At 67.3% G+C, this 57,347-nt stretch carries 45 protein-coding genes and 4 tRNA genes (2 of these 49 running past the window's edge); 8 read left to right on the plus strand and 41 right to left on the minus strand.

What is annotated here, in order from left to right:
• From der to ABDJ85_RS15220, 12 genes are all read right to left on the minus strand, one after another.
• Positions 1-1,286: the 5' portion of a ribosome biogenesis GTPase Der gene (gene der, locus ABDJ85_RS15165; RefSeq protein ID WP_347705629.1), read on the minus strand. The gene continues 46 nt to the left of window position 1, outside the view; only the first 1,286 of its 1,332 coding nucleotides appear in the window; it begins with the start codon at positions 1,284-1,286; its stop codon lies beyond the left edge, outside the window.
• Positions 1,287-1,299: 13 nt separating this feature from the next.
• The gene (locus tag ABDJ85_RS15170) at positions 1,300-2,427 is read right to left on the minus strand and encodes an outer membrane protein assembly factor BamB (protein ID WP_347705630.1); all 1,128 of its coding nucleotides are present in this window, start codon (positions 2,425-2,427) and stop codon (positions 1,300-1,302) included.
• Positions 2,428-2,441: 14 nt separating this feature from the next.
• Entirely contained in the window at positions 2,442-3,110 is a 669-nt protein-coding gene (locus ABDJ85_RS15175) for a YfgM family protein (protein WP_347705631.1), read from the minus strand.
• Positions 3,111-3,153: 43 nt separating this feature from the next.
• Positions 3,154-4,434, minus strand: coding sequence for a histidine--tRNA ligase (gene hisS, locus ABDJ85_RS15180; RefSeq protein WP_347705719.1), 1,281 nt, complete (start codon positions 4,432-4,434; stop codon positions 3,154-3,156).
• A gap of 28 nt (positions 4,435-4,462) precedes the next feature.
• Entirely contained in the window at positions 4,463-5,734 is a 1,272-nt protein-coding gene (gene ispG / locus ABDJ85_RS15185) for a flavodoxin-dependent (E)-4-hydroxy-3-methylbut-2-enyl-diphosphate synthase (RefSeq protein WP_347705632.1), read from the minus strand.
• Positions 5,734-6,639, minus strand: coding sequence for a helix-turn-helix domain-containing protein (locus tag ABDJ85_RS15190; RefSeq protein WP_347705633.1), 906 nt, complete (start codon positions 6,637-6,639; stop codon positions 5,734-5,736). Before ABDJ85_RS15190 ends, ispG begins: the two co-directional genes overlap by 1 nt.
• A 14-nt stretch (positions 6,640-6,653) precedes the next feature.
• On the minus strand, positions 6,654-7,442 hold the full coding sequence (gene pilW / locus ABDJ85_RS15195) for a type IV pilus biogenesis/stability protein PilW (RefSeq protein WP_347705634.1): 789 nt from the start codon (positions 7,440-7,442) through the stop codon (positions 6,654-6,656).
• A 21-nt stretch (positions 7,443-7,463) separates the two neighbouring features.
• Positions 7,464-8,648: a dual-specificity RNA methyltransferase RlmN gene (gene rlmN, locus ABDJ85_RS15200; protein WP_347705635.1), complete on the minus strand. Its 1,185-nt coding sequence runs from the start codon at positions 8,646-8,648 to the stop codon at positions 7,464-7,466.
• 26 nt (positions 8,649-8,674) lie between these two features.
• Positions 8,675-9,100 (minus strand): nucleoside-diphosphate kinase, encoded by a 426-nt coding sequence (gene ndk, locus ABDJ85_RS15205; RefSeq protein ID WP_347705636.1) that lies wholly within the window; start codon positions 9,098-9,100, stop codon positions 8,675-8,677.
• Positions 9,101-9,213: 113 nt separating this feature from the next.
• Entirely contained in the window at positions 9,214-11,241 is a 2,028-nt protein-coding gene (locus ABDJ85_RS15210) for a pseudouridine synthase (RefSeq protein WP_347705637.1), read from the minus strand.
• Positions 11,238-11,936, minus strand: coding sequence for an SMC-Scp complex subunit ScpB (gene scpB, locus ABDJ85_RS15215; RefSeq protein ID WP_347705638.1), 699 nt, complete (start codon positions 11,934-11,936; stop codon positions 11,238-11,240). The genes ABDJ85_RS15210 and scpB overlap by 4 nt, the downstream gene beginning before the upstream one ends.
• 163 nt (positions 11,937-12,099) lie before the next feature.
• Positions 12,100-13,095: an RluA family pseudouridine synthase gene (locus tag ABDJ85_RS15220; protein ID WP_430765558.1), complete on the minus strand. Its 996-nt coding sequence runs from the start codon at positions 13,093-13,095 to the stop codon at positions 12,100-12,102.
• A 130-nt stretch (positions 13,096-13,225) separates the two neighbouring features.
• Here ABDJ85_RS15220 and ABDJ85_RS15225 point away from each other — a divergent pair, with 130 nt between their 5' ends.
• Positions 13,226-14,056, plus strand: a complete 831-nt coding sequence (locus ABDJ85_RS15225; protein ID WP_347705720.1) for an outer membrane protein assembly factor BamD — start codon at positions 13,226-13,228, stop codon at positions 14,054-14,056.
• A 159-nt stretch (positions 14,057-14,215) separates the two neighbouring features.
• A complete protein-coding gene (locus ABDJ85_RS15230; RefSeq protein WP_347705640.1) occupies positions 14,216-15,061 on the plus strand; it encodes a PEP-CTERM sorting domain-containing protein in 846 nt (281 codons plus the stop codon).
• On the opposite strand, the gene yoaA is transcribed toward ABDJ85_RS15230, so the two are convergent.
• Together yoaA and ABDJ85_RS15240 are read right to left on the minus strand one after the other, a co-directional pair.
• Positions 15,047-17,050 (minus strand): DNA repair helicase YoaA, encoded by a 2,004-nt coding sequence (gene yoaA / locus ABDJ85_RS15235; protein ID WP_489433296.1) that lies wholly within the window; start codon positions 17,048-17,050, stop codon positions 15,047-15,049. The genes ABDJ85_RS15230 and yoaA overlap by 15 nt on opposite strands.
• Positions 17,051-17,315: 265 nt before the next feature.
• A complete protein-coding gene (locus tag ABDJ85_RS15240) occupies positions 17,316-17,519 on the minus strand; it encodes a DUF465 domain-containing protein (protein ID WP_347705641.1) in 204 nt (67 codons plus the stop codon).
• Between the two features lie 62 nt (positions 17,520-17,581).
• Between ABDJ85_RS15240 and ABDJ85_RS15245 the strand changes: the two genes are divergently transcribed.
• Positions 17,582-18,349, plus strand: a complete 768-nt coding sequence (locus tag ABDJ85_RS15245) for a PP2C family protein-serine/threonine phosphatase (protein WP_347705642.1) — start codon at positions 17,582-17,584, stop codon at positions 18,347-18,349.
• A gap of 16 nt (positions 18,350-18,365) precedes the next feature.
• Here the strand turns inward: ABDJ85_RS15245 and ABDJ85_RS15250 are convergent, their stop codons facing one another.
• Genes ABDJ85_RS15250 through ABDJ85_RS15270 form a run of 5 tightly spaced genes read right to left on the minus strand, consistent with a single transcriptional unit; the run spans position 18,366 to position 25,641 of the window.
• On the minus strand, positions 18,366-18,956 hold the full coding sequence (locus ABDJ85_RS15250; RefSeq protein ID WP_347705643.1) for a hypothetical protein: 591 nt from the start codon (positions 18,954-18,956) through the stop codon (positions 18,366-18,368).
• The gene (gene zapE, locus ABDJ85_RS15255; RefSeq protein WP_347705644.1) at positions 18,953-20,050 is read right to left on the minus strand and encodes a cell division protein ZapE; all 1,098 of its coding nucleotides are present in this window, start codon (positions 20,048-20,050) and stop codon (positions 18,953-18,955) included. Before zapE ends, ABDJ85_RS15250 begins: the two co-directional genes overlap by 4 nt.
• Before the next feature lie 9 nt (positions 20,051-20,059).
• Complete coding sequence (gene lpdA / locus ABDJ85_RS15260; protein WP_347705645.1) at positions 20,060-21,481, minus strand: dihydrolipoyl dehydrogenase; 1,422 nt, start codon at positions 21,479-21,481, stop codon at positions 20,060-20,062.
• Between the two features lie 18 nt (positions 21,482-21,499).
• Complete coding sequence (gene odhB / locus ABDJ85_RS15265) at positions 21,500-22,744, minus strand: 2-oxoglutarate dehydrogenase complex dihydrolipoyllysine-residue succinyltransferase (RefSeq protein ID WP_347705646.1); 1,245 nt, start codon at positions 22,742-22,744, stop codon at positions 21,500-21,502.
• Between the two features lie 41 nt (positions 22,745-22,785).
• Positions 22,786-25,641, minus strand: coding sequence for a 2-oxoglutarate dehydrogenase E1 component (locus tag ABDJ85_RS15270; RefSeq protein ID WP_347705647.1), 2,856 nt, complete (start codon positions 25,639-25,641; stop codon positions 22,786-22,788).
• Between the two features lie 253 nt (positions 25,642-25,894).
• Here ABDJ85_RS15270 and ABDJ85_RS15275 point away from each other — a divergent pair, with 253 nt between their 5' ends.
• From ABDJ85_RS15275 to ABDJ85_RS15290, 3 genes are all read left to right on the plus strand, one after another.
• The gene (locus ABDJ85_RS15275) at positions 25,895-26,737 is read left to right on the plus strand and encodes a 2OG-Fe(II) oxygenase family protein (protein WP_347705648.1); all 843 of its coding nucleotides are present in this window, start codon (positions 25,895-25,897) and stop codon (positions 26,735-26,737) included.
• 292 nt (positions 26,738-27,029) lie between these two features.
• On the plus strand, positions 27,030-28,601 hold the full coding sequence (locus ABDJ85_RS15285; RefSeq protein WP_347705649.1) for an ABC transporter substrate-binding protein: 1,572 nt from the start codon (positions 27,030-27,032) through the stop codon (positions 28,599-28,601).
• A 4-nt stretch (positions 28,602-28,605) separates the two neighbouring features.
• Entirely contained in the window at positions 28,606-29,358 is a 753-nt protein-coding gene (locus ABDJ85_RS15290; RefSeq protein ID WP_347705650.1) for a TSUP family transporter, read from the plus strand.
• A 3-nt stretch (positions 29,359-29,361) separates the two neighbouring features.
• On the opposite strand, the gene ABDJ85_RS15295 is transcribed toward ABDJ85_RS15290, so the two are convergent.
• The 4 genes from ABDJ85_RS15295 to ABDJ85_RS15310 all read right to left on the minus strand — a co-directional run bounded on the left by ABDJ85_RS15295 (position 29,362) and on the right by ABDJ85_RS15310 (position 33,894).
• Complete coding sequence (locus ABDJ85_RS15295; protein ID WP_347705651.1) at positions 29,362-30,318, minus strand: NAD(P)H-dependent flavin oxidoreductase; 957 nt, start codon at positions 30,316-30,318, stop codon at positions 29,362-29,364.
• 9 nt (positions 30,319-30,327) lie between these two features.
• Entirely contained in the window at positions 30,328-32,109 is a 1,782-nt protein-coding gene (locus ABDJ85_RS15300; RefSeq protein WP_347705652.1) for an acyl-CoA dehydrogenase, read from the minus strand.
• Positions 32,110-32,185: 76 nt separating this feature from the next.
• Complete coding sequence (locus ABDJ85_RS15305; RefSeq protein WP_347705653.1) at positions 32,186-33,118, minus strand: electron transfer flavoprotein subunit alpha/FixB family protein; 933 nt, start codon at positions 33,116-33,118, stop codon at positions 32,186-32,188.
• Positions 33,119-33,144: 26 nt separating this feature from the next.
• Positions 33,145-33,894 carry an electron transfer flavoprotein subunit beta/FixA family protein gene (locus tag ABDJ85_RS15310; RefSeq protein WP_347705654.1) on the minus strand — a complete coding sequence of 250 codons (750 nt, stop codon included), beginning with the start codon at positions 33,892-33,894 and terminating at the stop codon, positions 33,145-33,147.
• A gap of 166 nt (positions 33,895-34,060) precedes the next feature.
• Between ABDJ85_RS15310 and murI the strand changes: the two genes are divergently transcribed.
• Positions 34,061-34,894: a glutamate racemase gene (gene murI / locus ABDJ85_RS15315; RefSeq protein WP_347705655.1), complete on the plus strand. Its 834-nt coding sequence runs from the start codon at positions 34,061-34,063 to the stop codon at positions 34,892-34,894.
• A gap of 70 nt (positions 34,895-34,964) precedes the next feature.
• Here the strand turns inward: murI and ABDJ85_RS15320 are convergent, their stop codons facing one another.
• The 9 genes from ABDJ85_RS15320 to ABDJ85_RS15360 form a co-directional block, all read right to left on the minus strand.
• Positions 34,965-37,679: a TonB-dependent receptor plug domain-containing protein gene (locus tag ABDJ85_RS15320; protein WP_347705656.1), complete on the minus strand. Its 2,715-nt coding sequence runs from the start codon at positions 37,677-37,679 to the stop codon at positions 34,965-34,967.
• A gap of 81 nt (positions 37,680-37,760) precedes the next feature.
• A complete protein-coding gene (locus ABDJ85_RS15325; RefSeq protein WP_347705657.1) occupies positions 37,761-39,518 on the minus strand; it encodes a CocE/NonD family hydrolase in 1,758 nt (585 codons plus the stop codon).
• A complete protein-coding gene (locus ABDJ85_RS15330; protein ID WP_347705658.1) occupies positions 39,515-40,444 on the minus strand; it encodes an amino acid ABC transporter permease in 930 nt (309 codons plus the stop codon). The genes ABDJ85_RS15325 and ABDJ85_RS15330 overlap by 4 nt, the downstream gene beginning before the upstream one ends.
• 11 nt (positions 40,445-40,455) lie before the next feature.
• Positions 40,456-41,331 carry a transporter substrate-binding domain-containing protein gene (locus ABDJ85_RS15335; protein WP_347705659.1) on the minus strand — a complete coding sequence of 292 codons (876 nt, stop codon included), beginning with the start codon at positions 41,329-41,331 and terminating at the stop codon, positions 40,456-40,458.
• Between the two features lie 11 nt (positions 41,332-41,342).
• Positions 41,343-42,596 (minus strand): CaiB/BaiF CoA transferase family protein, encoded by a 1,254-nt coding sequence (locus ABDJ85_RS15340; protein WP_347705660.1) that lies wholly within the window; start codon positions 42,594-42,596, stop codon positions 41,343-41,345.
• 17 nt (positions 42,597-42,613) lie between these two features.
• A complete protein-coding gene (locus ABDJ85_RS15345) occupies positions 42,614-43,747 on the minus strand; it encodes a CapA family protein (RefSeq protein WP_347705661.1) in 1,134 nt (377 codons plus the stop codon).
• Positions 43,744-45,015: a 2-hydroxyacyl-CoA dehydratase subunit D gene (locus tag ABDJ85_RS15350; protein ID WP_347705662.1), complete on the minus strand. Its 1,272-nt coding sequence runs from the start codon at positions 45,013-45,015 to the stop codon at positions 43,744-43,746. Before ABDJ85_RS15350 ends, ABDJ85_RS15345 begins: the two co-directional genes overlap by 4 nt.
• A complete protein-coding gene (locus ABDJ85_RS15355; protein WP_347705663.1) occupies positions 45,012-46,160 on the minus strand; it encodes a 2-hydroxyacyl-CoA dehydratase in 1,149 nt (382 codons plus the stop codon). Before ABDJ85_RS15355 ends, ABDJ85_RS15350 begins: the two co-directional genes overlap by 4 nt.
• The gene (locus ABDJ85_RS15360; RefSeq protein ID WP_430765556.1) at positions 46,160-46,936 is read right to left on the minus strand and encodes an amino acid ABC transporter ATP-binding protein; all 777 of its coding nucleotides are present in this window, start codon (positions 46,934-46,936) and stop codon (positions 46,160-46,162) included. Before ABDJ85_RS15360 ends, ABDJ85_RS15355 begins: the two co-directional genes overlap by 1 nt.
• 123 nt (positions 46,937-47,059) lie before the next feature.
• On the opposite strand from ABDJ85_RS15360, the gene ABDJ85_RS15365 reads away from it, so the two are divergent.
• Complete coding sequence (locus tag ABDJ85_RS15365; RefSeq protein ID WP_347705664.1) at positions 47,060-47,563, plus strand: MarR family winged helix-turn-helix transcriptional regulator; 504 nt, start codon at positions 47,060-47,062, stop codon at positions 47,561-47,563.
• A gap of 429 nt (positions 47,564-47,992) precedes the next feature.
• On the opposite strand, the gene ABDJ85_RS15370 is transcribed toward ABDJ85_RS15365, so the two are convergent.
• The 9 genes from ABDJ85_RS15370 to ABDJ85_RS15410 form a co-directional block, all read right to left on the minus strand.
• Positions 47,993-48,068 (minus strand) — tRNA-Gly (locus tag ABDJ85_RS15370).
• Between the two features lie 14 nt (positions 48,069-48,082).
• Positions 48,083-48,156: transfer RNA gene (locus ABDJ85_RS15375), tRNA-Cys, on the minus strand.
• A gap of 85 nt (positions 48,157-48,241) precedes the next feature.
• Positions 48,242-48,317, minus strand: a tRNA-Gly gene (locus ABDJ85_RS15380).
• A 90-nt stretch (positions 48,318-48,407) separates the two neighbouring features.
• Entirely contained in the window at positions 48,408-50,819 is a 2,412-nt protein-coding gene (gene lon, locus ABDJ85_RS15385; RefSeq protein WP_347705665.1) for an endopeptidase La, read from the minus strand.
• Between the two features lie 74 nt (positions 50,820-50,893).
• Positions 50,894-52,171 (minus strand): ATP-dependent Clp protease ATP-binding subunit ClpX, encoded by a 1,278-nt coding sequence (gene clpX / locus ABDJ85_RS15390; RefSeq protein ID WP_347705666.1) that lies wholly within the window; start codon positions 52,169-52,171, stop codon positions 50,894-50,896.
• 144 nt (positions 52,172-52,315) lie between these two features.
• Complete coding sequence (clpP, locus tag ABDJ85_RS15395) at positions 52,316-52,924, minus strand: ATP-dependent Clp endopeptidase proteolytic subunit ClpP (protein WP_347705667.1); 609 nt, start codon at positions 52,922-52,924, stop codon at positions 52,316-52,318.
• A gap of 106 nt (positions 52,925-53,030) precedes the next feature.
• The gene (gene tig, locus ABDJ85_RS15400; protein WP_347705668.1) at positions 53,031-54,344 is read right to left on the minus strand and encodes a trigger factor; all 1,314 of its coding nucleotides are present in this window, start codon (positions 54,342-54,344) and stop codon (positions 53,031-53,033) included.
• 32 nt (positions 54,345-54,376) lie between these two features.
• Positions 54,377-54,463, minus strand: a tRNA-Leu gene (locus ABDJ85_RS15405).
• Positions 54,464-54,561: 98 nt separating this feature from the next.
• Positions 54,562-57,347, minus strand: partial view of an efflux RND transporter permease subunit gene (locus ABDJ85_RS15410; RefSeq protein ID WP_347705669.1) — the 3' portion only. The gene runs 520 nt beyond the window's last position; 2,786 of the gene's 3,306 nt are visible here — the last part of the coding sequence; its start codon lies beyond the right edge, outside the window — the gene reads right to left on this strand; the stop codon is at positions 54,562-54,564.

Consider the following 57,347-nt stretch of genomic DNA (forward strand, 5'->3'; position numbering starts at 1 on the left):
TTGAGCGGCGTGCCCACCAGCTTGTAGTGGGCGCGGATGCGGCCCTCCAGGTAGCGGCGGTAGGCCTCGGTGACGCCCTCAAGCGCATTGCCGTGGATCACGACGATGGGCGGGTTCTGCCCGCCTTGGTGGGCGTAGCGCAGCTTGGGGCGCGAGAGCCCGGCGCGCTTGGGCTGCTGGTGCTCCACGGCCTCGTGCACCAGGCGCGTCAGCACCGGCGTGGTCATCTTGCGGTAGGCCGAGGCATAGGCGTCGGCCATGGAGTCCCACAGCTTGCCCAGGCCCTGGCGCTTGAGTGCCGAGATGTGATGCAGGGGTGCGAATTTGAGGAAGGCGAGGCGGTGCTCAATGGAGCGCTCCAGCTGCTCGCGCTGGTAGCTGTCCACCGCGTCCCACTTGTTGACGGCGATCACCACCGCGCGGCCGCTATCCAGCACATAGCCGGCGATGTGGGCGTCCTGATCGGTCACGCCCTGGGTGGCGTCGAGCAGCAGCAGCACCACGTGCGCATCGGCAATGGCCTGCAAGGTCTTGACGACCGAGAACTTCTCGATCGCCTCGAACACCTTGCCCTTGCGGCGCAGGCCGGCGGTGTCGATCAGCTGGAACTTCTGGCCATTGCGCTCGAAGGGCACCGAGATCGCATCGCGGGTGGTGCCAGGCATGTCGAAGGCGATCAGGCGCTCTTCGCCCAGCCAGGTGTTGATCAGCGTGCTCTTGCCCACATTGGGGCGGCCGGCCACGGCGAGGCGGATCACGCCATCCTCGGCGCCGTCTTCGTCGCGCTCGGTGGCGTCAAAGGGCTCCAGCACGGCATCCAGCAAGCTGCGGATGCCCTGGCCGTGGGCGGCCGAGATGGGGTGAGGCTCGCCCATGCCCAGCTCATGGAACTCGGCCAGCAGCGGCGACTCGCTCATGCCCTCGGCCTTGTTCACCGCCAGGTGAACGCGCTTGTTGGCCTGGCGCAGGAAGCGGGCGATGTCCTGGTCCTGGGCCGAGAGGCCGAGGCGCACATCCACGACGAAGACCACCGCATCCGCCTCGGCCACGGCCTGGCGGGTCTGCTTGGCCATCTCTTTCACGATGCCCGTGGTCGAGTCAGGCTCGAAGCCGCCGGTATCGATGACGATGTATTCGTGGTCGCCGAGGCGCCCGTCGCCGTAGTGGCGGTCGCGCGTCAGCCCGGAGAAGTCGGCCACGATGGCATCCCGGCTCTTGGTGAGCCGGTTGAACAGCGTGGATTTGCCAACGTTGGGGCGGCCCACCAGGGCGATGACCGGCTTCATGCCGCCCCCACCCTCATTGAGCCGCCTGGAAGGCGAACACGCCGCCGTTGCGGGTGGCGATCAGGGCGGTGGTGCCGACGCGCGCGGCCGCCACGGCGGGCGAGCCATCGGTGGCCACGCGCTGCACGGTCTTGCCGGTCTCGCGGTCCAGCACATGGACCTGGCCTTCGTAGTCGGCCACCAGCACCTGCTTGCCGATCACGACGGGTTCCACCAGGCGGCGGCGGATGAACTGATCGGCCGACCAGGCAAGGTCGCCATTGCTCAACTTCCAGGCCGAGATGCGGTCCGAAGCGTCGGCGCCCACGATGATTTGAGCATCGCCGCCCACACCCTGGGTGCCGCCCGCATTGCGATTCCACAGCGAGCTGCCCCGCTCGGCATTCACGCAGCCCACGGCGAACTGGAAGGCGCGTGCGCAGATCAGGTCGCCGACGCGCAGCGCGGGCCCGACGAGGTCGGCCAGGCGCTCCACCTCATTGGTGCCGCGCGGCTGGGCGACGGTGGCCTCCCAGCGCAACTGGCCGCTGACGGGGTCCAGCCCCACGAGGCGGGCGCCCTGCCCGGCCACCAGCGTGTCCTTGAAAGCAACCAGCACCCCAGGCTTGGCCAGTGTCAGTGCGTCACCGGCGCGGCGGTATTCCCAGATCTTGCGGCCGTCCAACGCGTCGAAGGCCAGCACCTGGCGGTCAATGGTCAGCACAAAGACGCGCTCACCCGCCACCAGGGGCGGCGCCACCACGGGCGTGGGCAGGGCCTTGGCCCAAAGGCGCTTGCCGCCGTCAAAGGTGATGACTTGGTTGTCGCGGTTGACGACGGCGGCAAAGCGGCCGTCGCTGCCCACGCCGGCCGTCAGCTTGGAGCCGGCGTGGGCACGCCACGCCTCGCGGCCATCGGTCGCGTTCAGCGCGTGCAGGCTGCCGTCGTCGCCCGCCACCACAAAGCGATCGCCGGTCGTGGCAATGCCCAGGGGGAAGTTGACGCTGTCGCCCTTGCTGCTCCAGGCCAGGCGCACGGCGCCGGTGGACGGAATGCCGGCCTCCAGCACTGCGGGCTTGTCTTTGTCCTTGCCGAACAACGAGCAACCGCCCAGCAGGCCCAGGGAGATGGCCAGCGTACCGATGGAAAGAAGTCGCTTCATGCTCGGCTTCCGGTTCATTTCGCCGCCGAGGCAGCTTCCTCAGGCACGGCAACGCCCAGCGTCGCGAGCTTGGCCTCGACGAGGCGGCGGTAGTCCTGGGTCTTCTCAAGACCGGCCAGCGCCTTCTGGAACTGCTCGCGGGCCGCATCGGGCTTGTTCTGCAGCAGGGCCAGGTCGCCCCGGCGGTCGGCCACAAGGGCCGCAAACTCGGTCGCCGTGACACCGTCCAAGGCCTTGGCGGCTTCGTCCAGCTTCTTGGCATCCATCAGCACGCCGGCCAGGCGCAGCCGGGCCAGGTCGCGGTACTCGGGCAGGTTGCCGTGCTCGGCGACCCATTCCAGGTTCTGCTGGGCGGCGTCGGCCTTGCCCTTTTCAAACTGCAGCTTGGCGGCCTGCAAGCCAGCCTGGGCGGTGAAGCCTGTCTTGGCGAAGCGGCTGCGCAGGTCGTTGCTGATGCCGCTCGCCTTGTCCACGTCACCGGCCTGCGCGGCACGCTCGAATTCGTCGTACATCGCGGCCGCCTGGTTGGCCTGGTCGCGCTCGTACCAATTCCAGCCCTGCCAGGCCGCGTAGGAAGCCAGCGCCAGGGTGATCACCCAGGTGATGAGGTTGCCCCAGCGCTTCCAGAACGCCTTGACTTGTTCCAGTTGTTCTTGTTCTTCGAGATCGAGATGAGCGGCCATGGGGAAATGCGTGAGGCATCGGCGCCAGGCGCCGGGACAGGGATTATGCGGGGAGGAGCTCGGCGGCCCAGTCGGCCACGGCGGCAAGCGCTCGGATGGACTGGGCGGCGCCTTCTTCGCGCAGTGGCTTCACGGCCACCTCGCCACGAGCGAGTTCGTCGCCGCCAAAGACGAGGGCGAAGCGGGCGCCCGAGGCGTCGGCCTTCTTGAACTGGCTCTTGAAGCTGCCCCCGCCCGCGTGCATCTGCACCGCCACGCCGGCGGCGCGCAGGGCCTCCAGCGTCGGCAGGATGCGCGGCAGGTCGGCCGGGTCGGGCACGACGGCGTAGGCGTCGACCTGCGGCTCGGCAGCGCCCAAGCCCAGGGTCTCCAGCAGCAGCAAGATGCGCTCGATGCCCAGGCCAAAGCCCACGGCCGGCGCGGCCTTGCCGCCAAGCTGCTCGATCAGGCCGTCATAGCGGCCACCGGCACACACCGTGCCCTGGGCACCGAGCTTGTCGGTGACCCACTCGAAAACGGTGAGGTTGTAGTAGTCCAGCCCACGCACCAGGCGGGGGTTAAGGCGGTAGGCCAGGCCCACAGCGTCGAGTAGCGCGCGCACGCCGTTGAAGTGGGCCAGCGACTCGGGGCCCAGGAAGTCGAGCAGCTTGGGCGCGCCCTCGGCCATGGCTTGCATGGCGGGGTTCTTGGTGTCGAGCACGCGCAGCGGGTTGCTGTGCATGCGGCGCTTGGCCTCGTCGTCGAGCACGTCCTGGTGCTGCTCCAGGTAGGCGATCAGGGCGGCGCGGTGCGCGCGGCGCTCCTCGGGCTGACCCAGGCAGTTGAGCTCCAGCGTCACGTCGCGGCCCTCGACCAGGCCCAGCTCGCGCCACAAGGTGCGCGCCAGCAGGATGACCTCGGCGTCCACATCCGGGCCGGCAAAGCCCAAGGCCTCGACGCCCATCTGGTGGAACTGGCGGTAGCGGCCCTTTTGCGGCCGCTCGTGGCGGAACATGGCCCCGAAGTAATACAGCCGCTTGCCGCCCTCGCGCAGAAAGCTGTGCTCGATCATGGCCCGCACCACGCCGGCCGTGCCCTCGGGGCGCAGGGCGAGGTGGTCGCCGTTCATCTTGTCCTCGAAGGCGTACATCTCCTTCTCGACGATGTCGGTCACCTCACCGATGCCGCGCACGAACAGGGCCGTGGGCTCGACGATGGGCGTGCGCACATTGGCATAGCCATAGCGCTGCAGCACGCTGCGCATCTGGGCTTCAAGACGCTCCCAGCGCGCCGAGTCCGGCGGCAGGATGTCGTTCATGCCCTTCACCGCCTGCAGCGGCTGCAACTTCTTGATCTCGGTCATGGGGTCAGGGTCAGGCGGTCGCCGTCGCGCCGAAGCGCTTCTCGATGTAGTTCTCGACCAGCGCATGGAACTCGCTGGCAATGTTCTCGCCGCGCAGGGTCAGGGCCTTCTCGCCGTCGATGAAGACGGGCGCGGCCGGGGCCTCGCCGGTGCCGGGCAGGCTGATGCCGATGTCGGCATGCTTGCTCTCACCCGGGCCGTTGACGATGCAGCCCATCACGGCCACCTTGAGGTTCTCGACGCCCGGGTACTTGGCCCGCCAGACCGGCATCTGGGCGCGCAGGAAATCGTCGATCTGCTTGGCCAGCTCCTGGAAGGTGGTGCTGGTGGTGCGGCCGCAGCCCGGGCAGGCGGTGACGCTGGGGTTGAAGCTGCGCAGGCCGAGGCTTTGCAGGATCTCGGACGCCACCACCACTTCCTGGGTGCGCGACTCGCCGGGCTGCGGCGTCAGGCTGACGCGGATGGTGTCGCCAATGCCCTCCTGCAGCAGGATGCCGAGCGCCACGCTCGACGCCACCGTGCCCTTGGTTGCCATGCCGGCTTCGGTCAGGCCCAGGTGCAGCGCGTAGTCGCAGCGGCGCGCCAGCTCGCGGTAAACGGCGACCAGGTCGCGCACGCCGCTGACCTTGCAGGAAATGATGATGTTGTCGGGGTTGAGCCCCAGCTCGCGCGCATAGCTGGCCGAGGTGAGCGCGGACTCGACCAAGGCCTGGTACATCACCGACTGCGCGTCCCAGGGCGTGGCGCGGGCGGCGTTCTCGTCCATGAACTGGGCAAGCAGTTCCTGGTCCAGGCTGCCCCAGTTGACGCCGATGCGCACGACCTTGTCGTACTTGCAGGCGGCCTCGACCATCTGCGCGAATTGGCGGTCCTTCTTGTCGCCCTTACCCACGTTGCCGGGGTTGATGCGGTACTTGGACAGGGCCTGCGCCATGGCCGGGTAGTCGGTCAGCAGGCGGTGGCCGTTGTAGTGGAAGTCACCCACCAGGGGCACGTCGATGCCCATGCGATCCAACTGCTCGCGGATGTAGGGCACCTGCTCAGCGGCTTCGGGCGTGTTGACGGTGATGCGCACGATCTCGGAGCCCGCCACGGCCAGCTCCTTGACCTGGATGGCGGTACCGATGGCGTCCACCGTGTCGGTGTTGGTCATCGACTGCACGCGCACCGGCGCATCGCCGCCGATGGTCACGACACGGCTGCCCCAGACCACGCGGGCCTGGCGGCTGCGGCGCGGCGCAGGGGCAGCGCCCGGGATCTCGCGGTTCAAATCGGCAGACATCAATTCAACTCCAGGCGCACCACATCACCCTTGGTCGTGGCCTGCGGATCCACGTCGGCATGGCGCCAGTTCACGCGCGTCACGGGCGCCTTGCCCAGGCGCAGCTTGATGGGGGGCAGCACGTCGAGCGAAACACTTTCGCCCGCGCGCAGGGTCTTGGAAAACTGCAGCTGGCCCTTGGCGTCCACCACCTCGGCCCAGGCCTCCTGGGTGGCGCTGAGGCGCAGCGGCGCAGAGCCTGGGGCGGGCGCCGAGCCCTGGGCGGGCACGGTAGGCGCCGCCGCCACTTTGGCTTCGAGCACCACGGGCTCGGCAACCGGCACCGCACGCAAGGGCGCCGAAGCCACTGGCAACGCCGGCGCAGACGCCACGACCTCGGCGGCATTGACCACCGCGGGCGGCGGCACCAAGGCGCTGCTGGCCGCCACCGGCGCCTCGACCAGTGTCGGGACCGCGCCGGTGGGCGTGGTGTCGGGCTTGGCGCCCGAGCGCCCCGGCCACCACTCGGCCGGGAAGAAATACACGGCCGCAGCCAGCAGCAGGATGAGCGCCGGCCCCCACACCATGGGCTTGGCCAACTGGCTGGCGCCTTCGATGCTGACACCGCGTTCGCGGAAGGGGGTATTCAGGCCGGTCGGCACGTCCAGGGGCTTGTCGCGCCAGGTCGGCATCACCTCCAGCACGGGGCCCGGCTCGATCTTGAGCGCACGGCACATGGACGTGGCCAGCGCCCGCGCGAAGGTGGCGTCGGGCAGGTCGTCCCAGCGGTCCGACTCGATGGCTTCAAGCTTGCTCTGTGGCACCTTGAGCTGCACCGCCAGGGCCGCGATGTGCAAGCCGCGCTGCTGCCGCGCCTGGCGCAGCAGGGCGCCAGCCGTCAGAGTTCCCGCCGAAGTGGTCTGCATGATCCCTCTGCGTGTCAGTCGTCAAACCGGCCCAGGTCGAGCGCCTGGGTTTCGGGGGTGCCGCGATAGCGCTTGTGCAACTGCTCGGCCAGGTCCTCCACCGTGGCCGTGTTGCCCAGACGCCGTTCGATGCGCAGCTGCAACCACAAGCTCTGCGCGTTGGCCAGCTCGGCCGAAGCATTGACACGCTTGACGTAGAAGCGCGCCCGCTCAGCCTCGCCATTGCGGTAAAGCACCTCGGCCAGGTTGACGGCGATGGCCGGGTTGCCGGCATCCAGCTCGAAGGCGCGGCTGAGGCTGCCTTCAGCGGCCTTCATGCGCCCGGAGCGCGCCTCGCACACGCCGCGCGCCAGCAGGCTGCGCTGCGGGGCGCGGTAGCTGGGCTGGGCCAGAGCCTGCTCAAACTGCGCATCGGCCGCAGCCCAGCGCTGCTGCTGGCACAAGAACCAGCCGTAGTTGTGCAGCGCATCCGGGTCGCCAGGGTAGAGCGCCAGGGTGCGGCGGAAGCTCTCCTCGGCCAACTGCGTTTCGCCCATGGCCGCATAGACCAGGCCGCGCAGGATCACGGCCTCGCGCATCTCAGGCTTGATCAGCAGCGCTTGCTTGAGCTCGTCCAGCGCCGTGTTGAACTGCCCACTGGCGAAGTAGCCCTGGGCCAGGTCCATGCGCACATTGGCGCGGCGGTCGCCATCGGTCTGGTCCACCTCGGTGCGCACTTCGCGGTTCTGCGCCGGCGCGCCGCAGGCAACCAAACCGGCAGCGGCACACAGGCTGAGGATCAGAACGGCAAGGCGTGGTGACATGGCTGCAGCTCGGGTTGGCGATCACGAAGGATTGACGGGCGCGCGCACCATCCGCACGTGGACGCGGGTGCGGTCTTGCACCTCGCCCGCGAGCTGACCACAGGCGGCGTCGATATCGTCGCCACGGGTCTTGCGCACGGTCGTGACGATACCGGCTTCAAGCAGCACTTCGGCAAAGGCTTGCACCCGCGCCTTGGGGCTGCGGGTCAACCCTGAGGCCGGGAAGGGATTGAAGGGAATCAGGTTCAACTTGCACGCGATCCCTGCGCCCCCGGCGCCGGCCGGCACCTTGCCCCCCGAGGGGGCGGCGTCCGCCTGCTTGGGGCGGCCCGGCGCTGGCGGTCGCGCGCCCTTGACCAGGCGCACCAGTTCGGCCGCCTGCTCGGGGCTGTCATTGGCACCGTCGAGCATGCAGTACTCGAAGGTGATGAAGTCGCGCGGCGCGGCGGCCAGGTAGCGCTGGCAGGCGGCCAGCAGCTCGTCGATGGGGTACTTCTTGTTCAGCGGCACGAGCTGGTCGCGCAGTGCATCGGTGGGCGCGTGCAGGGACACGGCCAGCGCCACCGGGCAGTCTTCGCGCAGGCGGTCGATCATGGGCACGACGCCCGAGGTCGACACCGTGACCCGGCGGCGCGACAAGCCATAGCCGTGGTCGTCCAGCATCGTCTTGAGCGACGGGACCAGGTTGTCGTAGTTCTGCAGCGGCTCGCCCATGCCCATCATCACGACATTGCTGATGACGCGCTCTGAGATGTTCAGACGCTTGCGCAGCGCATGCTCGGCAAACCACAGCTGGGCGGTGATCTCCCAGGTTTCTAGGTTGCGGCTGAAGCCCTGATGGCCGGTCGAGCAGAAGCGGCAGCCGACCGCACAGCCGGCCTGCGAGGACACGCACAGCGTGCCACGGTCGTCTTCAGGGATGAACACCGACTCCACCGCATTGCCGCCGCCCACGTCGAACAGCCACTTGATGGTGCCGTCGGCGGAGACATGCTCGGAGATGACCGGCAGGCCGTGGATCACGGCCCGGCCGGCGAGCTTGTCACGCAAGCTCTTGGCGAGGTCGGACATCTCAGCGAAGTCCGACGCGCCCTTTTGATGGATCCAGCGGAAGAGCTGGGTGGCGCGAAATTTCTTCTCGCCCAGTTGCTCGCAGTACGCGGCCAGGCCCTGCAGATCGAATCCGAGGAGGTTGACCGCGTTCATGCATGCCAGGCCCTGGCGGGCCCGCCTCAGCGGCTGTAGACGTTCATGCCGGGGAAGAAGAAACCCACTTCCACGGCAGCAGTCTCGGGAGCGTCGGAGCCGTGCACGGCATTGGCATCGATGCTGTCGGCGAAGTCGGCGCGGATGGTGCCCTTCTCGGCCTTCTTGGGGTCGGTGGCGCCCATCAGCTCACGGTTCTTCAGGATGGCGTTCTCGCCTTCCAGGACCTGGATCATCACCGGGCCCGAGATCATGAAGCTCACCAGGTCATTGAAGAAGGGGCGAGCCTTGTGGACGGCGTAGAAAGCTTCAGCGTCGGCGCGCGACAGGTGCACCAGCTTGGCGGCGGCAATCTTGAGGCCGGCGCCTTCGAAGCGGGCGTAGATCTGGCCAATCACATTCTTCGCCACGGCATCGGGCTTGATGATGGACAGGGTGCGTTCGATCGCCATGGAAGGGTTCTCCTGGATTTGGAAGGATTGGACAAAGCCCGCGATTGTAAGCGGCGCGGGTTAACACGAGGTGTCAGGCGGTCATTGACCGCCCTGCCCTCGCGCGGGATGGCTCAGCGCCGGCCTCGGCCGCCGCCTCCACCACCACCGCCCTTGCCACCTCGGCCACCACCGCCGCCGCCGCCACCACGGCGGAGGTAGGCGTCACCGCCGATGTAGCCGACTGAGGTCTGCAGCGGGTCGGGCTCGCGCGGGCCACCGCCCTTTTGGGGCTTGCTCCAGCCGGCATCGCGCTCACTGCTGCCGCCAGCGCCAAAGCCCTGCGGGAAGCCGCGCTGCTTGGTGGTGGCCTGACGCCGGTCGAAGGTCTGCTCCAACGGGTTGATGTGGCGCGGGATGAAGTCGTCGTCCTCATCGTCGCGGCTGCGGTCGCGCTGCTGCTGTTGCTGCTGCGGCTCATACGGGCGCTCTGCGCGATCCGGGCGCGCGGACTCGGGCGGCCGGCTGGGGCGCGGCCCCTGGTTGGCGTTGCGGTCGGCGCGGCGCTTGCCGGGCTTGTTGTTGTCGTCGCGGTGCTTCTGGCCTTGATGCTGCTGCACCTGGCCCTGACCGTGGCCCTGGCCGTGCTGCGACGGCCCGCCCGCCAGGCGGCGGATGACGCGCACATCGTCGTCACCCAGCTCAACCCAGACGCCGCGCTTGAGGCCACGCGGCAGCACCACGGTGCCGTAACGGATGCGGATCAGGCGGCTCACCGCCAGACCAACCGTCTCGAAGAGCTTGCGCACCTCGCGGTTGCGGCCTTCGGTGATGGTGACGCGGTACCAGTGATTGGCGCCTTCGCCACCGCCATCGACGATGGCCTTGAACGCGGCCACCTGGCCTTCGATGTTCACGCCTTCCAGCAGCTTGGCGCGTTGCTCGTCACTCAAGGTCCCGAGCACGCGGGCCGCGTACTCACGCTCGACCCCGAAGCGCGGGTGCATCAGCTGGTTGGCCAACTCGCCGGAGTTGGTGAAGAGCAGCAGGCCTTCGGTGTTGATGTCGAGCCGGCCGACCGACTGCCACTTGCAGCCCTGGATGCGCGGCAAGGTGCGGAAGACCGTGGGGCGGCCTTCGGGGTCGTGGAAGGTCGAGACCTCGCCGGTGGGCTTGTGATAGGCCAGGATGCGCGGCGTGGGCGGGCTGATGCGGAAGCGCACCGGCTTGCCATTGACCTTGACCTGGTCGCCAAATGACACACGCTGGCCGACGTGGGCCACTTCGCCGTTGACCTCGATGCGGCCGTCGGCAATCCATTGCTCGATGTCGCGGCGCGAGGCGATGCCGGCCTGGGCCAGCACCTTTTGCAGCTTGGGCGCGTCAGCGTCGGGGGCCAGCACGCGCTTGGCGTCGCCACCCTCGGCGTCCGCCGCGTCCTCGGCGTTGTCGTCACGTTCCAGGAGCTTGGGCGGCTCGGCATCGGGCACGGCCGATTCGGCATCCAGCTCGCCGCTGATGACGTCGGAGAAGCGCGCGCCGGCTGCCTCGACGAGCTCGGGCGTCAGCGCCACGGCCGGTTCGGCGCTGGGGCTCGGCGCCACGCCACCTTCCGCTGCGCGCTGTTCGGCGCGCTCACGGCGGTTGCGGCGGCGGTTGCGGCGGCGGCCGTTGCGGTCATCGCCATCGTCGCCTTCGGCATCCCCGTCGCCGTCGTCACCATCGTCGCCGTCGCGGTCGTCGCCGGCCTCGGCGGGTGCGGCGTCAGGCCCGAGCGAGAAGCGCGGCTCGGGCGTATTGCGGGCCACGCGCGCGGCGGCAACCGCTTCCACGGCCTCCAGCACGGCGGGCGGCAGTGCTGCGGGTTCAGCAGCCACGGCATCCGCCGGGGCGGCATCAGCCACGGCCGTTTTGCGGGCAGCGCGCTTGCGAGGCGCTGGGGTGGCGTCGTCACCCGCCACCTCCGGTGGTGCTTCGGCCGATGCCGCTGCAGCCTCGTCGGCCGGCTTGCGGCGCGCGCGCTTCACAGGCGCTGCGGCTTCACCTTCGCTGACTGCGCCCTCGGTAGCGCTGCTGGCAGCGCGGCGACGCTTGGGCGCGGGCGCTTCGGCAGCGGTCTCGGGGGACGCGGCGCCTTCGTCGTGTTCGGAACTGTCGTTCATGCGGGTTCGGACGGGGGGGGAAGAAGGGGCGTGGCAGGCGCCACGGGGGGGGCGCTGTCAGCGCGGTCGGCGCTGTCGGCGTCAAGGTGGGTGGTGTCGGGAGCGGCCGGGGGCTCGGTGTCATCGAGCAGTGAGGCCTGGACGCCGGCGTCTACGAGCGCCTCGGCCAGCGCCGGTGCGGTGTGGCCGAGATCGAGCGCGGGCAGTTGTTCCAGGCTGGCAAGACCGAGGTCGTCGAGGAAGCTGCGCGTGGTGGCGTAGAGCGCAGGCCGGCCCGGAGTCTCGCGGTGGCCGATGACATCAACCCAGCCACGGTCTTCGAGCTGCTTGATGATCTGGCTGGCCACGACGACGCCGCGGATGTCTTCGATGTCGCCCCGGGTGACCGGCTGCCGGTAGGCAATGATGGCCAGGGTTTCGAGCACGGCGCGTGAGTAGCGCGGCGGCTTCTCGGGATGCAGGCGGTCCAGGTACTCGCGCATCTCGGGGCGGCTCTGGAAGCGCCAGCCCGAGGCCAGGGCCACCAGCTCCACGCCACGGCCTTCCCAGTCGCGCGTCAGCTCGTCGAGCAGGGTGCGCAGGGTGTCGGCGCCCAATTCATCGGCGAACAGGCTGCGCATGTCACGCAGCGTCAGCGGCTGGGTGGCACAGATCAGCGCGGTCTCGAGGACGCGCTTGGCATCCTGGGTGTTCATCGACTCGTCAAAGCCTTGGGCTCAAGCGCCCGCGCCATCGGCACGGGCCAGAAGGACTGCCTCGTTGGACAGCCTGGGTAGGGGAGCACTGCGCGTGGGGCGGGGGCGGCACCCGATTCCATAGGGTGATCCGCAACGGGGAGGCGGCTGAACCAGCCAAGCATCAGTCCCCACGGGTATCGCAGATTCTAGACCATGCCTCCGACAGGTCGGGGGGCAGGGGAGCCTCGAAGCTGCAGGAGGCGCCAGCGTGGGGATGCGCGAAGCTCAAGCGCGCGGCATGCAGGGCCTGGCGGGTAAGGCCCAGCGCGGGCGCGCCACCGTAGACCGCATCGGCCAGCAGTGGGTGGCCGCGCGAGGCCAGGTGCACGCGGATCTGGTGCGTGCGCCCGGTGTGCAGCCGACACCGCACGGCCGAGATCCAACGCCCGTCGATCTGGCAGCTGGCCAGGGGCTCGACGTCGGTGCGCGCCTCACGGCCACCGGGGCCGATGGCCATCTTGATGCGTGAGGCGGGGTCACGGCGGATCGGGGCGTCGATGCTGAAGGCATCACCTTCAAGGGCACCGTGGGCCAGCGCCAGGTACTCGCGGTGCACCTCGCGCACGGCAAGGCGGCGTACCAGCTCAGTCACGGCCTCCAGGGTCTTACCCACCACCATCAGCCCGCTGGTGTCCTTGTCGAGCCGGTGCACGATGCCAGCGCGCGGCAGCCGCGCGGCGCCCGCGTGGTGGGCCAGCAGGCCATTCATCAGCGTGCCCGACCAGTTGCCTGCGGCTGGGTGCACAACGAGGCCGGCGGGCTTGTTCACCACCAGCAGGTGCTCGTCCTCGAAGACGATGGGCAGCGCCATGGGCTCGGGCCGGAAGGCCTGGCTTTCCGCCGTCGGGATCAGCGACACCGCCACCTGCTGCCCGATGCGCAATTTGCGCGCGGCCACGAGCGCCGGCTGCCCGTCCACACGGACGGCGCCGCGCTCGATCAAGGACTGCAGGTGGTTGCGCGAGAACTCCGGCGCCAGTTGGGTCAGCCAGCGGTCCAGGCGCACGCCCATGCCCGCCTCATCGACCCAGGCCTCACGGCTCTCGATGTCGGTGCTGGCATCCTCGTCTGCCTCGGTCGGGTCGGGCAGACCCCCGTCCCTATAATCGCCGCCCATTGTTCGTAGCTGGAAACCGGCCGCTTCCGCCGCCCGAGAAATGATGATCGAGACTCCCATGAACACCAGCCACGCACAGCAGGTCGCGCGCGCCTTCGGCGCAACTTGGCGGACCTGGCGGACCGGCCTCATGGCCTTGGTGGTGTTGGGCTTGAGCGCTTGCGGGTCGAGCGTCAAAGACGATCCAAATTCTCAAGCAGCGCTGGATCAATTGTATGCAGAGGCCAAGGGCGACCTGAGCAACGGCGCTTGGGAGCGGGCCATCAAGGGACTGGAGAAGGTGGAGAGCCGCGCGGCGGGCACGGTGCTCGGCCAGCAGGCGACGCTGGACCTGGCCTGGGCCCAGCACAAGCAAGGCGAGCGCGTGCAGGCCGTGGCCACGCTGGACCGATTCATCAAACTCAACCCGTCGAGCCCGGCGGTCGACTACGCCCTCTACATGAAGGGCATCGTCAATTTCAACGAAGACCTGGGGCTCTTTGGCCGCATCGCGGGCCAAGACGTGTCCGAGCGCGACCAGCAAGCCGCGCGCGATGGCCTGCTGGCCTTCCGCCAGTTGGTGGACCAGTTCCCCGAGTCCAAGTACGCGGCCGACGCCGTCACGCGCATCAACTTCATCACCAACACCCTGGCCTCCTACGAGGTGCATGTGGCGCGCTACTACTTCAACCGCAAGGCCTATGTGGCAGCGGCCGGGCGTGCACAGAGCGCCGTGCTTGAGTTCCAGACGGCGCCGGCCGTCGAAGAAGCGCTCTACCTGATGGCCGAGAGCTACGACAAGCTGGGCCTGACCCAACTGCGCGACGACGCCCGCCGCGTGCTGGCCAAGAGCTTCCCGGAAAGCGTCTACCTGGCCGGCCCTGACGCCCGCGACAAGCCCTGGTGGAAGTTCTGGGGCAGCGACCAGCCGGCCGCCAAGGCCCAGGCCGCCGCCGACAAACCCTGGTGGAAGGTCTGGTAGGCAGCTGGCGGTTCGCCGGCTGTCACTGAGGCAAGCGACAAGGCCTTAACGGCCAGTTGCATCTACGGCGTTGTGGCCGATTTCGAGCCCAAGGCCTCGCCCTAACATGCTGTCTACATAGCATCAGGCAAGCGGGCGCTTGCCTTAAAGGGAGCCTCCGTGAAACTCGAAACGCGCACGGCCACATCGGCCCGAGTCATCAACCTGAGCCCAACCGAGCCGAGTGGATTGGCTCCAGGCTGGGCACCGATCAGGCGTGGGCTAGGTGCCAGCTTGGCTGCTGCCTGCCTCTGGCTGACGGGCCCGGCACATGCCGATTCGGTCGCCAACACCTTCGCACAACTTCTCGGCTTGTCCATCGCTGTGGCGGATCTGACCCCGCTCGATGGCCAGGCTCCAGGCGTCTCGCCTGCAGCTGCCGCCACGGCCCAGACTTTCGTGCAAATGGCGGGCCTCCCCGACGCACAGGGCTGCTGCGACTTGAACCTGTCCAGCACTCGCAACGATCCAGGCAAGCTGTTCGCGCGCAGCGAAGTCAAAGTCACCGGGCTGTCGGGGCCTGCGTTTTTCCTGGCAACCGAAGTCAATGGCACCAGCGGGGAGGCGTTCGCAGGCAACGAGTTCCGCTGGAGCCTGCTACTCAGTCCGGGTACACAACTCCAGGTCAGCACCAATGCCACCGTTGGGGCCGGCCATGTCGGCATTCCCTCTGACACGCAGCGTGCATGGGCATCAGCCAGCGTGACCATCTTGGATGCTGAGGGCCTGCCTATGGGCGTCAGCGATGAGGCATTTGTCGAGCGCCTCGCTCAGGGGTCGGAGTTCTTGTTCCCCACCCTCACCGCCTGGGCAAACAACGAGTCGGGCTCGCCTCTGTCCGTCACCCTGCTTGTGACGACTCAGGCCTTTGTCACGTCTGTGCCAGAGCCGGCCACGGTGCTGCTGCTTTGCGCGGGGCTGGTCGTGCTCGCCGCCCGCAACGGTCGGCAATCAACGCGCGCCTGACCCAGCATCGTTCTGATGGGCGGCGCGCGGCGCGCGCTGCTCGTCAAGCATCCCGAGCCACGCGCGGGCTTCCGCCTCGGTGTCCAGGGGCGTCATGGGCGGCAAGGCAGCCCGCAGCCGGCGCCCGTAGTTCATGCCCGCCATGCGCGGGTCGCAGATGACGAGCAGGCCCTGGTCGGTCTCGGTGCGGATCAAGCGACCCGCGCCCTGCTTGAGCGCGATGGCCGCCTCGGCGACAAAGTAGTCGGCAAAGGCATTGCGGCCCTCGGCCTCCAGGCGCCGCACGCGCGCCTCGACGAGCGGGTCGTTGGGCGGCGGGAAGGGCAGCTTGTCGATGATCACGCATTGCAGCGCATCACCGGGCACGTCGATGCCCTCCCAGAACGTGGCCGAGCCCACCAGCACCGAGGCCGGCTGCTCGCGAAAGCGCTGCAACAAAGCGCGCTTGGGTGCCGTACCCTGCTGCAGCACCTGCAGCGCGTCGCCCGCCTGCTCGAAGTACTCGCGCAGCCCGTCGGCCACCACCTGCAGGTTGCGCAGCGTGGTGGTCAGCACAAAGGTGCGCCCGCCCAGGGCCCGCGCCAGGCGTGAAGCCAGCAAGGCCACACTGGGCCCGTGCTCTGGCTCGCTGGGCTTGGGGAAGCCGCGCGGCACGTAGAGGCGGGCATGCGAGGCGTAGTCGAACGGGCTACCCACGCGCAGCACGCGTGCGTCCTGCAGGCCTGCGGACTCGGTGAACCAGCTGAGCTGCTCGTCGTCACCCAGAGTCGCCGAGGTGAAGACCCAGGCGCGCGGCGCGGCGTCGAGCTGCTCGCGCATGGCGGCGCGGATGTCGAGGGGCGATTCCACCAGGCGCACATGCTGCGGCCCGACATCGATCCAGCGCACGTTTTCAGCGGCCGGCTCGGTGGCAAAGGCGAGCGCCGTCTCGCGCAGCAACTGGGCGCGCTCCTGCAGGCGCTGGAAATCGGGGGATGCGTCCTCCACGGCCGCCAGCGCCTCCAGGGCCAGGGCCAGCACCTCGGCCAGCTCGCCCAGGGTGGTAACCAGATCTCGCTCGCGCCAGCCCAGCTTCAGTTGGCCGCGCAGCTCGCGCCCCGCCGTCGCCAGCGGGCCGGCGGCGGCCAGGCGCAGCTCGCGCGCGGCGCGCTCCAGACGGGTGTGCAGACCCTGCCAGTCCTGCAGGCCACGCGCGGCCACCAGGCCCTGGCCCAGCAGGTCGCGCGCAAAGTCCAGCAGTTGCGCGCTGCCCAGCATGGTGCCGAGGAACTGCACCCCGGCCTCGGCCAGTTGGTGGGCCTCGTCAAAGATCGCGATGTCCACGCTGGGCAGCAGCTCGGCCACCTGGCTGTCGCGCAGCGCGATGTCGGCAAAGAAGAGGTGGTGGTTGACGACCACGACGTCCGCCTCCATCGCCTCGCGCCGCGCCTTGACGACGTAGCAGCTGCGCCAGTCGGGGCACTCGCTGCCCAGACAGTTCTCACGGGTGCTGCTGACGATGGGGATGATGGGCGAACGGTCATCCAGGCCGTCCATCTCGGCAAAGTCACCACTGGCCGTGCCCTGTGCCCAGCGCTCGATGCGCGCCAGCTGCATGGCGGTGCGGCGGTCCGGGAAGACTGCGCCCTGGCGGGCTTCCTTCATGCGGTGCAGGCAGAGGTAGCTGCTGCGCCCTTTGAGCAAAGCCAGCCGCAGCGGTGCGCCCAGCACCTCGACCAGGCGCGGCAGATCGCGCAGGTAGAGCTGGTCCTGCAGGCTCTTGGTGGCCGTGCTGACGAGCGCGCGGCTGCCCGACAGCAGCGTGGGCACCAGGTACGCAAAGGTCTTGCCCACGCCGGTGCCCGCCTCCACCACCAGGGCCTCGCGTCGCTCGATGGCCTGGGCCACGGCCCGGCTCATCGCCAGCTGCTGCTCGCGCGGCTGGTAGTTCACGTCCAGCCGCGCCAGCGGCCCGCCCAGGTCAAAGGCAGCCAACACGGCTTGCTCCAGCTCTCCCTCGGCCAGCGGCTCGGCAGCTGCAGGCGCGTCCTGGGCGTCGAGCCAGTCATCCAGCTCTGCGTCGTTCAATTCGCGCCCCGCAGGTGGCGCGCCGTCCAGCGGCAGCCGTGGATCTGGCTTTGCCAGGCCACTGGGTGCGCCCCCTTGAGGGGGCCGAAGCCGGACTGGAGCGGCGAGCCGATCCAGCCTGCGCAGGAGCTGGGCCTCTGGCCCAGCGCGGCCTGCAAGGCGCGCGAAGCGCATCGGGGGTGGGCCATTACGCCGGTTCTGGGGGATCGCAAACGCGGGCCATCTGTTCGATTTGATCTCGCAGCAGCAAGCGCCGCTTCTTGAGGCGCCGCATTGCCAACTCGTCCAGCGGGTTGTCGTGTCCCATGCGGTCGATCAGGGCATCGAGATCGGCGTGCTCCATCCGCAGTTCGATCAGCCGACGCGCCAGCGAGTGAAGTTGTTCATCCATCCGGGCAAGTCGGGGGGTCGGGAGGCGCTATCGCGCGAGAGGCGGCCAGTATAGTTTTCGACATGCCTCCGCCCTCCCCAGGTTACCGACTCCAGGCCGCCACCGGCACGCACCGCGGTGACCGCGCGTATCAGCAGGACCAGGTCGCCATCCTGGCGCATCCGCGCATCAGCGGCTGCGTGATGGGCGTGGTGGCCGACGGCATGGGCGGCAAGAGTGGCGGCCGCAAGGCGGCGGACCAGGTTGTGCTGACCGCGCGCCAGCTGTTCGAGCGCTACTCGCCGGATGATGAATCCCCCACCGAGTTGCTGGCCCAGATCGCCTCGGAGGCGCATCTGATGATCAAGCTGACGGCGATCTCGGCCGAAGAAGAGCCGCACAGCACCGTCGCTGCTTTCGTGCTGACGCCCGACCGCAGCGTGCACTGGGTGCACTCAGGTGATTCCCGCATCTACTGGTTTCGCGGCCCGCGCCTCGTCAAGCGCACGCTGGACCACTCCTATGTGCAAAAGCTGGTGGACGAAGGCCAGCTGAGCGAAGCCGAGGCCACCTCGCACCCGCAGTCCAACCTGCTCACCGCCTGCCTGGGCACCGTGCAGGACCCCGTCTTCACGACGACCCAGCTTGATGACCTGGCCGTGGGCGACACCGTGATGTGCTGCAGCGATGGCCTGTGGCACTACTTCACCTCCGAGGAACTCGGCAGCGTGCTGCACAGCCTGCCACCTCGGGCGGCGGCCGAGCTGCTGGTCTCCAAGGCGCGCCAACGCGCCCGCGCGGGGGGCGACAACCTCTCGATCGCGATCGTTCGGCTGGAAGCGCTGGCCTAAGCGCAGCTCGGCCCTCCTACGGGTTTTGCCCCGCAGGCGCCGAGGCCTTGAGCGATGGCGCCACGGGCCGTGCGCCCGGCGCCTGGCGACGTGCCTCGCGCTCTGCATGCTGGCGCAAACGGGCTTCAGCTTCACGCTCGCGCGCCTCGCGGGCGGCCACGCGGGCCTGGGCCTTTTTGAGTTCAGCTGACGTGGGTGCCGAGGACGCCTGCACCGGCATGGGCGGCATGGGCCCAAGCGGGGAAGCACTGGCCGCAGCGGCCGGGGTGAGCTGCCGTGGCGCCGGGCTGACCAAAAGCCGCTCGCGGCGTTGGGCTTCTTCGCGCGCGGACTGGAGGTCGCGCACGCGGCGCTGCTCGGCCTGGACCTCGGAGCGGCGGCGCCGGTCCTCGGCCGCCTGGGCACGCTCCTGCGCAATCACCGGGGCCAGCGCCTCCTGCTCTTTGCGCCGCGCCTCGTCCACGCAGTTGTTCACCGCAAAGTGCTGCTGGCAGGCTTGGCGTTCAGCAGCAAAGCGGGCCTCGATGCTGGCACGGTCCTCGGCAACGGCGCTACCCACGGCAAGCGCGGCGCCAGTGGCCAGCAGGAGCAGCAACAGCCGCTTCATGTCAGGCGCGTGTCCACCTCGCGGCGGGCGAGGGACAGGTAGTCGGCGCTGCGCATCTCCACCAAACGCGAGACGGTGCGCGGGAACTCGTGGGCCAGCGGGCCCTCGGTATAGAGCTGCTCGGCCGGCACTGCGGCCGAAATGAGCAGCTTGACGCGGCGGTCGTAGAGCACGTCCACCAGCCAGGTGAAGCGGCGCGCCTCGCTGGCCATGCGCAGCGGCATCTCGGGCACGTCGGACAGGATCACGGTGTGGAACTGGCTGGCCAGCTCCAGGTAGTCGTTCTGCGAGCGCGGGCCGCCGCACAGGGTGGCGAAGTCGAACCACACCACGCCACCGGCGCGGCGTTTGGCGCGGATCTCGCGGTGCTCGATGTGCAGCACCGGGCTCTCGTCGCGCGCCTCGGCCATGCGCTCGAAGGCGGCCGTCAGTTGGGCATCGACCTGCTCGCCCAGCGGGCAGAGATAGAAGTCCACCTGCTCCATCGAGCGGCGCCGGTAGTCGGTGCCGGCATCGACATTGACGATGTCGAGATTGGCCTTGAGCAGCTCGATGGCCGGCAGGATGCGGTCGCGGTGCAGGCCGCCGGGGTAGAGCCCGTCGGGGTGGAAATTGCTCGTCGTGATGATGGACACGCGGTTCTTGAACAGCGCGTCGAGCAGCCGGTACAGGATCATCGCGTCCGGCATGTCCGCGACGTGGAACTCGTCGAAGCAGATCAGGCGGAAGCGCTGGGCCATGCGCTTGCCCAGTTCATCCAGCGGGTCGGCAATGCCCTTGAGCTCCTGCAGCTCACGGTGCACCTCGCGCATGAACTCGTGGAAGTGCAGGCGCGTCTTGCGGCGCACCGGGACGGACTGGAAGAAGCAGTCCATCAAAAAGCTCTTGCCGCGCCCCACCCCGCCGTACATGTAGACGCCACGCGGAATGGGCGGCTTGACGAGCAATCGCGTCACCGCATTGGCACGCCGCGCCTTGTACGACGCCCACTCGTCCTCGCAGCGCTGCAGGGCCGCAATGGCCGCCAGCTGCGCCGCGTCGGCCGTGAAGCCGCGCTCGGCCAGCGTCTGCTGGTAGAGCTCGGTGACTGACACAGCCGGGGCTTAGAAGTTCAGCGTGCGCTTGTCCACCGCCAGCGCCGCTTCCTTGGTCGCTTCGGAGAGCGAGGGGTGCGCGTGGCAGATGCGGGCGATGTCCTCGGCACTGGCCTTGAACTCCATCGCCACCACGGCTTCGGAGATCAGCTCCGAGGCCATGGGGCCGATGATGTGCACGCCCAGGATCTCGTCGGTCGTGGCGTCGGCCAGGAACTTGACGAAGCCCGTCGTGTCACCCAGCGCGCGGGCGCGGCCATTGGCCAGGAAGGGGAACTGCCCGGCCTTGTAGGCGCGGCCTTCGGCCTTGAGCTGCTGCTCGGTCTTGCCGACCCAGGCGATCTCGGGCGAGGTGTAGATGACCCAGGGGATGGTGTTGAAATTGACGTGCCCGTGCTGGCCGGCAATGCGCTCGGCCACGGCCACGCCCTCTTCCTCGGCCTTGTGCGCGAGCATGGGGCCGCGCACCACGTCGCCCACGGCCCAGACGCCCGGCAGATTGGTACGGCAGTCGTCGTCCACCACGATGGCGCCGCGCTCGTCGAGCTTGAGGCCAACGGCTTCAGGGTGCAAGCCCGCCGTGTTGGGCACGCGGCCGATGGAGACGATCAGGCGGTCCACCGTCAGGCTCTGCTCGGCACCCTTGGCGTCGGCGTACGCGATGGTGACGTCCTTCTTGCCCTTGGTGACGGAGGCGATCTTGACGCCGAGCTGGATGTCCAGGCCCTGCTTCTTGAAGACCTTGGCGGCCTCCTTGGCGACGCTGTCGTCCGCCGCGCCGAGGAAGGCGGGCATGGCTTCGAGGATGGTCACCTCGGCACCCAGGCGGCGCCACACCGAGCCCATCTCCAGGCCGATCACGCCGGAGCCGATCACGCCGAGCTTCTTCGGCACGCTCGGGATGCGCAGCGCGCCGTCGTTGGAGAGGATCAGCTCTTCGTCGAACTCTGCCCCCGGCAGTTGGCGAGCGCTGGAGCCGGTGGCGATGATGACCTGAGCGGCCACCAGGGTCTCGTCGCCAACCTTGATCTCGTAGGCGCCTTCCTTGCCGCCGGCAAAGCTGCCACGGCCGTGGAAGAAGCTGACCTTGTTCTTCTTGAAGAGGAACAGGATGCCGTCGTTGTTCTGCTTCACGACGGTGTCCTTGCGAGCCACCATCTTGGCCACGTCCATCTTGAGGTTGGACAGGCTGATGCCGTGATCGGCAAAGCCGTGGCCGGCATGCTCGAAGTGCTCGCTGGATTGCAGCAGGGCCTTGGACGGGATGCAGCCCACGTTCGTGCAGGTGCCGCCGGGCGCGGGGCCACCCGCGGCGTTCTTCCACTCGTCGATGCAGGCCACGTTCTTGCCCAGCTGCGCCGCACGGATGGCCGCGATGTAGCCGCCAGGGCCGCCGCCGATGACGACGACGTCGAATTGCTTGGTGCTCATGTTTGCTGTCCTCGGCGCTTAGATGTCAAACAGCAACCGTGCCGGGTCTTCCAGCGCTTCCTTCATCGTCACCAAACCGAGCACCGCTTCGCGGCCGTCAATGATCCGGTGGTCATAGGACATGGCGAGGTAGTTGATCGGGCGCACCACGACCTGGCCGTTCTCGACGACGGCACGGTCCTTGGTGGCGTGCACGCCGAGGATGGCGGACTGGGGCGGGTTGATGATGGGCGTCGAGAGCATCGAGCCGAAGGTGCCGCCGTTGGAGATGGAGAAGGTGCCGCCGGTCAGCTCGTCGATGGAGAGCTTGCCATCCTTGGCCTTCTGGCCGAAGGCGGCGATGGTCTTCTCGATGTCGGCAAAGCTGAGTTGGTCGGCATTGCGGATGATGGGCACGACCAGGCCGCGCGGGCTGCCGACGGCAATGCCGATGTCGAAGTAGCCGTGGTAGACGATGTCATTGCCATCAACGCTGGCATTGAGCACCGGGTACTTCTTGAGCGCAGCGACGGCGGCCTTGACGAAGAAGCTCATGAAGCCGAGCTTGACGCCGTGTTCCTTCTCGAACTTCTCCTGGAACTTCTTGCGCATCTCCATCACCGGTGCCATGTTCACTTCGTTGAACGTGGTCAGGATGGCATTGGTGGATTGCGACTGCAGCAGGCGCTCGGCCACGCGGGCACGCAGGCGCGTCATGGGCACGCGCTGCTCGGGGCGCTCGCCCAGGTTGGGGGCCACGGGCGCGGCCACGGCCGGCAGGGGCTTGGCGACCGCAGGCGAGGCAGGCACAGCCACGGGGGCAGCGACAGCGGCCTTGGGCGAAGCGGCCAGGGCGTCGCCCTTGGTGACGCGGCCGTCCTTGCCGGAGCCAGCGACGTCAGTGGCAGCAAGGCCCTTCTCGGCCAGGATCTTGGCGGCGGCCGGCATGGCGACGTCGCCCTTGTTGGCGGCAGCCGCAGCCGGCGCAGGGGCAGCAGCCGCTGGAGCGGGCGCGGCAGCAGCAGGGGCGGCGCCAGCCTTGCCTTCGGTGTCGATGCTGGCAATGGGCTCCTGGCTGGCGACGGTGGAGCCGTCAGCCTTGAGCACAGCGGCCAGCACGCCGGCCGACGGGGCCGGGACTTCGAGCACCACCTTGTCGGTTTCGATCTCGACAAGGATTTCGTCGACGGCGACCGCTTCGCCGGGCTTCTTCTTCCAGGTCAGCAGCGTGCCTTCGGTGACGGACTCGGAGAACTGGGGGGTCTTGACTTCAACAATGGCCATGATGGGTATCCGTTTTATGTGGCTAGAAGGGGCGTCTCAACTCACTTGGTGAGGACGAAACCCTTGAGCTTGGTGAACGCCTGGTCGAGCAGGGCCTTTTGCTGGTCCTGGTGCAGGTGGGCATAGCCGCAGGCGGGCGATGCGCTGGCCGGGCGGCCGGCGTAGCCGAGCTTCTGGCCGTCCTGCATGTTTTCGTGGATCTGGTGCTGAATGAAGAACCAGGCACCCTGGTTCTGCGGCTCATCCTGCGTCCAGACGATGTCGGTGGCGTTCGGATACTTCTTGATCTCGGCCGCAAACGCCTTGTGCGGGAAGGGGTAGAGCTGCTCGACCCGCAGGATCACGGTGTCGGTTGACTTTTTCTCCTCGCGCTTGCGCACCAGGTCGTAATAGACCTTGCCCGAGCAGACGACGATGCGCTTGACCTTGTCGGCCACGATGTCGGCGTTCAGCTCGCCAATCACGGTCTTGAACTCACCCTTGGTGAACTCGGACAGCGGCGAGGTGGCGTCCTTGGCGCGCAGCAGGCTCTTGGGCGTCATGATGACCAAGGGCTTGCGGAACATGCGCAGCATCTGCCGGCGCAGCACATGGAAGATCTGGCTGGCCGTGGTGGGCTGCACGATCTGCATGTTGTGGTCGGCGGCCAGCTGCATGAAGCGCTCGAGGCGCGCCGAGCTGTGCTCGGGGCCTTGGCCTTCGTAGCCGTGCGGCAGCATCATGGTGAGGCCGTTGGAGCGGCCCCACTTCACTTCACCCGAGGCGATGAACTGGTCGATCACGACCTGGGCGCCGTTGACGAAGTCGCCAAACTGCGCTTCCCAGATGGTCAGCGTGTTGGGCTCGGCGGCGGCGTAGCCGTACTCGAAGCCGAGCACCGCTTCCTCGGACAGGATGGAGTCGATGACGGTGAATGGCGCCTGGCCATCGGCCGCATGCTGCAGCGGGATGTAGGTGCCTTCGTCCCAGTTCTCGCGGTTCTGGTCGTGGATGACGGCGTGGCGGTGGGTGAAGGTGCCGCGGCCGGCGTCTTCACCGGACAGGCGCACCGGGTAGCCGCTGGCGACGAGCGAGGCAAAGGCCATGTGCTCACCCATGCCCCAGTCCACATTGACCTCGCCTCGGCCCATGGCGGCACGGTCGTTGTAGAGCTTTTGCACCAGGTTGTGCGCGGCAAAGTCCTTGGGCAAGGTGGTGATGCGCTCGGCCAAGCGCTTCCACTCCGTCATCGGGATGGCGGTGTCGCAGGCGTCGGTCCACTTCTTGCCGAGGAAGGGCGACCAGTCGGTGGCGAACTTGCTCTTGAAGTTGGTCAGCACCGGGTCCACGGTGTGGCGGCCTTCATCCATGGCGGCGCGGTAGGCCTTGACCATGGCGTCGGGGCCGTCGCCGGGCAGCACGTTCTGCGCGACGAGCTTGTCAGCGTAGACCTTGCGGGTGCCGGGGTGCTGGCCGATCTTCTTGTACATCAGCGGCTGGGTCAGCGAGGGGGTGTCCTGCTCGTTGTGGCCCAGCTTGCGGAAGCAGACGATGTCGATGACCACGTCCTTCTTGAACTCGGCGCGGTAGTCCATGGCCAGCTGCGTGGCCCAGACAACGGCTTCGGGGTCATCGCCGTTCACGTGCAGCACCGGGGCTTCGATCATCTTGACGACGTCGGAGCAGTAGTAGGTGGAACGCAGGTCGCGCGGGTCGCTGGTGGTGAAGCCGATCTGGTTGTTGATGACCAGGTGCACGGTGCCGCCCGTGCCGTAGCCACGGGTCTGGCTGAAGGCGAGCGTTTCTTGCACCACACCCTGACCACCGAAGGCGGCATCGCCGTGCACCAGCACGGGCAGCACCTGGCGGCCTTCCTTGTCAGCGCGGCGGTCCTGGCGGGCGCGCACGCTGCCTTCGACCACCGGGTTGACGATTTCCAGGTGCGAGGGGTTGAAGGCCAGCGACAGGTGGATCGGGCCCCCAGGGGTAGAGATGTCGGAGCTGAAGCCCTGGTGGTACTTCACGTCACCGGCGGGCAGGTCTTCGGCGGCCTTGTGCTCGAACTCGGCGAACAGGTCCTGCGGGCTCTTGCCCAGGGTGTTGACCAGCACGTTCAAACGGCCCCGGTGGGCCATGCCGATCACGATCTCCTGCACGCCACGCTCGCCGGCGCGCTGGATCAGCTCGTCCATCGCGGCGATGAAGCTCTCGCCGCCTTCGAGCGAGAAGCGCTTCTGGCCAACGTATTTGGTGTGGAGGTAGCGCTCGAGGCCTTCGGCGGCGGTCAGGCGGTCGAGGATGTGCTTCTTGTCCTCGGCCGAGAAGCTGGCCTTGCCGCGCTGCTTCTCCAGGCGCTCTTGCCACCAGCGCTTTTCGCCAGGGTCGGAGCCGTGCATGAACTCGGCGCCGATGGAGCCGCAGTAGGTGTCACGCAGGGCCTGCACGATCTGGCGCAGGGTCATGGTCTCGGCGCCAAAGTAGGTGTTGGCGGCCGAGAAGGAGATGTCCATGTCGGACTCGGTCAGGTCGTAGAAGGCCGGATCGAGTTCGGGGATCTTGGGGCGCTCTTCGCGCTTGAGGGGGTCCAGCTCGGCCCAGCGGTTGCCGAGGAAGCGATAGGCCGCAATCAGGCTCTGCACGTGCACTTGCTTGCGCGCGACGGCCAGGTCAGCACTGCTGGCCTTGTTGGCAAAGGCGTTGGCCTTGGCACGCTGTGCGAAGGATTCGATCACCGGGGCATGGGCCACATCGCGGGCCTCGGTGCCATCCACGGCGGGGACGTGCTGGAGGGCGTCGAAGTAGGCTCGCCAGTTGTCGGGCACGGAACCTGGGTTGTCCAGGTAGGCCTCGTACATCTCTTCGACATAGGGAGCATTGCCCCCGAACAGGTAGGAGTTCGACCTGTATTGCTGCATCATTTCGCTCACCTCATACCCCGGTATCCAGGGAGTTGGCTGGTTGAAGAACCTTCCGCGACACGGCTCGACCGGTTGGCGGATTGCGACCCACCTTTGCTGTTGCCAGCGTAGGGACGGGAAGGACCAAAAGACTAAGTCACAAGGGTCAGACTCTAGCACCCGTGCGGGTGAACCCGCAAACCGGCGGCTAGACTTTCTCCCTTGTGCCAGCCCCATCTCGCCGGGCAGCTCACGGAATTCACGAGGTTCCACCATGGAAGTACAGGTCGTCGACTACGCGGCCCCGGACGCTGCGGAAAAGTTCACGCAGTCGCTGCATGAAACAGGCTTCGGGGTGCTGAAGAACCACCCCATCCCACAAGCCCTGGTCGAGCGCATCTATGCGACCTGGCTCGACTTCTTCAACGGCGGCGACAAGCAAGCCTTTGCCTTCGACCCTGCGACCCAGGACGGCTGGTTCTCGACCGCCATCTCCGAGACGGCCAAGGGCTTCACGCAGAAGGACCTGAAGGAGTACTTCCACATCTACCCCTGGGGCCGCATCCCGCCGCAACTGCGGGACGATGCGCTGGACTACTACCAACGCGCCAACGCGTTAGCCGCCGAACTGCTCGGCTGGGTCGAGCGCTACACGCCACCCGAGATCGCGCGGCACTACAGCGAGCCGCTGTCCAAGATGATCGAAGGCAGCCGCCACACGCTCTTGCGAGTGCTGCGCTACCCGCCGCTCACCGGGCACGAACCGCCCGGGGCCGTGCGTGCCGCCGCCCATGGCGACATCAACCTGCTCACCATCCTGCCCGCCGCCAATGAGCCCGGCTTGCAGGTCAAGGGCGCGGACGGCCTGTGGCGCGACGTGCCCTGCGACTTCGGCACCCTGGCCATCAACATCGGCGACATGCTGCAAGAGGCCAGCCAGGGCTACTACCCCAGCACCTTGCACCAGGTGCTCAACCCCACCGGCGAGAGCGCACGCCGCAGCCGCGTGAGCCTGCCGCTCTTCCTGCACCCGCGCAACGACGTGGTGCTGTCCGAGCGCTATACCGCTGGCAGCTATTTGGATGAGCGCCTGCGCGAACTCGGTGTGAAGTCCTGAACCAGGTCATCCGCATCCACCCGGACGCGCCGCACAAGCCGGCGGAAGGGTCGCCGTGCAATGGCTGCGGCGTGTGCTGTGCCGCCGAGCCCTGCCCGCTGGGCGTTCTGCTCAGCCGCAAGCGCCAGGGTGCCTGTGTGGCGCTGACGTGGACGGGCGAGCGCTATGTGTGCGGCGCGCTGCGCGGCGGTAGGCTGCGGCGCTGGCTGGTAGGGCGCTGGATCGGGGCCGGCCGGGGCTGCGACTGCAGCCTGGAAGCGAGTCCTTCAAGTCTGTCTGGAGAGGAGTCACGATGAGCAAGTCCCTGCTTTCCTGCGTCGCCATCTGCATCGCCCTGTGCGCGGGCGCCGCCCAGTCGGCACCGCTGCGCTGGGCCGCCACCAACGACATCCTCACGCTGGACCCGCACTCGCAGGACCACAACAGTTCCAACGCGATTGGCGCCCACATCTACGAGGGCCTGACCCGGCTGTCCAAGGACTACCGGCCCGAGCCCTCGCTGGCCACCAAGTGGACCGACCTCTCGCCCACCCAGGTGCGCTTCGAGCTGCGCAAGGGCGTCCAGTTCCATGACGGTACGCCCTTCACGGCCGACGACGTGGTCTTCAGCTTCGGGCGCATCAACCAGCCCCAGGGCACCAAGCAGACCTATGTGTCGGGTATCAAGGAAGTGCGCCGCATCGACAGCCACACGGTCGATCTGATCCTCGAAGCGCCGACGCCGATGCTGCTGCAGAACATCATCAGCTTCCAGATCATGAGCCAGGCCTGGGCCAAGAAGAACAACACCCTGCAGACCCAGGATTACAAGGCCAAGGAAGAGAACTACGCGTCCCGCAATGCCAATGGCACCGGGCCCTTCAAGCTGGTCAGCTGGCAGCCCGACCAGGCCGTCAAGCTGGTGGCCAACCCGCAGTGGTGGGACAAGCAGGGCGGCAACGTGACCGAGCTGAGCTACCTGCCCATCAAGTCAGCGCCCACGCGCGTCGCAGCCCTGCTCTCGGGCGATGTGGACCTGGTCACCGACCTGCCACCGGCTGACTTCCTGCGCCTCAAGGACGAGGGCAAGGTCAAGGTCGTCGAGGGCTCGGAGACGCGCACCATCTTCTTCGTGATGGACCAGGGCAGCGACGAGATCAAGGACAGCTCGGTCAAGGGCCGCAACCCCTTCAAGGACAAGCGCGTGCGCGAGGCCCTGAACCTGGCGCTGGACCGCGAAGCCATCCGCCGCGCCATCATGCGCGGGCTGTCGGTGCCGGCGGCGCTGATGGTGGCGCCGGGCGTCAATGGCTATGACGCTGCGCTCGACCAGCCCCTCAAGCCCGACCTCGACAAGGCCCGCAAGCTGCTGGCCGACGCTGGCTATGCGCAAGGCCTGGAGCTGCCGCTGCACTGCCCCAACAACCGCTACATCAACGATGAGCAGATCTGCCAGGCAGCCGCCTCGATGTGGGCCAAGGTGGGCGTCAAGATCCGGCTGATCTCCACGCCCTTCCAGGTCCACAGCCAGACCTTCCAGCGCGGCGAGTCGCCGTTCTACATGCTGGGCTGGGGCGTCTCCACGTATGACACGCTCTACTCGCTGCAAGCCCTGGCCCACACGCGCACGCAGGGGGCTGATGGCAACTTCAACTTCGGCCGTCTGTCAGACGCGCGCATCGACGAGCTGGTGCAGAAGATCAAGTTCGAGCCCGACGTGCCCAAGCGCAACGCCCTGATCCGCGAGGCTCTGCTGCGCCTGCGCGACGAGGCCTTGTTCATCCCGGTGCACCACCAGATCCGACCCTGGGCGATGAAGCCCGGCGTCGAGACCCTGCACCGCTCGAACGACTACTTCGAGGCCCGCTACACGCGGATCAAGTGAACGCGTGAACCTGACCGAGACCCTCGCCCTGCTGGCCTGCGTGGCCCTGGCCGGCTATGTGCAAAACCTCACCGGCTTCGCCTTCGGGCTGGTGCTGCTGGGGCTGGCGGGCGTCTTCCATCTGGGTGATCTCTCGCAGATGACGCACGTGGTCAGCGTGCTCACCTTGGCCAGCGCCCTCACCCGCTTTGCGCGCCATCGGCCGCAGCTCGACGCAGCCCTGCTCAAGCCCCTGCTCGGCACCAGCCTGCTCGGCGTCTGCCTGGGCGCCCTGCTGCTGAACTGGATGAGCGACCAGGCGCTCTCCCTGCTTCGTCTCTTGCTGGGCCTGACCATCGGCCTCAGCGCCCTGCTGCTGGTGCTGCCCGCCGCACAGCGCGCCACGCGCTCGGCCGGCTGGACCTTTGGCGCCGTGGGCCTGGCGGGCGGCGTGCTGGGCGGACTCTTCTCCACCGCCGCGCCGCCCATGGTCTTCCACCTCTACCGCCAGCCACTCAGCCTGGCCGTGGTGCGCGACACCTTGATCATCATCTTTGCCAGCAACGGCGCGCTGCGCCTTTGCGTGATGGGTGCCGAGGGGCGCTTGAGTTGGCCGGTGCTGTGGTTCAGCCTGCTGGCGGCGCCGCTGGTGCTGGCACAGACGCACTGGATGACGGGCCGCCCGTCGCGCTGGCCGCAGGCCGCCGTGCGGCGCGTGGCGGCGGGGCTGCTGATGCTGGTGGGCCTCAGCCTCGCCGGCCCAGCCCTCTTCAGCTGAGGCTTAGCTGAGGCTCAAGCGCACCCGTGCCGCCGCGTACTCGCGGCTCAGGCGCGCCACCAGCTCGGCCGTGGGCAGCACGGCCTTGACGGCACCAATGCCCTGGCCGCTGCCCCAGATGTCCTTCCAGGCCTTGGCCGCAGCGTTGCCGCCGAAGTTCATCTTGCTGGGGTCGCTCTCGGGCAGGTGATCGGGGTCGAGGCCGGCGGCCACGATGGAGCTGCGCAGGTAGTTGCCATGCACGCCGGTGAAGAGGTTGCTGTAGACGATGTCGTCACTGCTGCCCTCGACGATGGCCTGCTTGTAGGCTGCCGTGGCGCGCGCCTCTTCTGTCGCGATGAAGGCCGAGCCGATGTAGGCCAGGTCCGCCCCACAGGCCTGCGCAGCCAGGATGGCGTCGCCCGTGGCGATGCTGCCCGACAACGCCAGCGGCCCGCTGAACCACTCGCGGATCTCTTGGATCAACGCAAACGGGCTCTTCACGCCCGCGTGGCCGCCTGCACCGGCGGCGACGGCGATCAGGCCGTCCGCGCCCTTGTCGATGGCTTTGTGGGCGAAGGTGTTGTTGATGATGTCGTGCAGCACCAGGCCGCCCCAGCCGTGCACGGCCTGGTTCAGCTCCTCGCGCGCGCCAAGGCTGGTGATGATGATCGGCACCTTGTACTTGGCGCACACCGCCAGGTCGTGCTCCAGGCGGTCATTGCTCTTGTGCACGATCTGGTTGATGGCAAAGGGCGCGGCCGGTTGCTCGGGGTGAGCACGGTCGTGGGCGGCGAGCGTCTCGGTGATCTCGGCCAGCCAGTCGTCCAGCTGCTCGGCCGGGCGGGCGTTGAGCGCCGGCATGGAGCCGACGATGCCAGCCTTGCACTGCGCGATCACGAGCTGCGGGTTGGAGATGATGAAAAGCGGCGAGCCGATGACCGGCAGGCGCAGACGGGAGAGAACAGCAGGCAGGCTCATGACTAAGGCTCAGAAGGCGTCCAGCGGCAGGGCCACAGCGCTCTCGGCACCGCCGACGATGGCGTCGCACAAGGCCGCCGTGCGGGGCAGGATGTGCTCGGCATAAAAGCGCGCGGTGGCGCACTTGGCGTCCATGAAGGCGGGGTCGCTCGCGCGCTCGCTTTCAGCGGCCAGCAGGGCGCGGCCCAGCTGCCAGCCGGCCACCAGGTTGCCTGCCAGCATCAGGTAAGGCACCGAGCCGGCGTAGACGGCATTCGGGTTGGCCTTGCCCTGCGCGGTGAAGAAGTCCACCACCGCCAGCAGGGCCTCACGCGCCGCACGCAGGCGCTGGCCCACGGCTTGGGCGGCGGCGCTGCCGGCCAGCAGGGTCGCTTCGGTCGAGGCGATCTGCTGCGCCAGCGCGCGAGCCATGGCACCGCCGTCGCGCAGGGTCTTGCGGCCGACCAGGTCATTGGCCTGGATGGCCGTGGTGCCCTCGTAGATGGTGAGGATCTTGGCGTCGCGGTAGTACTGTGCCGCGCCGGTCTCCTCGATGAAGCCCATGCCGCCATGCACCTGCACGCCCAGGGACGTGACCTCCAGGCTCATCTCGGTGCTGTAGCCCTTCACCAGCGGCACCATGAACTCGTAGAAGGCCTGGTTCTGCTGGCGGGTCTCGGGGTCGGGGTGGTGGTGGGCGGCGTCAAAGGCCGCCGCTGCCGTGGCGGCCATCGCGCGGCAGCCCTCGGTCAGGGCGCGCATGGTCATCAGCATGCGGCGCACATCAGGGTGGTGAATGATGGACGCGCTGCCGGCCACCGAGCCATCCACGGGCCGCGACTGCACGCGGTCACGCGCATAGGCCACGGCCTTTTGGTAGGCGCGGTCGGCAATGGCAATGCCTTGCAGGCCCACGCCATAGCGCGCGGCGTTCATCATCACGAACATGTATTCGAGGCCACGGTTCTCTTGGCCCACGAGCGTGCCAATGGCGCCACCATGGTCGCCGTACTGCAGCACCGCGGTGGGGCTGGCCTTGATGCCCATCTTGTGTTCGAGCGACACGCAATGCACGTCGTTACGGGCGCCAAGTGAGCCATCGGCATTGACCAGCACCTTGGGCACGATGAAGAGGCTGATGCCCTTCACGCCCTCGGGCGCACCCACCACGCGCGCCAGCACGAAGTGGATGATGTTCTCGGCCAGGTCGTGCTCGCCGTAGGTGATGAAGATCTTGGTGCCGAAGAGCTTGTAGGTGCCGTCACCCTGCGGCTCGGCGCGCGTGCGCACCAGGGCCAGGTCCGAGCCGGCCTGAGGCTCGGTGAGGTTCATGGTGCCCGTCCAAGAGCCATCGAGCAGCTTGGGGATGTAGAGCTGCTGCTGCTCGGGGCTGCCGGCGGTCAGCAGGGCCTCCACCGCGCCATCGGTCAGCAAGGGGCAGAGCGCAAAGCTCATATTGGCCGCCTGCAGCATCTCGTTGCAGGCCGCCGCAATCACCTTGGGTGCGCCCTGCCCGCCAAACTCGACCGGGTGCTGCAAGCCCTGCCAGCCGCCCTCGGCATAGGCCTTGAAGGCCGCCGGAAAGCCCGTGGTGGTGGTGACCTTGCCGTCCTTCAAGTAGGACGGCTGCTTGTCGCCCTCATGGTTGAGCGGCGCGACCACGTCCTGCATCAGCCGCGCACATTCCTCCAGCACGGCCTGGGCGGTCTCGTCGCCAAAGTCCTCGAAGCCCGGCATCTGCGCCACAGCATCCAGGCCCGCCAGGTGGCGGAGGTTGAACATCATGTCCTTGACGGGGGCTTGGTAACTCACTTGAAACTCCTGGCGGACAAAAGAAAGGGCACCGCGATGCGCCGGGGTGCCCTTGCAGTACTGCTGCGGCGGTGACTCAGAGGCTCTTGACGAGCTCCGGCACGGCAGTGAAGAGGTCGGCTTCCAGCCCGTAGTCGGCCACCGAGAAGATCGGCGCCTCGGGGTCCTTGTTGATGGCGACGATGACCTTGGAGTCCTTCATGCCGGCCAGGTGCTGGATGGCGCCCGAGATGCCGCAGGCCACATAGAGCTGGGGGGCAACGATCTTGCCGGTTTGGCCCACCTGCCAGTCGTTGGGGGCATAGCCAGCGTCCACAGCGGCGCGGCTGGCGCCGAGGGCGGCGCCGAGCTTGTCGGCCAGCGGCGTCAACACCTCGTTGAACTTCTCGCTCGACCCCAGCGCACGACCGCCGGAGACGATGATCTTGGCGGCCGTCAGCTCGGGGCGGTCCGACTTGGTGACCTCGCGGCCCACGAAGCGGCTGCTGCCCACCTCGGCCGCAGCGGCGACGGTCTCGACGGCTGCGCTGCCACCGGCGGCGGCGGCCGGGTCGAAGCCCGTGGTGCGCACCGTCAGCACCTTGGTGGCGTCGAGGCTCTGCACGGTGGCGATGGCGTTGCCGGCGTAGATCGGGCGCTCGAAGGTGTCGGCGCTGACCACCTTGGTCACGTCGCTCAGCTGCGCAGCGTCCAGCAGCGCGGCCACGCGCGGGGCGATGTTCTTGCCCGCCGCTGTGGCCGGAAAGGCGATGTGGCTGTAGGCGGCGGCCACGGCCACCACCTGGGCCGCCAGGTTCTCGGCCAGGCCATCGCCCAGGCTGGCGGCGTCGGCGTGCAGCACCTTGGCCACGCCGGCAATCTGCGCAGCGGCAGCGGCGGCAGCGGCGGCGTTGTGGCCGGCCACCAGCACATGGACCTCACCACCGCAAGCCGCAGCGGCCGTGACGGTGTTGAGCGTGGCGGCCTTGATGGAGGCGTTGTCGTGTTCAGCAATGACGAGTGCGGTCATGTCTTGTTCTCCTTGTGAGCCGGCGCTCAGATCACCTTGGCTTCGGTCTTGAGCTTGGCGACCAAGGCAGCCACATCGGGCACCTTGACGCCAGCGCCACGCTTGGGCGGCTCGCTGACCTTGAGGGTCTTGATGCGGGGCGTCACGTCCACGCCCAGGTCGGCCGGCTTGACGACGTCAAGCTGCTTCTTCTTGGCCTTCATGATGTTGGGCAGGGTCACGTAGCGCGGCTCGTTGAGGCGCAGGTCGGTCGTGACCACGGCCGGCAGGCTCAAGGAGACAGTCTCCAGGCCACCGTCCACCTCGCGCGTCACGGCCACGCGGCCATCCGCCACCTCCAGCTTGGAGGCAAAGGTGCCTTGCGGCAGTCCTGCCAGTGCAGCCAGCATCTGGCCGGTCTGGTTGCAGTCGTCGTCAATCGCCTGCTTGCCCAAGATGACGAGTTGCGGTTGCTCTTTGTCGACCAGGGCCTTGAGCAGCTTGGCCACGGCCAGGGGCTGCAGCTCGGCGTCGGTCTCGACCAGGACGGCGCGGTCGGCCCCAATGGCCATGGCCGTGCGCAGGGTCTCCTGGCATTGGGTCACGCCGCAGGAGACGGCAATGATCTCGGTGACCACGCCCTTTTCCTTCAGGCGCACCGCCTCTTCCACGGCGATTTCGTCAAAGGGGTTCATCGACATCTTGACGTTGGCGATGTCCACCCCCGTGCCATCGGCCTTGACCCGCACCTTGACGTTGTAGTCCACGACCCGCTTCACAGGAACCAAGACCTTCATCGATTACTCCAGCTCGAATCACATAGAGGGAAACGGCCATTTTTGTCCGTGACCCTGGCTAAAAAAGCACGATCGTTCGATTCTAGCCATAGGCCCCTGGCCCCCAGGGCCTTGTCAACTGGAGCGGGCTCTCGAATGTGCGCTATTCCCCTAGACTCGCCGCCGCATGCTTGAGCTGGAACTGCTGCCCGAACCGCCGCCCACCCACGAGATCGGGGTGTTTGACTCCGGCGTGGGCGGGCTGACTGTGCTGCGCGAGCTGCATGCGCTGCTGCCCGAGGTGGGCATGCGCTACGTGGCCGACGCGGCCTACGCACCCTATGGCCCGCGCAGCCCCGAGGAGATCCGCCAGCGCAGCGAGCAGATCGCGGCGCACCTGATCGAGGCCGGCGCGCGCTACGTGGTGGTGGCCTGCAACACGGCCACGGCGCATGCCATCGAGGCGCTGCGGGCGCGCTGGCCCAAGATTCATTTCATCGGCACCGAGCCCGGCATCAAGCCCGCCGTCAGCGCCACGCGCAATGGCCGCATCGGCGTGCTGGCCACATCGGCCACGGCCGCGAGCAGCCGCTACCAGGCCCTGGTGGCGCGGCATGGCGAGGGCGTGCAGGTCTTCACCCAGGCCTGCCCGGGTGTGGTGGACCTGATCGAGGCCGGCCAGCTCGATGCCCCCGAGTTGCGTGCGCTGGTGCAGCGCTACGCGGCGCCGCTGCGTGAGGCCGAGGTGGACACGGTGCTGTTGGGCTGCACGCACTACCCCTTCATCGAGGCCCTGTGGCACGAGGCGCTGGGGCCGGACATCCAGCTGCTGCGCATCGAGACCGCCGTGGCGCGCCGCGCGGCCGGCCTGTGGCGGCACGAACACCCAGCTACCGACGAAGCGCATGCAGCGGCGTCGTTGCTTGTCGAGACCAGTGGCAATGCCGACAGCCTGCGGCAGTGGATGGCCCAGGTGCTGGGCTGGGACTGGACCGAGGTCCGGCACTGGGCGCCAAACTAAGCGCCAGACTGAGCGCCAAAGAAAAACCCGCCGGGCCTTGCGGCTGCGGCGGGTTTTTGAGGCGGACAGCTTAGAAGCGCTTGTCCAGCGAGATCGACACCACGCGGCCCACAGGGCTGGTCAGCGTCGGGTCAAAGCCACCGCCGCCGTTGGGGCTCTGGGCGACGTTGACAAAGGGCGGCTTCTTGTTGAACAGGTTGATGGCGCCGATGGCCACCGTGGCGTCCTTGAGCAAGCCCATCGGGCCGTCGGTCTCAAAGGCATAGGCCACGCGCAGGTCGGTGGTGACGATGGACGCCACGTTTTGCACCGGGTTGGCCAGGTTGTTCTTGTAGCCGTTGATGTAGGCGAAGGTCAGGTTGGTCTGGAAGGCACCGTAGGCCCAGTTGGCCATGAAGCGCGACTTGAACTTCATCGGGTTGTAGATGGTGTTCAGCTGGTCGGTCAGGGCACCGGCCGGCGTCTGCGCCATCTGGTGCTTGGTGAAGACCGTGCCGTTCACGCCCACGAGGAAGTCACCCAGCTTGGTGTCGTTGAAGCGCGTGGAGGCCTCGAAGTCAAAGCCCTGGGTCTTGGAGCGACCGACGTTGAACTGGCGACCATCGACGAACAGCGTCCAGGTGGCGGGCGGCACACCGGCCACCGGGTAGGTGGCCAGCAGCTGCGCCACCAGCTCTGGCGAGGGGTTGCGCTGGATGATGGGCGTGCCTGCAAAGGTCGACTCGCGGTTCAGGATGGTCAGGTCCGCCAGAGCGCCCACGATCTGGTTGTCGTAGTTAATGTCGAACCAGGTGGCACTGAGCTTGGTGCCAGTGCCGATGGCGGGCTTCCAGTCAAAGCCCAGGGTCTTGGTCTTGGCGGACTCGGGCTTCAAGTCGTAGTTGGCGGCCGACAGCGCCACGCCAACGCGCAGTGCGCCGTTGATGGTCGGGTCGGAGTAGTTCTGCACGAACAGGCCGCCGCGCCCGCCATTGGTGAAGCCGCGGATCTGCGTCAGCACCGGCGCTCGGAAGGACTCGCCGTAGCTGCCGCGCAGGCTCAGGGAGTCAACCGGCTGCCAGGTCATGCCCAGCTTGGGGTTGCTGGTGCTGCCGACGTCGCTGTAGTGGTCCTTGCGGGCCGCGAGGCTGAGCGACAGGGAGCGGATGCCAGGCATCGCATTGCTGGCGCCGACGATGGGCACCACCAGTTCGCCATAGGCCGACTTCACACGGCGCTTGAGCGTGACCTCGCCCGTCGTTGGGTTGGCGAAGGTGCCCGAGGTCTGGCCGCCCACGGTGGTGATGTCCTGCCCCTCCAGGCCCAGGGCCATGCGCATCTTGCCGCCCGGCAGGGTCATCACCGCGCCGTCGGCCTTGAAGGCGAGGTTGTCGAAGGTGACGTGGCCCGGCGCGAAGGAGATGCCGTTGAAGACGTTCTTGATCGTGGTCGGGTTGTTGGGGCCGCCAAAGACGTTGAGTGCGGTGGCCGGGTTCTTGTCAGCCAATGCAGCGGCAAGGGCCGGATTGACCACACCGCCATAGCTGGTGGAGATGTCACGGTTCTCGCCGCGTGTCACGAGGCCGGAGCCGCGCCAGTCGCCCCACAGCGGCACTTCCAGGCCGACGGTGGCTTCCAGGGTCTTGGACTTGCCGGTGGCGGTGTTCAACGGCACATCGTTGATGAAGGAGAAGGTCACCGTCTCCGACGTGCCGGCTGGCGCGCCGGGCGGGCGCACGTAGAAGGGGTTGGTGCTCGGCACCGTCAGGTTGGCCGTGAAGGCCGAGGGGCGGATGCTGTACTCGCGCTTGGAGGCGATCACGTCGGCGAAGAGGCGGTAGGCGCCAAACTTCTGCTCTGCGGTCATCGCGAAGCTGTCGCGGTGCTGCTCGGGCAGCAGGTCTCCGACCTTGAAGTTGTCGCACTTGTTGGGCGCACCGGCCACCAGGCTGGCTGCGTTGGCCGCCGTGATGCCACTGGCTGGGATCGGGTAGGTGACGCCGGAGATCACGATGTTGCCGGGCGAGCACTGGGTCGAGCGGAAGTCGCCGCCGCCCTGCGACGTCAAGTCACCCTTGAAGAAGTCGCGGTCACGCCCGTTGAGCGCGCTACGGTGCGTCTTCTCGTAAGTGAAGGTGGCATTGCCGCCGTCCCAGCGGAGGCCTGCCAGGCCGCCCAGTTGGCGCTCGTGGAAGGCGTCACCCACGCCAAAGCGCGCATAGGCCTGCACGCCCTTTTCATTGCGCCGCATGATGAGGTTGGCCACGCCGGCGATGGCATCCGAGCCGTAGAGCGCCGAGGCGCCGTCGGCCACGATCTCGACGCGGTCCAGCGCCAGGGTCGGGAGGATCGACGGGTCCACCGCCGAGCCTGTGGTGCCCTGCCCCACCACGCGGTGGCCGTTGACCAGCACCAGGGTCGCGTAGGGGCCGATGCCGCGCAGGTTGATGGACGCGCCGTAGGTGATGTTGGTCGAGCCGCCAGGCTGGCCGCGCGAGTTCTCGGACACGCCGAGGTTGAACACCTGGGGCAGTTGCTGCACCAGCTGCGCGGTGGTGGTGGCGCCGGAGGTCTCGATGTTCTCGCGCGTCAGCGAGTTGACGACGGCACCGACGGGCGCGATGCCGCGGATGCGGCTGCCGGTGATCACGACGGTTTCAAGCTTCTGGTCACCGTCGGACGCCGCAGCGGCCTCAGCGTTGGCGCTGGCGTTGGCGTTTTGGGCCAACACGGCGGAGTGGGCCATCAGCAGGAGGGCGGCCGCGCTCACTGGGGTCAGCGCGCTGCGAAAAACATGTGTCTTCATGGGGTCTGTCTCCAAGTTTTGGGATGCAGGCGGCCCCCCGCCGTGCTTTCTCACGGCGGGCCACCCAGGGTTATCAGTGCTTCAGGGGGAAACGCGCGGGCCGCCCGGCGGGGCTGTGGCGAACGGCAGTTGCAGGGCCGAGGGGTGCTGCACATCGGCATGCACCGTCAGTTGGGCGCCTTGCTGCACGGGGCGGCGGTCGCGCGGGTCGCTGCCCGTCACGGTCAACCGCCAGTGGTGGCCGGCACGGAAGACGTGCGACAGCGGCAGCAGGTCGAACTTCAGCTCCACTGGCACACCGGGCTGCAGCGGTTGGTGGTCCTCTTCAAGGCTGCGCGTCCAGGGTAGGCCGAGGAAGTCGTAGGGCGGTGTCTTGACGGCGCGCAGGCTGGCCTTGAGCCGGCCGTCGGTGACCATCGTGGCCCGGCCCTGTGCGTCCACGTCCTCCAGGTAGGCAAACACATGCGGGTCGGGCTCGGTGGACGAGACCCAGAGCCTGAGCAGCGGGTGGCCGGTGATCTCGACGTCGGCCGCCAGCGCCTCGCCCTCGAAGCGCAGGCCGTTGTCGCTTTGCAGGCAGGTGGGCGCCAGGGGCGACCAGCCGGCCGGGCAGGCGATGGGGGTGGCCACGCCGAGCTTGACGCTGGCGGCCTGCTTCGTCTCGGCCCGCGCATCCAGCCGCAGGCCGGCGCCCTGCCCTGGCACGCGCAGATGCAGCGCCTGCAAGCGGCTGGCGGCGGGTGGCCATTGGCTGGACTGCTGCCAGCGCGGAGCCTCGGCGGCGCCTTGCGTCGAGTAGGTGTAGGTGGGCTCCTGCATCACGCCGTTGTCGACGCCCTTGAGCCAGTGGTCGTAGAAGCGATGCGCCTCGACCAGCAGATCAAAGCCCGGGTTGCGGCAGTGCTGCCAGGGCCCGATCACGTACTTGCGCGGGTTGCTGGCCAGGTTGGCCATGGCCACCAGGCCCTCGCGCCGGAAGTCGTCCTCCCAGCCACCAAAAATGTAGAAGGCCACGCCCGAGCGGGCCAGCGCCGCGCGGTAGGTGCCCGAACTGCCCTCCGTCCAGAAGCGCGTGCCCACCAGGTCAGACCAGCTGTCGCGGTAGGGCATGCCGCGCCACAGCGAGGCCAGCGGCGTGTTGGTGCGGTGGTCTTCGGCGGCCTGGCGCAGCAGCGTGCGGTCCGCGTCGCCATCGACAGGCAGGTTCTTGAGGTCGTCCTCAAACGTGCGGTCCACGCCCGAGCCCCAGTTGGCCAGGATGCCGCCGCGCATGAAGCCGTCGTACTTGGACCAGCTGAAGCAGCCGGCGAACACCGCCTTGAGGCTGGGCGGCATCAGGCTGACGGCGTGCATGGCCGCATCGCCCGTGTTGCTGCAGCCGTAGACGCCCACCTTGCCGGTGGACCAGGGCTGGCGCGCCAGCCACTCGGTGATCTCGTAGGCGTCGCGCGCTTCAGTGCGGTCGTTGTAGCCGCGGCGCGAGCCGAAGGAGGCACCGGCGCCGCGTCGGTCCACCTCGACCACGACATAGCCGTACTGCGTGAGCAGCGGCATCTGCGCGACGCCGGAGAACTTCTGGTCGGTCGCAAAGCGGCGCGCCACCGAGTGCTGCCAGACCACCGGGAAGGCCTGCTCCACCGGTTTGCCATTGACCGCAGGGCGGTGCACGTCCATCGCCAGGCGCACGCCGTCGCGGGTCTTGAAGTAGAAGGAGCTGGTGACCCGCTCGGTGTAGAGCGCCGGGCTGTAGCCGCTGTACTGGCCCGGGCGCGAGACCTTGGCCTCGTCGGCAGCTGCCGTGCCGGCGAGCAACGCGAGACCAAGGATCAGGGCCTTCACGGACGGGCTCCCTTAACGGCAACCTCAGCTTCAACGTCCTTGGCCGGCGCCGCCCCGTGGCCGCGCCCGAAGTGGCTCTCCAGCCGCCGCTGCAGCAGCGTGAGCACGGTGAACACCGCCAGGTACCAGCACACCGCCACCAGCAGCAGGGGCACGACCTTGAAGTTGCGGTTGTAGATGGTCTGCACCGAAAAGAGCAGGTCCGTCATCGCGATCACGCTGACCAGCGAGGTGCCCTTGAGCATGCCGATGACCTGGCTGCCCGCCGGCGGCAGCACGGTGCGCATGGCCTGCGGGAAGACGATGCGCCAGAACGCGCGCCAGGGCGTGAAGCCGAGCGCCCGGGCGGCGTCCTGCTGGCCGGCGTCCACCGACTGGATGCCCGACCGCATGATCTCGGCCATGTAGGCCGCCTCGTTCAGCGCCAGGCCCAGCACGGCGGCGATGAAGGGGGTGATCAGGTCATTGGTGTCCCAGCTGATCAGCTCGGGGCCGAAGGGCACGCCCAGCGAGATGCGCGGCACCAAGTACGCCAAGTTGTACCAAAACAGCAGCTGGATCAGCACCGGCGTGCCTCGGAACAGCCAGACGTAGAAGCCCGCCACGGCGCGCGCGGTGGCAAAGCGCCCGAGGCGCATCAGCGCCAGCACGGTACCGAGCACGGTGCCCAGGCTCATGCCCACGGCCGTGAGCACGACGCTCACGCCCAGGCCCTGCAGCACGGCGGGCGCGAAGATGAATTCACGCACCACCTCCCACTCGAAGCGCGGGTTGGTGATGAGGAAGTGCAGCGCCTGCGCGCCGATCACGAAGACGATGACGTTCATCACCCACTGGCCCACGCGGCGACGCGGGCGGGCCAGGGCAACGTCGTCCAGCGCGTGGGCTTGGTCGGGGGGCTGAGGAGTTGGGGAGGGGGTGCTCATCTCGGGGCCATTTATTTGGCGGCGTTGATCTGCGACTGGGTGATGGCCACGGCGCTCACGCCCCAGCGTTCCATCACTTCGGCGTACTGGCCGCTCTGCATCAAGGTGGTCATCGCTTCATGGATCACGGGCGCAAGGCCCGAGCGCTTGGGCACGAAGAGGCTGAGCAGGTCACGCCCCAAGGAGCCGCTGGCGTCGCTGTACATGCCGAAGCGATCGGGGTTGATGTGCACCGCGTGCAGCGCGGCGCTCAAGGTCATGGCGGCCACCGAGGCCCGGCCGGCCTGCGTGGCGACGAGGGTCATATTGGTGTCCACCAAGGCCACGTGCTGGGCCGGCGGGCGGCCCTCGGCGATGCAGCGCTCGTTGAGCCGGTTGGTCACGCGCTCGCTGACGCTACCGGCCACGTAGGAGATTTTCTTGCCGCACAGGTCCAGCGGCTGGCTGTAGCGGGCCGCCCGGTCCAACGGGAAGACAAACGCCGGCCGCGTGGTGAGCCAGCTGACGCCATCGAAGCGCTTCTGCCGCTCCAGCGTGGCCACGCCGGGCCCGAGGGCCAGGTCGTAGCGGCCCGCCTCCAGCCCGGCCATGGTGGCCGAAAGACTGTTGACCACGTGGTGCTTGATGGGCACGCCAATCAGGCGCTCGATGCGCCGCGCGAGGTCAGGCTCGATGCCGTCGGCAATCTGCCGCTGGTCGTTGACGATGCGGTAGGGCGGGTGCGAGTCACCCACGAAGCGCAGCACCCCCGCACGGCGGATCTCCGGCGGCAGCTTGGCGTAGAGCGGCGCGCTGGGGTCCGGTGCGGCCAGCGGCGGCAGCGCGGGCTCGGCCCCGGCGGGCAGGGCCAGCCAGGCCAGCAGCAGTGGAAGGAGGCGACGCAGCATCGTGACCAGCCTCAGACGACGCCTTCGGCGCGCAAGCGGGCGATGGCCCCGGCATCGAGGCCGAGGAACTGCGAGAAGACGTCGGCGTTGTGCTGGCCGAGGCCGGGCGCCGGCTTGTCGAAGCCGGCAAAGGCGCCGGTCATGCGGATGGGCAGACCGCCGACGATGATGTCTTCGACCGCGCCATAGGTCGGGTGCTCGATGACCTCGGTCTCGCCGCGCGCCAAGAGGCGCGGGTCGCGCACCGCCTGGCCGGGGTCGCGCACGCGGCCCGAGGGCACTTCGGCGCGCTCCAGGCGCTCCACGGCTTCATCGGTGCTGAGGCTGCGGGTCCAGGCCTCGATCAAGGCGTGCAGGCCCTCGTGGTTCTGCACGCGCTGGTCACGGCTGACAAAGCGGGTGTCCTGCGCCAGCTCGGGGCAGCCCATGGCCTCGAACAGCGAGGTGGTAAAGCCATCGGTGGGCGCGCAGATGGCGATGTGGCCGTCCTGCGTGGGGAAGATGCCGAAGGGCGCGAGGCGCGGCATGGTGTTGCCGGTGCGCGTGGCTTGGCCGGTGCGCTGCATGACCTCGAAAGGCTCGGCCGCCACCAGCGCGGTGATGGCGCCGAGCAGGGACACGTCCACGTGCTGGCCCTGGCCCGTGGTGCGCGCCTGGATCAGGGCGGCCAGGGTGCCGATGACGGCGAACAGCGGCGCGGTGAGGTCGCCAAAGGGCACGCCCACGCGCAGCGGCGGCGCGTCGGCCTCGCCCGAGGTCATCATCAGGCCGGAGAGGGCCTGCACGATGGTGTCCATGGCACGGTTCTGGCGCGAGACCATGTTGGCGCCGAAGCCGCTGATGGAGGTGTAGACGATGCGCGGGTTGAGCTCGGCGCAGCGGGTGTAGCCCACGCCCAGGCGGTCGGCAGTGCCGGCGCTGAAGTTCTCGACCACGGCATCGGCCTGCTGGACGAGGCGCTCGAAGAGCTCGCGGCCGCGTGGGTCCTTGAGGTTGAGGGTGATGGATTCCTTGTTGCGGGCGCGCTCCATGATGGCCAGGGACATGTCGTCCTCATGGCGGCGCACCATGGCCACGCCGTCGCGGCCGACAAAGGGCGCGTTGTTGCGCGCGGTGTCGGGCGAGCGGGGGTTCTCGATCTTGATGACGCGTGCGCCCAGGCCGGCCAGCAGCAGCGTGGCATAGGGCCCGGCCAGGGCGGTGGTCAGGTCCAGCACCGTCATGCCGGCAAGCGGGCGGGGCTGGGTGGTGTCTTTGATGCGCAAAGGAGGCTCCGGGATCTTCAGGCAGGCAGGACGCGCAAGCTCTGCTCGCCGTCCCACTCGTAGCGGACGCGCAGTCCGGCTTGTTCGGTGATGTCGCGCAGGTAGGCCAGCACGCCCTCGCCGCCCGCGTTGCGGGCCACGGGCACGGGGCGGGCCTGCGCGTCGATGTAGCAAGGGATGAGGCCGGCTTCGAGCTGCCCATCCGGCAGCACGCGGCAGCGCGCGATCAGCGTGTTGCGGCTGTCGGGGTGGAAGGGGTAGGTCGGCATGGCCGGGTCGGGCACGAAGCCGAACAGCTTCTGGCGCCGCTTGGCCCAGGCCAGGCGCTCAGGGCTGTCGTTGCCAGACACCGCGAGCGCGCGCGTCACGCAGACGAAGTTGCCGAGGCCGTGATAGATGGGCTTGCCGCGATAAAGCTCGACGCCCCGCAGGATGTGGGCGTGGTGGCCGATGACAACGTCGGCCCCGGCGTCGATGGCGGCGCGGCTGACGCTGCGCTCATACATCTCGATCTTGGCGGGCACGTGGCCCATGCCCTTGTGCAAAGCGACGAGCACCACATCGACCTGCTGGCGCAGCGCGGCGATGTCGTCCTGCATGGCCTCCAGGCTGTCGGGCGCCGCGAAGGTGTAGACGTTGGGCGGGCCACCCGGGGCGGCGTAGTCCAGCTCATAGTGCGTGAGCACCTTGACGTAGGCACAGCCGGCCTTGCGCGAGGTGGCCCAGGATTCACGCGGGCCGACGCAGTTGTAGCTGAGCACACCGAAGCGCTTGCCACCGCGCTCGACGATGACGGGCTCACGCGCGGCAGTGATGTTGTTGGCCGCGCCGGTGCATTGCAGGCCGAGGCCGCGCAGCGTGGCGACGGTGTCCTCGATGCCATTGGGGCCGACGTCGGCGATGTGGTTGCCGGCCAGGGTGGCGACGTGGAAGCCGGCCGCCGGCAGCGCAGAAAGGTTGTCCGGGTCGGCAGGCGGCGCGGGGATGTCGGTGCTCTGCTCGGAGCCTCGGCGGGTGTGCGGCACCTCGACGTGGCCGATCACGAGATCAGCGGCGGTGAGCGTGGCGCGGCTCGGGTCGAACAGCGGGCCGGGGTTGGGCTCGTCGAGGATGATGTCCCCGACCATCAGGATGTCGATAGGTTTGCTCACAGCCGCTCCTCAATGAAGCGGACCATGTCCGCGTGCACGGCTTCGGCGTTCCAGCCACGGCCATCAACCATGTCGGACTCGACCATCATGGTGGGGATGCCAGCCTTCTCCAACGCAGCGGCGATGAAGCGCTTGCCGCTGGCCGACGGGCGGCTGCCCTTGGGCATCAGGATCACGGCCCCGTCGATGCGGTTCTTCTGCGCCTCCCGCACGATCCACGAGGGTGCATAAGGCGGGTTGTGCAGCACCTCATTCATGGTCACCGCGCGGCTGGCCAGCGCGCGCAGCGGGTCGTCGAGGCCATAGCGGATGTACCAGTCAGGCCCAAAGGGCAGGTACATGCTCCAGACGAAGACGGCGCCATGGCTCTCTTCGAAGGCGTTGTAAAACGCGGTGTTGTGCCAGAGGCCAGCGCCGATCCACATCAGGCGCTTGCGTTCATTGGCGCACACGGCGATGCCGGCATCGACCCGGGCCTCAACTTCCTCGCGGAAGCGCCGCGCATGGCTGAGCGCCCATTCGCTACCCCGGTGCCACTGCGTGGACATGACATTGGTGATCTGCTCAGTGACGCGCACGGGGCACTTGGGCGCTGTGGCGATGAGCTGGCGCACGACTTCGAACTGCTCTTCCTGCTCGTTGACGCGCTGCAGGAAGACGCGCAGCTCGTCTGCGTCAAAGCGCCGGCCACCGATGCCTTCGAGCACGGTGATCAGTTGCTTCAGCTCGTCTACCGCGAAGTCGAGGCGGCGCGGCTCGCACAGCTCTTCCCAGCGGTGGCGAGACAGCTCCCACCAGTTGGCGGGCAGCACCGAGGTGCCGGGCGCTTCGAGCGGGAAGAAGGGCGCGCCGGTTTGGTCGGCCCACTGCTGGAAGATGCGCTGCGAGCAGTCGCAGGTGAGGCGTGCGCACAGCAGTGCGGGCTTGGGCAGGCCGCCCCAAGGAGCCCGCTCGCCGAGATCGACCTTGCTGGTGGCCAGGCCGATGCTGCAGTACTTGCAGAGGTTCTCGTTGTAGCCCTGGGCGTTCATCGCATCCAGGTACTCCTCGGAGAGCCGCTTGGCCGCGACGACGGCCGCCCACCACTGGTTGGTGACGACCGGCACGCCGAGCACGTGGAAGAGGTCGTGCGGGGTGTCGGCATTGACGATGGCGTAGGGCTGGCCGCCCTCGAAGACCTCGCGGCGCAGGCCGGCGAACCAGGTCTTCTGCTTCTCGCCAGCCGCGAGCGTGCAGGCGAGTTGCTTGTCGTTGGAATGGGAAGTCATGTCGGGCTGTGCGCCGCGGGCGTCTTGGCCCGCAGCGACTCGATGAAGGACTGCAGCTCGCGCTGGATCGCGCCGAGGTGGCGCTCGTCGCGGACGTCATGGCGCACCACCAGGTGCGGCAGACCGGCGCGGGCCACGATGGCGGCATCGGGGGGGTAGGACCAACCGTAGATGTCGTCCGGCTCGGGCAGATGGAAGATCACGCCCTGGACGGCCGGCTGCTGCAAGGCAGCATGGAACCAGCGGTCGTCCGGCGGCTGGATGCGCACGCAAGGCACATCGCGCCAGTAGTACTCGAAGACGGCCTGCAGGGGCGGCAGCACGGTGCTGATCAAGGGCGCGCCGGCACGCGCGCCCCAGTCGTCGTCTTCGGCCACGATGCGCGCGCCCAGTTGCTCAACCAGGCGGTGCAGGGCCGAATGCTCCAGCGGCACACCGCGCACCAGCAGGCCAGGCCCGGTCGGCAAGCGCTCTGGGCCGCCGGTGTGCAACCACTGAAGCAAGGCGGGCTCCGCCTCGGCGGGATGCATGAAACGCCAGGCGCTGCTGGCGACCAGGCCTTCAGCGCCGGAGCAAGGCTCGGTCCAGCGCTGCGCCTGCAACTGCGCGAGCAACTGGCGGCGTTGGTTGCCCTCGGCAATCGCGTGCCGCAGGCGGGCATCGGACACCGGCTGACCCACCAAGGTGCCGAGGCGGTCCGCCAGCGCACGCGTGCGGTCCAGGCCATAGGCAGCGCTGCTGGCGCGCTGGGTATGCGGGATGTCGTAGAGCCAGAGCTCAGGGCCGGCGCTGACGACGCCCGTGCGCAGGGCCTCGCGGATCGACAGGAAGAGCTTGTGCTGAGACTCGGTGGAGCGCGGGATGACGAGCAGGTCGAGCGCGTCCAGCGCACCGGTGCAGTAGAGCTCGAAGATCCAGCGGACATCGGGGTCGGCAATCGGCTCGATGTAGACATCGGCGACCGTCGTGAGCATCGGCAAGGGCGCAATGCGCAATGGCACGCAGCCCGCCGCGCGGATCAGCTCCACCGGCACGGTGTTGCCGACGTAGCCCACCACGCGGCTGCCAGCCGCCTTGGCGCTGCGCAGCAGGGCCAGGCGGTCGGCATAGGCGGCAGCGAGCGGGGCGAATTCGGCGTGCGTCATCACGAGCGCTCCCCACGCGACAGGAAGGTACGCAGACGCTCGGTCTTGGGCGCCGCCAGGGTCTCACGCGCCGGGCCTTGCTCGACGATGCGGCCGGCCTCCATGAAGACGATGCGGTCGGCCACCTCACGGGCAAAGTTGATCTCGTGAGTGACGATGATCATCGTCATGCCCTGCTTGGCCAGGTCACGCACCACGGCCAGCACTTCGCCAACCAGCTCGGGATCGAGCGCACTGGTGGGTTCGTCGAACAACATGGCCTGCGGCCGCATCGCCAATGCACGCGCAATCGCCACGCGCTGCTGCTGGCCGCCCGACAACTGCCGTGGGTAGGCGTTCTTCTTGGCCAGCAAGCCCACGCGGTCCAGCAGCTGCTCGGCATAGGCCCTCGCCTGCTCCGGGCTCTCGCCCAGCACCTGCACAGGGCCTTCCATCACATTGCGCAGCACGCTCATGTGCGGGAAGAGGTTGAACTGCTGGAACACCATGCCGATGCGCTGGCGCTGCGCGGCAATGGCGCGATGACCCAGCGCCCGCAGGCCGCCGTCGGTGCGCTCAAATCCCTGTAGCTCGCCGTGCACGTAGACGGCACCGCCCTCGATGGGCACGAGCTGGTGGATGCAGCGCACCAGGGTCGACTTGCCCGAACCCGAAGGGCCGATCAAGGCAACCACTTCGCGCTCAGCCACACTCAGGCTGACGTGGTCCAGCACCAGGGCCTGCCCATACCGCTTCACCAGCCTCTCGACACTCAGGGCACTCTGGCTCGGGGTCACGCTCACTCCAAAGTGGTTACAAAATTGAACTGTTTAAATTGTGAACGTTATGGGTGCTCAATTCAAGACAAAATTGCGCTTTGCTGACCCGGGATTTCCCCAGGCGCTACGACAGACCCAACGATGGCAACCAGACGGACGGTGAAGGACGCGACGCCGCAGCGCCGCCTCAAACTCGGCGCGCTAGAGAACAACCTGGGCTACCTGAGCCGCATGGTGCGCAATGTGGCGCTGCAGTCGTCGGGCGACTACGTGGACGAGCTCGGCTTTGCTACCGGCCAGATCACGATGCTAGGCCTGATCTCTGCCAACTCGGGCGTCTCGCAGAACGTGCTGGCGCAGGCGATGCTGATGCGCAAGTCGCAGGTGACGGGCCTGATCCAAGACTTGGTGGCGCGCGGCTACGTCACACGCGGTGACCACGATGCGGACCGCCGCATCAACACGCTGCGCCTGACCGAAAGCGGCCAGCAGGTGTGGCGCTCGGCCAGGGCACGCATCGACCGTCACAGCGCCTCGATGCTGTCTGGGTTGGAAGAGGCCGAACAGCAGGAACTGACGCGCTTGCTGCGCAAGCTGCTGGCGGCGCACATGGACGACGTGCAGATCGACTTCGGCGAGACCTGAGCGCGGCAAACGCGCATCGATCCTGTCACTGGTGCCCCGAGCCGGAATCGAACCGGCACGCTCCCTCTCGGGTAGCGGCGGATTTTCCTGCCCACTACGGCTTTCGCCGCCGCACTTGAGGCGTTTGGGGTCTGGAGTGCGCCTTGGCCCTGGCGCATCGCGCTGTAGGCCCCCGCCGTCCACTCTCTACACCTTCCCCTTGCGGGGCTTGGCTCGGCATTACCTCGGGCCAAGGGCCCAGGGGCTTCACCGAGTTTGACGGGATTCACGCCTGCGGTTTCCCGGCAGGGTGCTCAAATTGATTCAAGTCCGCTGTGTCTACCAGTTTCACCATCGGGGCAGAGCGCGCAGTCTAATCGCGCAGACCCCCGGCAACGGCGGCCCAATGCAAAACGGGAGGTCTGAACTAACAGACCTCCCGTAGGGCAATGGAGCGGGATAAGAGGCTCGAACTCTCGACCTATACCTTGGCAAGGTATCGCTCTACCAACTGAGCTAATCCCGCATTGATCAATTTTTTGGAGGCGCGATCCGGAGTCGAACCGGACTAACCGGATTTGCAATCCGGGGCATAACCGCTTTGCTATCGCGCCGCTGGCTAACGTTCAATCTCGCCAACAAAATCAGTCGCAACGACTTTGACGAAAAAGGGAAGCCGGGGCTTCCCTTTGAGATACGTGGAGCGGGATAAGAGGCTCGAACTCTCGACCTATACCTTGGCAAGGTATCGCTCTACCAACTGAGCTAATCCCGCTTTGTTTCAGTAGGCCATCTAGATACTTCCTAGCGACCCAAAGAAGCTCTCATTGTAGCCCATTTTTCTTGCTCCAGGCAAGAGGCTGTCTCAGTGCGGGATAGTCTTTGTGGACGCACCGAGCTCTTCGGCCTTGGCTGCAGCCACCGGCACTTCTTCATCCGGCAACGGCGTCGGCACTGCCTCAAGAGCCACTTCCAGCACACGGTCGATCCAGCGCACCGGAACGATCTCAAGCTGGTTCTTCACGTTCTCCGGAATGTCCTGCAAGTCCTTGACGTTCTCTTCAGGAATCATCACGGTCTTGATCCCGCCTCGGTGGGCCGCAAGCAGCTTCTCCTTCAGGCCACCAATCGCCGTCACTTCGCCGCGCAAGGTGATCTCGCCAGTCATCGCCACATCGGCCCGGACCGGAATACCGGTCAAGGTCGACACGAAGGCGGTGGTCATGGCGATACCGGCACTCGGGCCGTCCTTCGGCGTGGCGCCATCGGGCACGTGGATGTGGACGTCGCGCTTGTCGAAGACTTCGTCCTTGATGCCCAGCAGGCGAGCCCGTGAGCGCACGACGGTGCGTGCCGCCTCAACCGACTCCTTCATCACGTCGCCCAGCGAACCGGTGCGGATGATGTTGCCCTTACCAGGCATGGCCGTGGCTTCGATGGTGAGCAGATCGCCTCCCACCTCGGTCCACGCCAGACCGACCACCTGGCCGACCTGGTTCTTCTTCTCGGCGCGACCGAAGTCGAACTTGCGCACGCCAAGGTAGTCGTTGAGGTTGTCCTCGTTGACGACGACCTTGCCCTCGTAGGTTTTGAGCTGAACACCCTTGACCACCTTGCGGCAGATCTTGGAGAGCTCGCGCTCCAACGAACGCACGCCGGCTTCACGGGTGTAGTAGCGGATCACGCCACGGATCGCCGATTCCTCGACGTCCATCTCCTCGTCCTTGACGCCATTGTTCTTGCGCTGCTTGGGCAGCAGATAGCGCTGGGCGATGTTGACCTTTTCGTCTTCGGTGTAGCCCGACAGGCGAATGACTTCCATCCGGTCCAGCAGGGCCGGCGGGATGTTCATCGAATTGGAGGTGGCGACGAACATCACGTCGGACAGATCGAAATCGACCTCGACGTAGTGATCGCTGAAGGTGTGGTTCTGCTCGGGGTCGAGCACTTCCAGCAGGGCCGAGGACGGGTCGCCGCGGAAGTCCATGCCCAGCTTGTCGATCTCGTCGAGCAGGAAGAGCGGATTGCGCGTGCCGACCTTGGACAACGACTGCAGCACCTTGCCCGGCATGGAGCCGATGTAGGTGCGACGGTGGCCACGAATCTCGGCTTCGTCGCGCACGCCGCCCAGGGCCATGCGCACGAACTTGCGCTCGGTCGCACGGGCGATACTCTGGCCGAGCGAGGTCTTGCCCACGCCCGGAGGGCCGACCAGGCACAGGATGGGCGCCTTGACCTTGTCCACGCGCTGCTGGACCGCGAGGTATTCGAGGATGCGTTCCTTGACCTTCTCAAGGCCAAAGTGGTCTTCGTTCAGCACAGCCTCGGCGTTGGCGAGGTCATGCTTGATCTTGGTCTTCTTGCTCCAGGGCAGGCCGACCAAGGTGTCGATGTAGTTGCGCACCACGGTGGCCTCGGCCGACATGGGCGACATCAGCTTGAGCTTCTTGAGCTCGGCATCGGCCTTCTTGCGCGCCTCCTTGGGCATGCGGGCGGCCTTGATCTTCTTGTCGAGCTCTTCGAGGTCGGCGCCCTCTTCGCCATCGCCCAGTTCCTTCTGGATGGCCTTGACCTGCTCGTTCAGGTAGTACTCGCGCTGGCTCTTCTCCATCTGGCGCTTGACGCGGCCACGGATGCGCTTTTCCACCTGCAGGATGTCGACCTCGTGCTCGAGCAGGTCGAGCAGCTTTTCAAGGCGCTGACCAACATCGGGCAGATCCAGCACCGCCTGCTTGGCATCGAGCTTGAGCGGCAGGTGAGCGGCAATGGTGTCGGCCAGGCGGCCGGCATCGTCGATGCCACCGATGGAGGTCAGGATCTCGGGCGGGATCTTCTTGTTGAGTTTGACGTATTGATCAAACTGCTGGGTGACCGCGCGGCGCAGTGCCTCCACCTCGGGGCGGTGCTCGGTCTCGGGCGGCACCGGCACGACGCGTGCGGTGAAGTGTTCGCCGTCAGCGATGTGCTCAGTCCTGGCGCGCTGCACGCCCTCGACGAGCACCTTCACGGTGCCATCGGGGAGCTTGAGCATCTGCAGGATGCTGGAGACGCAACCCACTTCGAACATGTCCTCGGCCTTGGGCTCGTCCTTGCTGGCGGCCTTCTGGGCCACGAGCATGATCTGCCGGCCAGCCTCCATGGCGGCTTCGAGCGCCTTGATGGACTTGGGCCGCCCGACAAACAGCGGGATGACCATGTGGGGGAACACGACCACATCGCGCAGCGGCAGCAGCGGCAGCGTGATGGGCTCGGCGGGAAGTACGGTATGACCGGACATGTGAACCTCTCTTTCTCAAACCCATCTAGGGCCTGAGAGGGCAAATGCAAGTCAATGCCACCAGATGGTGGGTCTCAGGCGCTGGCCTTCGCCTGTTCGCGATAGACCAGCAAGGGGCGTGCCGACGGATCGTCGATGTTGTGCTCGTCGAGCACGACCTTTTCGACGCTCTCTAGCGTCGGGAGGTCAAACATGGTGTCGATGAGGGCTTGCTCCATGATGGAACGCAAGCCGCGCGCGCCCGTCTTGCGGGCCAGCGCCTTGCGGGCAATCGCGCCGAGCGCCGACACGCGGATCTCAAGCTCGACGCCGTCCATCTGGAACAGCTGCTGATACTGTTTGACGAGCGCGTTCTTGGGCTCGGTCAGGATCTGGATCAGTGCATCCTCGGTCAGTTCGCCCAGAGTGGCGACCACCGGCAGGCGGCCGACCAGTTCCGGAATCAGGCCGAACTTGATCAGGTCCTCAGGCTCGACCTCGCGGAACACCTCGGACACCTTGCGCTCCGACTTGCTCTTGACCGTGGCACCAAAGCCGATGCCCGACTTTTCAGAGCGGTTCTGGATGACCTTCTCGAGGCCGTCAAACGCACCACCGCAGATGAACAGGATGTTGGTCGTGTCGATCTGCAGGAAGTCTTGATTGGGATGCTTGCGCCCGCCCTGGGGTGGGACGCTGGCCATGGTGCCTTCGACCAGCTTGAGCAGCGCCTGTTGCACACCTTCGCCGGACACATCGCGTGTGATGGACGGGTTGTCGGCCTTGCGCGAGATCTTGTCGATTTCGTCGATGTAGACGATGCCGCGCTGCGCACGCTCGACGTCGTAATTGCAGTTCTGCAGCAGCTTCTGGATGATGTTCTCGACGTCCTCGCCCACGTAACCGGCCTCGGTCAGCGTGGTGGCGTCAGCGATCACGAAGGGCACATTGAGCAGGCGCGCCAGCGTCTGCGCCAGCAAGGTCTTGCCTGAACCCGTCGGCCCGATCAGCAGGATGTTGCTCTTGGAGAGCTCCACCGAGTCCTTTGCGCTCGCCATGTGGCGCAGGCGCTTGTAGTGGTTGTAGACGGCCACGGCCAGCGTGCGCTTGGCAGGCTCTTGCCCAATCACGTACTGATCAAGGCTGGACTTGATCTCGCCCGGCGTGGGCAGGTCGGAGCGCGTCTGCCGCGCGGCGGTGGCCGGCACGGGCGCAGCCACCTCGTCGCGCACGATGTCGTTGCACAGCTCGATGCACTCGTCGCAGATGAAGACGGAGGGGCCCGCGATCAGCTTCTTGACCTCGTGCTGACTCTTGCCGCAGAACGAGCAGTAGAGGACCTTTTCGCTGGAGCTGCCTTTTTTCTCGGCCATGAAACCTTGGCGCCTTCGCGCGTAAAACCAATCGCAGTGCAGGACCGCGTGAGTTGATGATAGTCCAAAGCCCCCACACGACCTTCCTGCAAGAAGGGGCCTGGAAAGCGCCTGACTCGGAGGGTCAGCCTCCGCGATCACGCGTCATGGACGATGTTCTAGCACCTGATCGATCAGCCCGTATTCCTGAGCTTCCGGGGCGGACATGAAGTAATCACGCTCCGTGTCGAGTTGGATCTTCTCAAGGCTCTGGCCGGTGCGCTCGGCCAGGATGCGGTTGAGCGCGTCGCGGGTCTTCAGGATCTCGCGCGCGTGGATCTCGATGTCCGTGGCCTGGCCCTGCGTGCCACCCAGCGGCTGGTGGATCATGACCTTGGCATTGGGCAGCGAATAGCGCTTGCCCTTGGCGCCAGCGGCCAGCAGGAAGGCGCCCATGCTCGCGGCCATGCCCATGCACAGGGTCGAGACCTCGGGCTTGATGAACTGCATGGTGTCGTAGATGGACATGCCGGCCGACACGCTGCCACCAGGGCTGTTGATGTAGAGCGAGATCTCCTTGTCGGGGTTCTCGCTCTCCAGGAACAGCAACTGCGCGACGACGAGGTTGGCAACCGCATCGTTGACCGGGCCAACCAGGAACACGATGCGCTCGCGCAGCAGGCGCGAGTAGATGTCGTAGGCGCGTTCACCGCGGCCGGACTGTTCGATGACGATGGGCACCATGCCCAGATTGCGGGTGTCGAGCGCGCTCATTCAGATCCTTGACGACGAGGGGACGAGAGTCATGTCCCCATTATGGCGAGCCAAAAAGCAAGGCGCCGGGCCTCACGGCGCGGCGCCTTCACGGGAAAAGGGGTGATTAACCCTGGCTGGCCATCAGTTCATCAAAAGGCAAGGCCTTCTCGACGACCTTGGCATTGGCCAACACGAAGTCGGCCACATTGTTTTCGACGACGACGCCTTCGACCTCGGCCATGCGATCGCGGTCACCCAGGTACCAACGCATCACGTCAGCGGGCTTCTCGTAGCTCTGCGACAGCTCTTCGATGTGAGCACGCAGTTGCTCGGGCTTGGCATTGAGGTTGTTGGCGCGAACCAGTTCACCCACGATCAGGCCCAGGCGCACGCGGCGCTCGGCCTGGGGCTTGAAGATGTCGGTCGGGATTTCAGCCTTGTCGGCATCCTTGACGCCGCGCTTCTTCAGGTCTTCGCGGGCCTGGCCCACCATGCGCTGGGCCTCGTTCTCGACCAGGGCATTGGGCACATCGAGCTCGGCCACCTTGATCAGCGCCTCCATGGCAGCGCTCTTGTTGCGCGCCAGCACGCGGAACTTGATCTCGCGCTCGAGGTTCTTCTTGATGTCGGCGCGCAGGCCTTCAATGGTCGCCTCCTTGATGCCCAGGGCCTTGGCAAAGGCCTCGTTCACTTCGGGCAGGTGCTGGGCTTCGATCTTCTTGACGGTGACCAGGAAGTCGGCTTCCTTGCCGGCCACGTCCTTGCCGTGATAGTCCTCGGGGAACTGCAGCGGGAAGGTCTTGGACTCGCCCAACTTCATGCCACGCACGGCGGCGTCGAACTGCTCCAGCATCTGGCCTTCGCCGATCAGGAACTGGAAGCCTTCGGCCTTGCCGCCTTCAAAAGGCTCGCCGTCGATCTTGCCTTCGAAGTCGATGGTGACCCGATCACCGGCTTGGGCCACATCAGCCGCTGCGCGCTGGGCGAAGCTGCGGCGCTGCTTGCGCAGGATCTCGACGGTCTTGTCGATGGCCTCTTCGGTCACTTCGCTGGCGATGCGCTCGACCTCGGCCTGGCTCAGATCACCAATCTTGACTTCCGGGTAGACCTCGAAGGTCGCATCAAAAGCCATCTGGCCTTCGGGCGCTTCAGACTTCTGCTCGATGCGGGGCATACCGGCCACGCGCAGCTTGGCTTCGTTGGCAGCGCTGAAGAAGGCCTGGCCGACCTTGTCATTGACCACTTCGTACTGCACGTTGTAGCCATAACGCTGGGCCACGACGTTCATCGGCACCTTGCCGGGACGGAAGCCGTCGGCCTTGACGGTGCGCGCCAGCTTCTTGAGGCGGGACTCGACTTCGCTGTTGATGTCAGCGGCCGCCACCGTGAGGGTGATGCGGCGTTCGAGCTTTTCGAGGGTTTCGACGGTGACAGCCATGTTGACTCTTACAGAACAACGGTTGAATGGAGTGGTGCGCGGGGCCGGACTCGAACCGGCACGCCCGTGAAGGCGTCAGGACCTAAACCTGGTGCGTCTACCAATTTCGCCACCCGCGCGAGAAGGTAGGCACTGCCGAGGAGGCTCGGTACAGAGCAACCCCGGCGAGCCGGTAGGCAATTCGGCAAACCCGCGATTGTAGCGAGCCTTGCCGGGCTCAGCCGGCCGGGCTGGGCCGTGGCGGCGCGTCGCCCGGCAGCGGCTCCGGCAAGTCGTCCTCGGGCCAGGGAGACTCAGTCACCTCCAGACCCTGCGACACGGTCGGCGCAAAGGCGGCATCTGCCGGGCCGGCAGGGCCGTCGTCGAGGACTTCGGTGTCCAGCATCGCGTCCGGCGGCTCGTCACCCGGATTGCCGACGCGGAACCAGGCGGCATACATGGCCGGCAGCGCCAGCAGGGTCAACACCGTCGCCACGACCAGGCCACCCATGATGGCCACGGCCATCGGGCCCCAGAACACGCTGCGCGACAGCGGGATCATGGCCAGCACGGCAGCCGCCGCCGTCAGCACGATGGGCCGGAAGCGCCGCACCGCCGCCTCGATGATGGCCTCGGCATCCGGCACGCCACGGGCGCGGTCCTGCTCGATCTGGTCGATCAGGATCACCGAGTTGCGCTGGATCATGCCCATCAGCGCGATCACGCCGAGCAGGGCCACAAAGCCAAAGGGGCGATTGAGCAGCAGCAAGGCCGCAGCGACACCGGCAATCCCGAGCGGCCCGGTCAGGAAGACCAGCATCGCGCGGCTGAAGCTGTGCAACTGCAGCATCAGCAAGGTGAAGGTGATGAACAGCATGATGGGCACGCCCACGGCAATCGAGCCCTGGCCCTTGCTGCTCTCTTCGACGGCACCGGCAATCTCCATCCGGTAGCCGCTGGGCATCTTCTGGCTGAGCGCTTCAAGCTGCGGCCAGACTTCGCGGGTCACGGTCGCGCCCTGCATGCCCTCGGCCACATCGCCCTGCACGGTCACCGCGTAGTTGCGCCCTTCGCGCCACAGCACGCCGGGCTCCCACTCGAAATTGACCCTGGCAATCTGCAGCAGCGGGACGGCACGGCCAGTGGCGGTGGGCACATAGGCATTGCCCAGGTCTGTGATGACTTCGCGCTCTTCGAGTGGCTGGCGCAGCACGATGTCGATCAGCTTGTCGGCTTCGCGGTACTGGCCGATGACCGTGCCCGACAGCAGCGTGCGCGCCGCCTGCGCCAGGCTCTGGCTGCTGACACCGAGCGCGCGGGCCTTGTCCTGGTCCACCAGCAGACGCAGCACCTTGACGGACTCGTTCCAGTTGTCGTTCACCCCGCGCATGTGCGGGTTGGTGCGCAGGATGCCCTTGGCCTGGTCGGCCCACTGGCGCACCACCTGCGGGTCAGCCCCCACCACGCGGAACTGCACCGGGTAGGGCACGGGCGGGCCGTTGGGCAGCAGCTTGGCGCGGCCGCGTGCCTCGGGGAACTCGTCGGCCAGGATCTGCGGCAGGCGCTGGCGCAGGGCCTCGCGCTCGGCCAGCGACTTGGGTAGCAGGATGCTCTGCGCCACATTGACCTGCGGAAAGATCTGGTCCAGCGGCAGATAGAAACGCGGCACGCCCGAGCCCACCCAGGTGCTGACGGATTGCAGGCTGGGCTCCTGAAGCATGCGCGCCTCGAAGCGGCGGGCCAGGCGGTCGGTCTCCTGGATGGTGGACCCTTCGGGCAGCCACAGGTCGACCAGGATCTCGGGCCGGCTCGAATCCGGGAAGAACTGCTGCTGCACCTTGCCCATGCCGGCCAGGCCCAGCAGGAAGATCAGCACCGTGATGCCGATGGTCTTCCAGCGGTGCACCACGCACCAGGCGACCAGTCGGCGAAAGCGGGCATAGAAGGGTGTGTCGAAGATCTCGTGCGGCTGCCCTTCCGCGTGCGGCCGTGTGCGCAGCAGCAAGGCGCCCAGATAGGGCACGAAGTAGACCGACACGAACCACGAGATCACCAGCGCCGCCGCCGTGACGGCAAAGATGGCGAAGGTGTATTCACCCACCGTCGAGCGCGCCAAGCCAATGGGCAGGAAGCCGACGGCCGTGATCAAGGTGCCCGTCAGCATCGGCATGGCCGTCACGTCGTAGGCAAAGGTGGCGGCGCGGAGCTTGTCATAGCCCTCCTCCAGCTTGCGCACCATCATCTCGACGGCAATGATGGCGTCGTCCACCAGCAGCCCGAGCGCAATGATCAGCGAGCCCAGCGAGATCTTGTGCAGGCCCACGCCCCAATAGAGCATGGTCACGAAGGTGATCGCCAGCACCAGCGGGATGGTGATGCCCACCACCAGGCCAGGCCAGACGTCGATGCTGAACTTGAAGCCCGGCCGCATGTGCAGGCCCAGGCTCAGGAAGCTCACCGCCAGCACCACCACCACGGCCTCGATCAGCACGTGCACGAACTCGCCGACCGAGGTGGTCACGGCCTTGGGCTGATCCTGGATCTTGTCGAGCCGGATGCCGGCCGGCAGCTCGGCCTCGATGGCCTTGGTCGCGTCTGCCAAGGCCTTGCCCATGGCGATGATGTCCCCGCCCTTGGCCATCGAGACGCCCAGTGCCAGCACCTGCTTGCCTTGGTGGCGCACCATGACGGCCGGTGGGTCCACGTAGGCGCGATGGATGGTGGCGATGTCGCCCAGGCGCAGGCTGCTGAAGCTGCCCGTTGCGGGGTTCACGGCGCGGATCGGGAACTCCTCCAGCGCCTGGACCGAGTTGAACTGCCCCTGGACGCGCACCTGCAGGTTGGCCGTGCCGGCATTCAGCACACCCGCCCCCTCCACCGCGTTCTGGGCGTTGAGCTGGCCAATTACCTGGTTGAAGTCCAGGCCCATCTGGGCCAGGCGCTTGTGCGAGATCTCGATGAAGACCTTCTCGGCCTGAGCACCAAAGATCTCGACCTTGGCCACGTCCTTGACCTGCAGCAGCA

The organism is Roseateles paludis, from assembly GCF_039872745.1.
Lineage (GTDB): Bacteria > Pseudomonadota > Gammaproteobacteria > Burkholderiales > Burkholderiaceae_C > Pelomonas > Pelomonas paludis.

What these genes read in the sequence shown, in the direction of transcription:
- ABDJ85_RS15270 (WP_347705647.1), bottom strand. Translation starts at nt 25,641, where the DNA reads ATGATGCAGCAATACAGGTCGAACTCCTACCTGTTCGGGGGCAATGCT.
- scpB (WP_347705638.1), bottom strand. Translation starts at nt 11,936, where the DNA reads ATGAACACCCAGGATGCCAAGCGCGTCCTCGAGACCGCGCTGATCTGT.
- lon (WP_347705665.1), bottom strand. Translation starts at nt 50,819, where the DNA reads ATGTCCGGTCATACCGTACTTCCCGCCGAGCCCATCACGCTGCCGCTG.
- rlmN (WP_347705635.1), bottom strand. Translation starts at nt 8,648, where the DNA reads ATGAACGCGGTCAACCTCCTCGGATTCGATCTGCAGGGCCTGGCCGCG.
- ABDJ85_RS15365 (WP_347705664.1), top strand. Translation starts at nt 47,060, where the DNA reads ATGGCAACCAGACGGACGGTGAAGGACGCGACGCCGCAGCGCCGCCTC.
- ABDJ85_RS15275 (WP_347705648.1), top strand. Translation starts at nt 25,895, where the DNA reads ATGGAAGTACAGGTCGTCGACTACGCGGCCCCGGACGCTGCGGAAAAG.
- ABDJ85_RS15220 (WP_430765558.1), bottom strand. Translation starts at nt 13,095, where the DNA reads ATGGGCGGCGATTATAGGGACGGGGGTCTGCCCGACCCGACCGAGGCA.
- ABDJ85_RS15350 (WP_347705662.1), bottom strand. Translation starts at nt 45,015, where the DNA reads ATGACTTCCCATTCCAACGACAAGCAACTCGCCTGCACGCTCGCGGCT.
- murI (WP_347705655.1), top strand. Translation starts at nt 34,061, where the DNA reads ATGCTTGAGCTGGAACTGCTGCCCGAACCGCCGCCCACCCACGAGATC.
- ABDJ85_RS15210 (WP_347705637.1), bottom strand. Translation starts at nt 11,241, where the DNA reads ATGAACGACAGTTCCGAACACGACGAAGGCGCCGCGTCCCCCGAGACC.
- tig (WP_347705668.1), bottom strand. Translation starts at nt 54,344, where the DNA reads ATGGCTGTCACCGTCGAAACCCTCGAAAAGCTCGAACGCCGCATCACC.
- ABDJ85_RS15310 (WP_347705654.1), bottom strand. Translation starts at nt 33,894, where the DNA reads ATGAAGGTCTTGGTTCCTGTGAAGCGGGTCGTGGACTACAACGTCAAG.
- ABDJ85_RS15170 (WP_347705630.1), bottom strand. Translation starts at nt 2,427, where the DNA reads ATGAAGCGACTTCTTTCCATCGGTACGCTGGCCATCTCCCTGGGCCTG.
- ndk (WP_347705636.1), bottom strand. Translation starts at nt 9,100, where the DNA reads ATGGCGATCGAACGCACCCTGTCCATCATCAAGCCCGATGCCGTGGCG.
- lpdA (WP_347705645.1), bottom strand. Translation starts at nt 21,481, where the DNA reads ATGAGCACCAAGCAATTCGACGTCGTCGTCATCGGCGGCGGCCCTGGC.
- odhB (WP_347705646.1), bottom strand. Translation starts at nt 22,744, where the DNA reads ATGGCCATTGTTGAAGTCAAGACCCCCCAGTTCTCCGAGTCCGTCACC.
- ABDJ85_RS15240 (WP_347705641.1), bottom strand. Translation starts at nt 17,519, where the DNA reads ATGGATGAACAACTTCACTCGCTGGCGCGTCGGCTGATCGAACTGCGG.
- ABDJ85_RS15250 (WP_347705643.1), bottom strand. Translation starts at nt 18,956, where the DNA reads ATGAAGCGGCTGTTGCTGCTCCTGCTGGCCACTGGCGCCGCGCTTGCC.
- clpX (WP_347705666.1), bottom strand. Translation starts at nt 52,171, where the DNA reads ATGGCCGAGAAAAAAGGCAGCTCCAGCGAAAAGGTCCTCTACTGCTCG.
- ABDJ85_RS15295 (WP_347705651.1), bottom strand. Translation starts at nt 30,318, where the DNA reads ATGAGCCTGCCTGCTGTTCTCTCCCGTCTGCGCCTGCCGGTCATCGGC.
- ABDJ85_RS15245 (WP_347705642.1), top strand. Translation starts at nt 17,582, where the DNA reads ATGCCTCCGCCCTCCCCAGGTTACCGACTCCAGGCCGCCACCGGCACG.
- ABDJ85_RS15335 (WP_347705659.1), bottom strand. Translation starts at nt 41,331, where the DNA reads ATGCTGCGTCGCCTCCTTCCACTGCTGCTGGCCTGGCTGGCCCTGCCC.
- ABDJ85_RS15320 (WP_347705656.1), bottom strand. Translation starts at nt 37,679, where the DNA reads ATGAAGACACATGTTTTTCGCAGCGCGCTGACCCCAGTGAGCGCGGCC.
- ABDJ85_RS15355 (WP_347705663.1), bottom strand. Translation starts at nt 46,160, where the DNA reads ATGACGCACGCCGAATTCGCCCCGCTCGCTGCCGCCTATGCCGACCGC.
- ABDJ85_RS15190 (WP_347705633.1), bottom strand. Translation starts at nt 6,639, where the DNA reads ATGCAGACCACTTCGGCGGGAACTCTGACGGCTGGCGCCCTGCTGCGC.
- ABDJ85_RS15285 (WP_347705649.1), top strand. Translation starts at nt 27,030, where the DNA reads ATGAGCAAGTCCCTGCTTTCCTGCGTCGCCATCTGCATCGCCCTGTGC.
- ABDJ85_RS15330 (WP_347705658.1), bottom strand. Translation starts at nt 40,444, where the DNA reads ATGAGCACCCCCTCCCCAACTCCTCAGCCCCCCGACCAAGCCCACGCG.
- clpP (WP_347705667.1), bottom strand. Translation starts at nt 52,924, where the DNA reads ATGAGCGCGCTCGACACCCGCAATCTGGGCATGGTGCCCATCGTCATC.
- pilW (WP_347705634.1), bottom strand. Translation starts at nt 7,442, where the DNA reads ATGTCACCACGCCTTGCCGTTCTGATCCTCAGCCTGTGTGCCGCTGCC.
- ABDJ85_RS15175 (WP_347705631.1), bottom strand. Translation starts at nt 3,110, where the DNA reads ATGGCCGCTCATCTCGATCTCGAAGAACAAGAACAACTGGAACAAGTC.
- ABDJ85_RS15305 (WP_347705653.1), bottom strand. Translation starts at nt 33,118, where the DNA reads ATGACCGCACTCGTCATTGCTGAACACGACAACGCCTCCATCAAGGCC.
- ispG (WP_347705632.1), bottom strand. Translation starts at nt 5,734, where the DNA reads ATGTCTGCCGATTTGAACCGCGAGATCCCGGGCGCTGCCCCTGCGCCG.
- ABDJ85_RS15225 (WP_347705720.1), top strand. Translation starts at nt 13,226, where the DNA reads ATGGCCTTGGTGGTGTTGGGCTTGAGCGCTTGCGGGTCGAGCGTCAAA.